This window comes from Cobetia sp. 10Alg 146 (genome assembly GCF_029846385.1).
GTDB classification, from domain to species: Bacteria; Pseudomonadota; Gammaproteobacteria; order Pseudomonadales; family Halomonadaceae; genus Cobetia; species Cobetia marina.
Map to the genome: position 1 here is coordinate 1 of NZ_JARWKT010000007.1, position 57671 is coordinate 57671.

The following is a 57671-nucleotide window of genomic DNA, read 5'->3' on the forward strand; positions in this document are numbered from 1 at the left end:
CACCTGCAAACCTCTTTCACCGCTGGTAACGCCATGCGTCCCCGGCAGCGGATGCATACTTTACGCATTCACCGGCCTGGCTTCAAGGCCTTGTGGATAAAAGATTCATCCACATGCCCTCCAGAACGACTCCCCTTCTGACCCCGTGACAAGACTGGCCACCTTGCAGCCGCCTCGGCGCGGCTGATCTTGTCAGGCGACGCACGCTTCGCGCTCTGAGGAATGTGCCATGGCCGCAGCCATCACGAGGTCTCGCCCCGCTGCCATCTCGCATACGCTGCCCACGATGATCAGGCAGGGTGTCGGCAGCGGGCGTTCTGCCAGACGAGCCACCATGTCACCCAGGGTGCCGTGCAAGGCCTGCTGCTCGGGGAGGCTCGCATTGGCCACCAGCATCATCGGCCAGTCTGACGGCAGACCATGGCGCTGCAGCTCATCACAGATGGTGTCGAGGCGATTCAGCCCCATATAGAAGAGCAACGTTTCATCCCGGCGTGCCAGCTGCTGCCATTCGGGCTGGTCATTCCGACTGCACAGCTGGGCGGTCACGAATCGCAGCCGCTGAGCATGAGCCCTGTCGGTGAGCGGCATGCCCAGCGAAGCTGCCGCACCGGCGGCCGCGGTGATGCCGGGAACGACATGACGGGTGATGCCAGCCTCATCAAGTGCCGCCAGCTCTTCTCCCATGCGACCGAAGATACCGGGATCCCCGCCCTTGAGCCTGACCACACGCATACCCTCCTTGGCCAGACGCACCATCAGCGCGCCGATCTCGTCCTGGGGTACGCTGTGATTGCCGCAGGCCTTGCCGACGTAATAGCGCTCACAGTGCATCGGGAGCTGAGCCAGAATCTCGTCACCGACCAGGCGATCATAGACCACGGCATCCGCTGCATTGAGCATTCTCCAGGCCTTGAGCGTCATCAGATCCGGATCCCCCGGGCCGGCTCCGACCAACGCGACCTGCCCCGGAAGAAGCCCGTCCCAGGCAGGCGTGATGGCCCCGGCATCAGCCCGTGATGGTGCCTGTCCGCCAATGGCACGCCACTCGCGACGCGACAGCAAGCCTTCCGTCAGCCGTGCCATGGAGATGCCGAGGGTTGCTGAATTGATGCTCGATGCCATCAGATCACGCCATTTCCAACGAATCAGTCCGCTCATCGGATCGCTCCTCTTCCACAAGACGTTTGAGTTCAGGCAGGCAGGAGCCACAGCGAGTGCCGCAGGCCAATCGCGCCCCCAATGCTTCCACGCAACGGTCACCCGACTGGATAGCCTGCCGAATCGTGAGTTCGCCGACCTGATGGCAGGCGCATACCATCGTCCCGACATCCGCCTGACCAGAGAGGCGTCCGGCGAGGAGACTGCGACGCTCAAGTGCAGAAAGCTGGTCAGAGGCGAAACATTCCCCCAGCCAGGCAATGTTGGGCTGTCGGTCGGAGCGTGCCGCGCCAGCGGTGACCTTCAACCACCAGATCAGCCGTCCCTCACGAAAACCTGCGGCACTGATGCCTCCCTGTGCCACATCCTGTGCCCAGAGCCCCGCCTGAACACTCAGATGCCTTTCACACCAGAGCGCCCAATCCGGCTGCCCTTCCCCTGCCAGCTGATAGCGCACCAATGTCGCCTGCGGGATGCGCGCCCAATAGCATCCCTCGAGCTCTGTCATCGCGCCTGCAAGATCTTCATGCCCACCCCATACGCCAGGGGCGATCAGCAAGGTGGCCTGCCATTCACAGGGCAATGGCATGACATCGACCGCGCCATGCTTGGATTCCGGCTGACCGGAGAAAGGATCGACCAGGCCGGCCAGCAACGCCCCGGCGCGCCCGTGACTGGCGAAGTGATCATTCCAGTGCATGGGGATGAACACCTCACCCTGACGCTGGCCATGACTGATACGCACACGCGCACGATAGTCGCCACGCACGCTCCCCTGCTCATCACGCCCTGCAAGCTGCGCCAGAGCCCCCTCCTGCAGGCCGCGAGCCGCGGCATCCTGCGGGTGAAGCTCCACGAAGGGTTCGGCGCGATGATTCATCAGGCGCGCGCTGCGCGCAGTCCGTGTCATGGTGTGCCACTGATCACGAATGCGACCGGTATTGAGGCGCAGCGGTGTCGCATCACTCAGCGCCTGATGCGGCAATTGCGGGGTCACGGGCACCAGCCGTGCGCGACCATTGGGCGTATTGAAGGTGGCATCCTCGAACAGCCGCAATGTGCCGATGAGCTCCCCCTTCTCACCACGCCGTACCGGCCATTGAATCGGTCTGAGCGCGTCATAGCCCTCGCGATCCAGCTCGGCCAGCGGCGCGATGTTGAACAGCCGCCTGATCGAGGAAGCCGCCAGAGGCTTGCTGCCCGCCTTGTGACGTGGCGCGACGTTGCGGAAGCCGGACAGTCTGGCGTGCTCACGGAAGATCGCGTGGGGCCCCGAGTAGCCAAATGCCGCCTGGTACCCCATGCGCTTGCCGACCTCCGCCAGCTGCCACCAGTCGTGACGTGCCTCGCCCGGCGGTGCGAGCAATCCACGCTGACGCGAGATGCAGCGCTCGGAATTGGTGACGGTGCCATCCTTCTCGCTCCAGCTGCTGGCCGGCAACACCACATCGGCATACGCCAGGGTGTCGCTGTCCGCCATGCACTCGGAGACGATCACCAGCGGACAGGCCGCCAGCGCCGCACGTACGCGCGTACTGTCCGGCAGACTGACCGCCGGATTGGTCGCCATGATCCATAGCGCCTGTATCTCTCCACGCTCGATCGCCGCGAACAGTTCGACCGCCTTGTGCCCCGGCCCCTGAGGGATATTCGGGGCGTTCCAGAATTCACCGACCAGCTCCCGCGCGCCCGGCGTCTCGTAGTCCATGTGTGCCGCCAGCTGATTGGCCAGTCCACCGACTTCCCGGCCGCCCATCGCGTTGGGCTGTCCGGTGATCGAGAACGGTCCCGCCCCCGGCAGCCCGAGCTTGCCCCCGGCCAGATGGCAATTGATGATCGCATTGCCCTTGTCGGTACCGCTGGTCGATTGGTTCACACCCTGGGAGAACAGCGTCACCACATGCAACTGGGTCGCGAACCAGTAATAGAAAGTCTCGAGACGCTCCACATCGACATCACAGTCACGCGCGATTGCCCCCAGCGAGCAGTCTTCCCGCCTTGCCGCCTTGAGCGCCGCATCGAAGCCCTGGGTGTGCGCCTTCAGATAGAGGCGATCCAGGCGTCCGCGATCTGCCATGTAGGCCAGCAGACCATTGAAGAGACGCGCATCACTGCCGGGACGCAGGCCAAGATAGAGATCGGCTATCTCGCAGCTGTCGGTCACCCGGGGGTCGATCACCACGATTCGCAGCAGTGGATTGTCGATACGCGCCTGCTTGAGCCGCTGAAACAGCACCGGATGGTTCCAGGCCAGATTGCTGCCGACCAGCACGACCAGCTCGGCACGCTCGAGGTCCTCATAACTGCAGGGCACGGCGTCCGCTCCGAAGGCACGCTTGTGAGCCACGACGGCCGAGGCCATGCACAGTCGCGAATTGGTATCCAGATGAGGAGTACCGATGAAGCCCTTGAACAGCTTGTTGGCGACGTAATAGTCCTCGGTCAGCAGCTGCCCCGAGAGATAGGCGGCGATGCTTTCTCCGCCATGCGTCCTGCTCAGATCAGCAAAGCGTGCGGCGATCAGGTCCAGCGCCGTCTCCCAGCTCACCTCTCGCAATACCCCGGCCTCATCACGCACCTGCGGCATCGTCAGACGCCCATCGGCCGACAGCGTCTCGGCAAGCGCGGAGCCCTTGACGCAGAGCCGGCCATGATTGGCCGGATGCGCGACATCACCACTCAACGACACGATGCGCACACTGTCCTGGTCCTGCTCAAGCTCGACCGCCACACCACATCCGACACCGCAATACGGGCAGGTGGTGGTGGCACGACATCTAGCAGGTTGCGGGGCGTCTGGGGGATTCCTGACTTGCATCGACATCACTCCCTGGTGCATTGAGCACAGAACGTTGACCACGAAAAAGGCGCCTGACGACCGAGCACGAAGCGTGCGGTCATCAGGCGCCTTTGCCTGTTGCTGATATCTGTTCACTGACTAGGTATCTGACCCGGTTCGGGTCATCGCGCGGACTGACTGATCAAGCCGCCATTGGCCGGATGTAATGCCCGACGTCATTGCTGACGCGAACATGGATCCCTCAGTCATGTCTGCACATGAATGCGGTAAAAGAGGCAGATACCAGACCAATCATTTCTCTTTCTCTTTGATAACAGCAACTTGCACCATTCATCCTCACCAGTCTGTCGACAGGAGCCGCAAGACCCTGCCGCTCACTCCGCCTTGTCGCACCAGCCCTGTGCATCCTTGAGACTTCCTGCACCATTCCCTCACGACAGGCGGCTCCCATGGCGCCTCAAGCCACTCGAAAACACCTGACCCTCGACATCGAAATACTCACAAACCAATGAAAGTTGGTGGTTTTTCCTCAGGCGGCACCAAATTCGCTGTATTCCTGACAGGTTGGGTCAATGACGACCCCGAATCGCAGGTCTCGCCGCGCATCCATGCGGATGCACGGCAGCCAACGGTCCGTCAGACCTGCCGCAGTCCCGAGTGACAGCCGTATCGTCGCGCAGCACTGCAACTCGCTATCCAATGCTTAGCCCTCATCTTCCAGGCAAAGGCGCCTGCTTGACGTCGTGAACTTCACGGCGGCAAGCAGGCGCTTTTTTTTTGCACTCGATATCCCATCGCAAGGAGGCAGCATGCATCCGTCATCTTCCACCGGCGACACGACCCCGTCCCTGATCATCATCGGTCATGGCATGGCGGCGCAGAAGCTGCTGGAGCAACTGGTCGCGCTGTCACCTGATCGCCAGCTCCCCTGGACAGTCACGGTGATCGGTGAAGAGCCTCACCTGCCCTACAACCGCATTCAGCTCTCCCCACTATTGGCGGGCGAGACGCAAGCCGATGACCTGATCAGCCAGCAGGCCGACTGGTTCTCGCTGCATGGCATCACACGGATCAGCGGTGATCCCGCCTGTCAGATCGACCGCGCCGCCCGCTGTGTCGAGACCGCCAGCGGTCGCCGCATTCCCTATCAGCGTCTGGTGATCGCCACGGGGTCACGCCCGGCGCTGCCACTGCCGCTCCCCGCTCACCTGCCTCAGGCACTGGATGCCAATGACTGGCCACCGGGACTGATGGGCTTTCGTGACCTCAGGGATGTCGAGCAGATGCAGGCCGCCTGTCGCACCGGAGCCGGTCACGACGGCAATGCCCTGGTGATCGGCGGCGGCCTGCTGGGGCTCGAGGCCGCCGAGGGCCTGCGCAAGGGTGGCCTTGAGGTGACGCTACTACAGCGCAGCGAGCGCCTGATGAACCGTCAGCTGGATGACGTGGCCGCTGGCTTGCTGGAGCAGGAGCTGAGCGAGCGCGGCCTCGAGATCATCACCGACGCGCATCTTGAGCAATGGCTCGAGACGCCGGCGGGCCGCATCACTGGCGTGCGTCTCAAGGATGGCCGTGAACTGCACGCCGGACTGACCATCGCCGCCACTGGCATCCGCCCCGAGATCACGCTTGCGCGTGCTGCCGGCCTGGCCTGCCAGCGCGCTGTCCAGGTCGATGGCCACCTGCTCACGAGCGATCCGCACATTCACGCGCTGGGCGAATGCTGTGAGGTGGAGGGCGAGACCTTCGGTCTGATCGAGCCCATCTGGGCACAGATCGAGGTGCTCGCACGCCATCTTCTTGAGCAAGCGACCCCGCCCTATCGCAATGCCCCCCTGGCGACGCGTCTCAAGGTCAGCGGTATCGACCTCTACAGCTGCGGCGAGCTGATGCCACATCCCACTGACGAGGTGCTGGTCTATCAGGACCACGCCCTGGGTGACTACCGCCGCCTGCTGCTGCGCGATGAGCGTCTGGTCGGGGTGGTGCTCTACGGCGATGTCAGTGCCGGCAACGCGCTGTTCGAAGCCCTCAAGGCAGGCACGCCACTGACAGCGATTCGTGACGACCTGCTGCTCATGCCCGCACAAGCGCTGGCACAACTGGACGAGACACCCTCTGGCCCACCGAATGACCCCGGCGGCAGAGCGACCCACCAGAACACTGCATCTCAACATCCTGATCGCGACACCACCCCTGACACCTTCGAGGAGGCCGCATGAAACACCTGATCATCATCGGCAATGGCATGGTAGGCCATCATTGCGTCGAGCAGCTGATCGCGCTGGGCGCCACCGCGCACTACCAGATTCATGTCTTCGGCGAAGAGCGCCACATCGCCTACGACCGCGTACATCTCTCGGAGTACTTCACCGGACGCGATGCCGATTCTCTCGCGCTCGGCAGCGTGGAGGATTACGCCAGCGCCGGTATCACGCTGCACCTCGACGAGTGCGTCACGGCGATCGATCGCGACGGCGGCCATGTCATCACTCCCCAAGGGCGCTATCCCTACGACAGCCTGGTGCTGGCCACCGGCTCCACGCCTTTCGTGCCGCCCATCCAGGGCCTTGGCGAGCCAGGCAGCGAGGCTGCCGCCAGCAATCGGCTGGTCTACCGCACCCTGGAAGACCTCGACCAGATACGCGCCGCTGCCGACGGCAAGACACGAGGCGTGGTGGTCGGTGGCGGCCTGCTGGGACTTGAGGCCGCCAACGCCCTCAAGTCACTCGGCCTGGAGGCGCATGTGGTCGAATTCGCGCCACGCCTGATGCCGGTGCAGCTGGATGAGGATGGCGGCCTGGCACTCAAGCAACACATCACTGCGCTGGGCGTGGGAGTGCACCTCAATCGCGCCACCACCGACATCGTGCCCGGCGAGGAGTACCAGTGGCGGATGAATTTCTCCGACGGTGAGCATCTGGAAGCGGATCTGATCGTGTTTTCCGCCGGCATCCGTCCTCAGGATGCACTGGCACGCAGCGCCAGCCTCGAGATCGGCGAGCGCGGCGGCATCATCATCGATGACGAATGCCGCACCTCGGACCCGGAAATCTTTGCCATCGGCGAGTGCGCCCTGTGGCAATCGCGCATCTTCGGGCTGGTCGCGCCCGGCTATCAGATGGCACGCGGCGTGGCGTCCCTGCTGGCCGCCAGCACAGGCGATGCCACAAGCGATGCGCAGGAGCGCTTCCGCTTCCAGGGCGCCGACATGTCCACCAAGCTCAAGCTGCTGGGGGTGGATGTCGGCTCCATCGGTGACGCCCACGGCAAGAGCGAAGGCGCGATCAGCTATCGTTACTGTGACGAGGCCGACGGCGTCTATCGACGCCTTGTCGTCTCGCAGGACCGCAAGCAGGTACTGGGCGCGGTGCTGATCGGTGACAACTCGCGCTACGACACCCTGCTGCAGTACGTCACCAATGGCATCGCGGCGCCCAAGGACCCGGCGGCACTGATCCTGCCGGATGCCAGTGGCGAGTCCATCACCCTGGGCGCGGATGCCCTGCCTGACAGCGCCACCCTGTGCTCCTGCCACAACGTTTCCAAGGGGGATGTGTGCAGCGCCATCGACGCCGGCAACAGCGATCTGGGCGCCATCAAGGCCTGCACCAAGGCCAGTACCGGCTGCGGGGGCTGTGCGGCGCTGCTCAAGAAGGTGGTGGATGCCGAGCTGGAAAGTCGTGGCGTCGAGGTCGATCGCTCGCTGTGCGAGCACTTCGCGCATACCCGTCAGGAGCTCTACTCGCTGGTGCGCGTCGAAGGCATCCAGACCTTCGCCGAGCTGATGGCCAGCCACGGTCGCCATCCCGATGCCCTGGGCTGCGAGGTCTGCAAGCCCGCGGTGGGCTCGATTCTGGCCTCGTGCTGGAATGCGCCGATCACCGAGGCCTCGCACATTCCGCTGCAGGACACCAATGACACCTTCATGGCCAACATGCAGAAGAACGGCACCTACTCCGTGGTGCCACGCATTCCCGGCGGCGAGATCACGCCGGACAAGCTGATCGCCATCGGCGAGATCGGCAAGCGCTACAACCTCTATACCAAGATCACCGGCGGGCAACGCATCGACCTCTTCGGCGCCCAGCTGCATGAACTGCCGGATATCTGGGGTGAATTGATCGCCGCCGGCTTCGAGACCGGCCACGCCTACGGCAAGTCCACCCGTACGGTGAAATCCTGCATCGGCAGCACCTGGTGTCGCTATGGCGTGCAGGACAGCATGGCGATGGCGCTGACGCTGGAAGACCGCTACAAGGGCCTGCGTTCACCGCACAAGCTCAAGTTCGCCGTCTCCGGCTGTACCCGCGAATGCGCCGAGGCCCAGAGCAAGGATGTCGGCGTGATCGCCACCGAGAACGGCTGGAACCTCTACGTCTGCGGCAACGGCGGCATGCGCCCGCGTCACGCGGAGCTGTTCGCGACCGATCTGGATGACGAGACACTAATCCGCACCATCGACCGCTTCCTGATGTTCTACATTCGCACCGCCGATCGCCTGCAGCGCACCTCCGTCTGGCGCGAGGGCCTCGAAGGCGGGCTCGACTATCTGAAGGAGGTGATTCTCGAGGACAGTCTGGGGCTTGGCGAGACCCTCGAGGAGCAGATGCAACAGGTGGTGGACCGCTACGAGTGCGAATGGGCCAATGCCCTCAAGAGTCCCGAGAAGCTCAAGCGCTTCCGCCACTACGTGAATGACCAGCGACCCGACCCGGCCGTGGTCAACATCATCGAGCGTGACCAGATACGCCCGGCAAGCCGCGGCGAGCTGATCACCAGTGACGGCGGCTCTCTCGATGAGGGAACGGACTCAGGCATCAGCCTGGCAACAGAACTGACGGCCAACCTGGCCACGGAGGTGCGCTCATGACATCGCCTGCACTCGCTTCCACACCGCTCTCCACAGCGTGCCACACGGCACAGGACACGGCACCTGACACCTCAACCAAGGAGGAGTCGCCACTTCGCTGGGTGACACTCTGTCAGCGCGGGGACCTGGTGCCGGGCTCCGGGGTGGCCGCCTGGCTGGAACAGGCCGGCCAGGACTTCCAGATCGCGCTGTTCACGCTACCCTCCAGCGCGGACAGCGACGCCCTCACGCTGTTCGCCATCGACCATCATGATCCGGTATCCGGCGCCAACGTGATCGCCCGCGGTCTGCTGGGCGATCATGCCGGTGAGCCACTGGTGATCTCGCCGCTCTACAAGCAGCGCTATCGACTCAAGGATGGCCAATGCCTGGATGACGAGACGCTCTCGCTTCAGGTGTGGCCGGTTCGCCTCGAGGGGGATGCCGTGCAGATACAGTGCTAGCGGACAGGCCGATGCCTGAAAAGCACATAAGCTATTGATGACGTACGGATATGCTCGAAAAATGGCACATATTTGGTGCACAACCATGCTGCAACGCACCATGATCCGCCCGGCAATGCGCACGCCTCGACTCGCCTGACCGCCACCTGGCAGGCATCTGGCGAAGAGAAAACACTCAAGCTATTGATTTTGAATGACTTGCTAGAAAGCTGGCGCCAGGTATGCAATCTATAAAGCGAGATGGCAAATGGCGGCTATCTCGCATGGCGTGCTCATTGCTGAGTCGAGGATCCGGGACCGGCGTATCCCCCTCGATATACAATGGCATTTAAGTCCACCCACTTGGGTGGACTTTTTTTATGCCTGAAGTCATCGGCAAGCCATTGATTTTCTTTGCTTAAGAGCAAGACGCGCCACCCGCACCTTCTTGCTGACCTCGCTTCTCATCCCCACCCTCGCCGCTCATTTTTCTTCCCGCTGCTGACGACGCGCGATCCAGCGTTGGCATTCCCCGATGATGCCGCTGCGGAAGCTGAGCACGCAGACCACGAAGATGGCGCCCAGTATCACGCTGACCCAATCCCCCAGCGCGGACTGCGCCAGCTGATGCTGAAGCCCGATGACCAGCCCGGAACCCACCAGCGGCCCGAGCAGCGTGCCGACACCGCCCAGCAGTGTCATCAGGATCACCTCCCCCGACATGTGCCAGCTGGCATCGCCCAGCGAGGCGAGCTGGAACACCAGCGTCTTGGTCGCTCCCGCAAGGCCCGCCAGCCCCGCCGACAGCACGAAGGCGACCAGCTTGTAGGCATCGGTGTGATAGCCCAGCGAGATGGCACGCGGCTCGTTCTCGCGAATCGCCTTCAGCACCTGACCGAAGGGGGAATGCACCACACGGCGGATCAGGGCAAAGGCCGCCACGAAGATCGCGAACACGACGTAATAGAGCGTGTGGTTGTCCGCCAGATCGAACACGCCGAACAGCTCACCGCGCGGCACGCCATGCAGGCCATCTTCCCCATGGGTGAACGGCGCCTGGATGAAGAAGAAGAACATCATCTGTGCCAGGGCCAGCGTGATCATCGCGAAGTAGATGCCCTGCCGCCGAATGGCCAGCGCGCCGAACAGCGTGCCGAGCACCACGGCCCCCAAGGTGCCGGCCACGATGCCCAGCGCGGGACTCAGGCCCGGATACTCCGCGAGCAGAAAGCCGGTGATGTAGGCACCCGTGGCCAGGAAGGCGGCATGCCCGAAGGACAGTAGCCCCACGAAGCCGAGCAGCAGATTGAAGGCGCTCGCGAACAGCGCGAAGCACAGAATCTTCATCAGAAAGACGGGATAGGCGACCCAGGGCGCCAGCAACCCGAGCAGGAACAGCACGAGATACAGCACGCCCAGCGGGGTGATTCTGCGCGGCGCGCTGCCTGCACGCGCGGCCTGGTGGTCCTGTTGCAGTACGGCCATGTCAGGCCTCCTTTCCGAACAGCCCGGCGGGGCGAAGCATCAAGACCATCACCATCACCACGAAGATCACGGTATTGGCGGCCTCGGGATAGAACACCTTGGTCAGCCCCTCGATCAGCCCCATCGCGAGCCCGGTGAGGATGGCACCGAGAATCGAGCCCATCCCACCGATGACCACCACCGCGAACACCACGATCAGCAGGCTCGAGCCCATGGTCGGCGAGACGGGATACAAGGGCGCGGCCAGCACGCCGGCGAAGGCGGCAAGCGCCACGCCGAGTCCGTAGGTCAGTGACACCATCAAGGGCACATTGATGCCGAAGGCCTGCACCAGCTCAGGATTCTCGGTTCCCGCGCGCAGATAGGCACCGAGACGCGTGCGCTCGATCAGGAACCAGACTCCGAAGCAGACCACCAGTGCCGCCACCAGCACCCAGGCGCGATAGGTGGGCAGGAACATGAAGCTCAGCTTGAAGCCGCCACTCAGCGCCTCGGGAATCGGGTAGCTCGACCCCGAGACACCGAACAGATTCACCAGCGTGCCCTCGAGGATCAGCGCCAGCCCGAAGGTCAGCAGCAGGCCATAGAGGTGATCAAGATGCTGGATGCGGCGCAGCAGGAAGCGCTCGACAACAATGCCCAGCGCCCCCACCACCAGCGGCACCACGATCAGCGCCGCCCAGTAATTGAGCCCCAGATACTGCGCCCCCAGCAGCGCCGCGAAGGCCCCCAGCATGTACTGGGCACCATGCGCGAAGTTGATGATGCGCAACAGACCGAAGATCACCGCCAGCCCCAGACTCAGCAATGCATAGAAGGCACCATTGATCAGCCCCAGCATCAGCTGGCCGAACAGTACCATCAGGGGTATTCCAAGAATCATCGTCATCCGCTCAGTCCTTTTCAGCGCCCACTTGCGTCAGCCGTTCGGCGCTGCCGATCCCGTGATCAGCAGCGCCATGCAACGCGTTTCGCGGCTCGACTGACGTTCGCCTTCAGCCCTTGACCAGCTCGCACTGGCTGTCCGCCAGCGGTCGGTAGGCCTCAGCGCCGGGAATGGTGCGGATCACGTCATAGACGTCCCACTCGCCTTGGGACTCGGCGGGCGTCTTGACCTTGACCAGGTACATGTCGTGCACCATGCGCCCATCGGCACGAATGGTGCCGTTGTTGGCGAACATGTCATTGACCGGCGTCTCGCCCATCTTCGCCCGCACGGTGGCGGTGTCATCACTGCCGGTGGCTGCCACCGCATTCAGGTAATGCAGGGTGCTTGAGTAGATGCCGGCCTGGACCATGGTCGGCATGCGCGCATTGCGCTCGTGATAGCGCTGGGACCAGGCACGCGTCTCGTCATTGAGGTCCCAGTACCAGCCGGTGGTGAGCTGCAGCCCCTGCGCGACCTCAAGCCCCAGCGCGTGCACGTCGTTGAGGAAGATCAACAGCCCCGCCAGCGACTGCCCCGACTGCACCACGCCGAACTGACTCGCCGTGGTCAACGCATTGACGGTGTCCGCCCCGGCGTTGGCCAGCCCGACGATCTTGGCGCCGGAACCCTGCGCCTGCAGGATGTAGGAGGAGAAATCACTGGTCGGGAACGGATGACGCACCTTGCCGACGATGCTCCCGCCGTTCTCGGTCACCACCTTTTCCACATCTCCTTCCAGGGCATGACCGAAGGCGTAATCCGCAGTCAGCAGGAACCAGCTGTCGCCGCCTTCATCGACGATGGCCTTGGCCGTGCCATGCGCCAGCGGATAAGTGTCATACACCCAGTGGACATGATTGGGCGTGCAATGCTCATTGGTGATGCTGGAGGCCGCCGAGCCGGAGACGATTCCCAGCATGTCCTGTTCGGCGAGAATCCGCGTCACCGCGATGCTCACCGATGAGGCCACCAGGCCTGCGACCATGTCGACATTCTGCTGATCGATCCAGCCGCGCACCGTATTGGCACCGACATCGGCGCTGTTGCGGTCATCGGCACTCAATACCTCGATCGGCATGCCGTTGACGCTGCCGCCGAAGTCCTCGACCGCCATCTTGAGCGCATCCAGGCCGCCCGGGCCTGCCAGGTCACGATAGGTACCCGACATGTCGGCCAGATAGCCGATCTTGATCACGCCGTCACTGATATCGGCCTGCGCGATTCCCGCCGACAGCAGTGACCCCATCATGAGCGCGGACAGCGGCCACAGGCGCCGGCGTGTGGCCGCCGTGATGCGGCGTGACAACGGTGATGCGACAGGGGTGGCGTTGGATGAAACGGTGGCGTGCATGACATCTCCAGACCGGTTTACCCGGCAATATTGTGATTGTTGTGGTGAGACGTACGGACTTCAGATTGGCGAATGCAACGGCGGTGCATGGCGGCAAGCCCGGTGCAGCTCACCCCGACCGGGAGTTCAGACCCCCAGTACCTTGTGCAGATATTCGTGGCGTGCCGGCAGCTCAGCGGCGGTGATCTCCTCAAGAATGGTGCCGTGCTCCATCAGGTAATGGCGGTCGGCCAGCGGTGCGGCAAAGCGGAAATTCTGCTCGACCAGCACGATGGTCATGCCGCGCGCCTTCAGCAGCATCAGCACCTCACCCAGCTTCTGATTGATGACCGGCGCGAGACCCTCGGTGATCTCATCCAGCAACAGCAGGTCGGCCCCGGTTCTCAGGATGCGCGCCAGCGCCAGCATCTGCTGCTCGCCACCGGAGAGGCGCGTGCCCTGGCTGTTGCGCCGCTCATGCAGATTGGGAAACAGCGCGTAGAGCTCATCCAGCGACATGCCCTGATTCTGATTCTGACCCTGACCTTGGCTCTGACCCTGGCCATGCCCTGCGCCCTTGACCATCGGTGGCAACAGCAGGTTTTCCTCGACGCTCAGACTCGAGAAGATGCCACGCTCCTCGGGGCAGTAGCCCACACCGAGATGGGCGATGTGATGCGGGGCCAGCTTCATGGTGTCGCGACCCTTGAGAAAGATCCCGCCACTGCGCTGGCCGACCATGTTCATGATCGCGCGCAGCGTGCTGCTGCGGCCGGCACCATTGCGACCCAGCAAGGTCACCAGCTCGCCGCGCCGCACCGTCATGTTGACGCCATGCAGCACATGGGACTCGCCATACCAGGCGTTCAGCTCGCGCAGGCAGAGCTGCTCTTGCGGCGTGGCGGAGTCACTCGCAGGGGGCTGACGCTTGGCCGGGCTTTCCAGAATCTGGGTCATGAAACTTCCTCGCGCTGATCCGCTGTGACATCGGTCACCTCGCTGCCCAGATACGCCTCGCGCACCTCGGGGTCGGCCGATACGCTGGCGTAGTCACCTTCCGCCAGCACGCGTCCGCGCGCCAGCACACTGATGCGGTCACACAGACGACTGACCACGCTCAGGTTGTGCTCGACCATCAGCACCGTGCGCCCACGTGCCGCGACGCGAATCAGCTCGACCACACGGTCTACATCCTCGGCGCCCATGCCCTGGGTCGGCTCATCCAGCAGCATCACCGTCGGCTCCAGTGCCAGCGTGGTGGCGAGCTCCAGCGCACGCTTGCGGCCATAGGGCAGACTGGCCGTCACTCGGTTGGCGTCCTCGTGCAGCCCCACCTCTTCCAGCAGATGCAGCGCCTGCTCATTGAGGCTGTCGAGGCTGCGCTCGGACTTCCAGAAGTGAAACGAGGTGCCCTGTGAGCGCTGCAGTGCCACCCGCACATTCTCGAGTACCGTCATCTGCGCGAAGACTGCGGATATCTGGAAGGAACGCACCAGCCCGAGACGCGCGATCTCATGCGAGCGCATGCGGGTGATCGACTTGCCACGATAGAGAATCTCGCCACGGGTCGCGGGCAGGAACCGGGTCAGCAGGTTGAAGACCGTGGTCTTGCCTGCGCCATTCGGTCCGATGAGTGCATGGATGTGGCCTTCCTGAATCTGCAGATCGACATCATCGACGGCGGTGAAGCCACGAAAATCCTTGCTCAGGCCACGTGTCTCGAGAATGGGCGCCGTGGCAGAGGCACCTCCACTGGCGCGCGGTCCCTGAATGGGAGGTGATGGCATGTCGGGTCTCCGTCCCTGTCCGGCAAGCCGGCAGTGTCTGTGGCGACAAGGCTGAGTGAAGAGGCGCTGACGCCGCCCGACAGGGGCGTTGCACTCAGCGCAATTAACGTTAACGTAAACTAGAACACTGCCACTCACGCTGCCAGCCTCATCCCACGTCACTCGACCAATAGCCGATATATCAGTTTCTGCTTGATCATCGACAGGCGCGAAATATCGGGCATGGCGATGCCAGCGGCAGGTGATTGCCGCCAGGGCACGCGCAAGGGGACGATTCCTTGCCAGATATCAGGCGTCGGGTGGTGACGGTCGGTGAAAGAGACGCACAAAAAAGACGCCATCCCGGTCACGGAAATCCGTGCCGAGAGGCGTCAATGAGGGTTGCCGAGCACATGATCTCTGGCCGGAGACCATGCGTTAGCCTCCGAAGATGGCAAGACTTCAGAAGAGAAAAGAGAGCGTCGGAACAGGGAGCCGCATCAGCACTCGATGGCGTTGACGGCGAGCCCGCCCTTGGAGGTTTCCTTGTACTTGTCCTGCATGTCGCGGCCGGTGTCGCGCATGGTACGGATCGCCTTGTCCAGCGAGACGAAATGATCCCCATCGCCACACATCGCCATCTGGGCGGCGTTGATCGCCTTGACCGAGGCAATCGCATTGCGCTCGATGCAGGGAATCTGCACCAGGCCGCCGATCGGGTCACAGGTCAGCCCCAGATTGTGCTCGAGACCGATTTCCGCGGCGTTCTCGACCTGCTCCGGCGTCGCGCCCATCAGCTCGGCAAGGCCGGCCGCCGCCATCGCGCAGGCGGAGCCCACCTCGCCCTGACAGCCGACTTCCGCCCCGGAGATGGACGCGTTCTTCTTGCACAGGATGCCCACCGAGGCCGCCGTGAGCAGGAAATCGACCACATCCTCCTCGCGAGCATCTTCCTGGAATTTCATGTAATAGCTGAGCACCGCCGGAATGATGCCCGCCGCGCCATTGGTCGGCGCGGTGACCATGCGCCCACCAGCGGCATTCTCTTCATTGACCGCCAGCGCGAACAGGTTGACCCAATCCATCGCCGAGAAGGTCGAGGTAATGATCGACTTGCTGGACTCCACATCCAGAAGGCGCGCGTGCAGCCGCTTGGCACGCCGCTTGACGTTGAGCCCGCCGGGCAGAATGCCCTCATGGCTGAGGCCGTTGTCGATGCATTCATTCATCACCTCCCAGATGCGCCACAGACCGCGACGCACCTGAGCTTCGCTGCGCAACGAGCACTCATTGGCCATCATCAGCTCACTGATGCGCATCTTGTGCATGCGACACAGCGCCAGCAGCTCATTGGCGGTATTGAACTCATAGGGAAGGCGCAGGGTTTCGTCTTCCAGCAACGGATCACGCGCCGCTTCCACCTCATCGACCACGAAGCCGCCGCCTACCGAGTAGTAGACATTGCGGTACAGCTCCTCACGGTAGCCATGCGCCACCAGACGCATGGCATTCGGGTGATAGGGCAAGGGCTCGTCGTGCCACTGCATGTCGCGCACCCACACGAAGGGCACCGCGATGCGGTTGTCGAGCAGCAGCGTCTGGGATTCCAGCAGCTCCTCGACGCAGGGCTCGATGATGGTCGGGTCGATGGTCTCGGGCAGCTCGCCCATCAACCCGAGGATGGCAGCCTTGTCGGTGCCATGCCCGACACCGGTCGCGGACAGCGAGCCATGCAGCTGCACCTCGATGCGCGCCACACGCTCGAGCAGATCCCTTGCGCGCAGCGTTTCCACGAATTGTGCGGCAGCGCGCATCGGGCCCACGGTATGCGAGCTGGACGGACCGACACCGACCTTGAAGAGATCAAATACGCTGATGGACATGACGACACCTCATCTCGAGTTCCCGCCGAGCCAGTGGCCGTGCGAGTGAATGACGCCATGATGAGGGAGGGGGACCACAGTCACAAACCATAAAAATTGCCCATGGCTTTAGTTTTACTAAACCATACGAGACAAAAACGGCGTAGACTGTGTCATAAGCGTCATCCCTGTTCAGTCAGCATCCATCTGTCGTCTCTTGCCAGCACGAGTTCCAGCATGCCCAAGCCCTCCGACTCGCCACTCGCCACGCCTCACCCCATCAGCCCACGCCATCTCAATGGCCAGACCCACGCCTGGCTTCAGGTATTCGCCTGCGCGGCGCGCCACGCCTCCTTCACGCGTGCCGCCGAGGAACTGCATGTCACCACGGGTGCAGTCAGCCAGCAGATCAAGCAACTGGAGGAGCGGCTGGGCTTCAAGCTGTTTCTACGCCGTTCACGCGGGCTGGAACTGACGGGGGAAGGTGCGCGTCTGGCACGCGTGGTGGAGCAGTCCTACGGCGCAGTGGGGCTGGAGGTCAAGCGGCTGCGCAGCGGCCTGATGAGCGGCGTGCTGCGCTTGCGCTCGGTGCCGTCTTTCCTCTCGAAATGGCTGGCACCACGCCTGCCCCGCCTGCAGGCACGCTTCCCGGACATCGAGCTGCACGTACGTGCCGAGGACAGTGACTCACCCTTGCGCGAGGGGGATTTCGAGCTGGCGGTCGACCTCAACGATGGCCACTACCCCGGCATGCAGGTCACGGAGCTGATGGAAGAAGAGATCTTCCCCGTCTGCCACCCCGGCCTGATGCGCGGCCGCCCCCCACTGCGCAATGCTCAGGATCTCGCCTGGTACCCCCTCCTGCATGACGTTACTGCGTGGCGCGGCAGCCACGACCATGCCGAATGGGAATTCTACCTGGCGAGCATCGGCGCACCGGAGGTCAACGTTCAGCGTGGCTATACCTTCAATCGCAATCATCTCTCGATGGAAGCGGCCATCGCCGGCATGGGCGTCGCCATGGCAAGACGCACCCTGATCACCCATGAACTGAACAGCGGCATCCTGATTGCCCCGTTCGCGGAGCGCGTGCTGACCGGCAAGCGTTACGTCATCGTCCATCCCCACGGCACTCTGGACGATGGCCGTATCCAGGCCGTGCATGACTGGATCGTCGAAGAGGCCGAGCGCGACCGACTGAGACAGGGATGAGTGATTGATGACGCGACATCGATGCTCAAATGGCACCTCACAGTTTTCTTAAGGCAATATTAACCCGCCACCTTTGCATCGTTATAATGAGCAGGCAAACGACACCCTCACCCTGACAGGCAGTCCATGGACTGTCCGGAGAGTCCCTTGTCTCGCCTGACCTCACAGACACGACACCACCATACCGTCCCGCTGCCCATCAGCGCCGAACAGCCTCTTTATGGTCGCAAGCCGACCTCGCTGTTCATGCAGGCCTGCCTGCGCCTGGCCATCTATGCCCCCGTGGTGGCAGCGATGATGTCGCTGGTAATGCATGATGCCCATCACTTCGGCGATGTCGGCTTCAGCGAAGCCAGCTGGACGGAACACATGCAGAGCACCCTGCTGGCGCTGAGTGCCGCCACCATGTGGCTGGTACATTCACGCCTGCCGGATCTGCGCACCGTCAGCCTGCTGCTGTTCGGCCTGTTCGCAGCGTCATTGATCCGTGAACAGGACGCCATGCTCGATGGCATGCTCGGTGATGGCAGCTGGCAGATCCTGGTCAGCGTGGTCGCGATTCCGGTCATCATCGGCGTATGGCGCCATCGCACCCGCTTCGTGGCCGAGTTCGAACACTTCGGTCGCAGCTTCGCCTTCGGATTGTTTGGCGCCGGCTTCCTGGCCACCTATGTCTTCTCGCGCCTCTATGGTCGCTCGGAGTTCTGGGAAACCCTGATGGGCAGCGCCTACCTGCGCTCGGTCAAGAATGCTGCCGAGGAAGTCACCGAACTGTTCGGCTACACCTTGATGGCGATCGCCGTGGCCGAAATCGTGCTGCTGGCCATTCGCATGGGTCGCCAGCGCCGTGCCCGACTGCGCGAACTCGACGCCGCACTCTGACGCACATCGCTCGAGTCCCTCTCCAGCGCCGCTGGAACCCCGAGAATCCCGCACGTTCGTGATACCGAAGAAGCCGCTGCTCACCATGAGCCGCGGCTTTTTTTTCGGCCCTTGCCCGGCACCATCCCTCCGTCCGGGGATGAGAATGCCTGGACATCAAATGAGAATGATTATATTTTACTAAGCAGTGGATATCCTACAACTATCACCACTGCTCAGGAAAGACACCGACAAGACCCCGACCGTGTCATGCCCTCACCTTCAAGGAGCCTCACATGCGCTGGTTCAACAGCTACCGCCTGCACGGTCATAGTCTTGCCCCCCGCCTCCCGCAGCACAGTCTGGTCATCAGCATGCGCTGGCCTGGACACTGGCCCTTGGCACCGGGTACCACCATCGTGGTGGAACACCCGACGCTGGGACGGCTGATCAAGCATGTAGATCGCATCGACCACCACGGCCGCCTCTGGCTGTACGGAGAGCACCCCGATGGCTTGAGCAGTGAGCAGATGGGCCCGGTGTCCCGCCAGTGCGTCAAGGGACGCGTCATCTTCAGCGTGGCCGCGACCTCATCCTCGCATCAGCTGGGGCATGGAGCCTGACGGCACCACCACTCAGCGCATCGCAAGACGATCATGTCCGCCTGCCATCCACGCCATTCACTCGCGACCAGAAACGACAACGCCCGCCTCCCATTCGCATGGGGGCGGGCGTTGTGCTGTCAGCGGGGCCAGCGGCTGAACCGTGGCTCCGAACGCTTCAGATCACTCTTCCATGAAGGAACGCAGTGACTCGGAGCGTGACGGGTGACGCAGCTTGCGCAGCGCTTTCGCTTCGATCTGACGGATACGCTCACGGGTGACATCGAACTGCTTGCCGACTTCCTCGAGGGTGTGGTCGGTGTTCATGTCGATACCGAAACGCATGCGCAGCACCTTGGCTTCACGTGCGGTCAGGCCGGACAGGATGCCGCGGGTCGCTTCGATCAGACCTTCGCCGGTGGCGGAGTCGATCGGCGAGACCATGGTGCCGTCCTCGATGAAGTCACCCAGGTGCGAATCATCGTCGTCACCGATCGGCGTCTCCATGGAGATGGGCTCCTTGGCGATCTTGAGCACGCGACGCACCTTGTCTTCCGGCATCTCGAGGCGTTCACCCAGCTCTTCCGGCGTCGGCTCGCGACCCATTTCCTGCAGCATCTGACGCGAGACACGGTTCAGCTTGTTGATGGTCTCGATCATGTGCACCGGAATACGGATGGTGCGCGCCTGATCCGCGATGGAGCGCGTGATCGCCTGACGGATCCACCAGGTGGCGTAGGTCGAGAACTTGTAACCACGACGGTACTCGAACTTGTCCACGGCCTTCATCAGGCCGATGTTGCCTTCCTGGATGAGATCCAGGAACTGCAGGCCACGATTGGTGTACTTCTTGGCGATGGAGATGACCAGACGCAGGTTGGCCTCGACCATTTCCTTCTTGGCACGCCGCGCCTTGGCTTCACCGATCGACAGGCGACGATTGACTTCCTTGAGCTCGCTGACCGGCAGCTGGACCATGTCCTGCTCGAAGGCGATCTTGCGCTGGGCACGCAGCACGTCGGCACGGAACGGCTCGAGCTTGTCGGCGTACTTCTTGCTGCCGCCGATGAAGCTGTCGAACCAATCCATGTCGGACTCGTGGCCCGGGAAGGCCTTGATGAAGCTCTTGCGAGGCACCTTGCCGCGCTTGACGAAGATCTGCAGGATGACCTTTTCCTGCTCGCGCACCTGCTCGACGGACACGCGAACCTGACCGACGAGGCGCTCGAAGTGCTTGGGCACCAGCTTGATCGGCGAGAACAGCTCGGCAAGACGCTCCTGCTCGGCCTTGGCCTCAGGAGAACCTGAACCGTACTTCTCGATGGCGGCCTTGGTCAGATCATTCTGCTCGCGAATCTGCTCGAAGCGCACGCGTGCAAGCTCAGGGTCCGGACCACCCTCGGAAGCGGAGTCGTCCTCGTCGTCGTCCTCGCCTTCAGACTCCTCGCCTTCCTCGACTTCCTCGACTTCCTCGACCTCGACTTCAGCGACACCCGGTACGCCTTCATCCGGATCGATGAAACCGGAGAACAGGTCGGACAGACGTCCGCCGTCCTCGCCGAGCGTGCCATCGTAGGCTTCGAGAATGGAGTCGACCGCTCCCGGCAGGAAGGCCAGAGACGACATGACCTCACGCGTGCCTTCCTCGATCCGCTTGGCGATCTTGATCTCGCCTTCACGGGTCAGGAGTTCGACGGTACCCATTTCACGCATGTACATGCGGACCGGGTCGGTCGTGCGTCCCACATCGCTTTCCACCGCGGCGAGAGCAGCGACGGCTTCTTCGGCGGCGGACTCGTCAGTGGAGGAATCAGACATCATCAAGGTATCGGCATCAGGCGCTTCTTCAGCGACCTTGATGCCCATATCGTTGATCATGCTGATGATGTCTTCCACCTGTTCTGGATCAGCGATATCCTCGGGCAGGTGATCGTTGACCTCGGCATAGGTCAGGTAACCCTGTTCCTTGCCGCGCGCGATCAACTCCTTGAGACGCGACTGCTGCTGCGCATTACCAGCCATAGAACCCCTAATCTCGACGAAGAAGAATGAAGCACCTGGACGCGACGCTGCTCAGCGAGTAAGCGCCGGTTAGGGACGAAGAGAGCATCAAGCGCACCAGTATAGCGTGCCATCGGGAGATGCTGCCAGCGGCGTATTTGCCGGACCATCCAGGTGTGTTAGCGTTATCGGTTACGTTGCGGCAGTCCGCATCGGGAACTACCCCATTAGATAGTGTGTGTGAGAGCGTCTTTCAAGGTCAGCCAACGCTTTTTCATCCGCGAGGACGGCCCATCTCCCACATGCGGTCACCGAAAGGCTCCGTGAGCTTCAGCGCCGCGTTGCCAGCTGCATCAGCAGGGCCATCAGCCGCTGCTTCTCCTCAGCCGACAGCTTCTCGCCCTGCTTTTCCTTGGCCAGCAAGGCCTGGTATTCCGCCTCGGGTGACGTGCGCGCCAGCTGATGCTGGCAATGCTCCACCAGCCCCTTCAGCTCCTCGCTGCGCACTTCACGCGGGATGAGCAACTCACGCGCGGCCAACTGCTCGAGGCTCGGCCCCTGAGCAGTGCCCAGAAAGTGCGCCAGCAGCACCTGAGGCGAACGATACTGGCCAGCCTTGAGCAATCTCACCACCTCGACCAGCAGACGGACATCCTCACTGTCTGCCGGCTCGCCGGCGCCTTCGATCCATTCATCGCTGGCCGGCAGCTCCGCCACCAGCTGCGGCTCATGCACCAGAAGGTGCAGCAGGCGCGTCAGCATGCTGACCGAGTGACGCGGTGACGTCTTGCGCGCCGCGCCATGCGAGGCAGCGGCCGGACGAGACCGCCCACCCGAGGCACCGCCAGCCTCCGGGGGCGGCGCCCAGTCCTCCGGCTGCCAGCCCTCTGCATCCTGCTCACCGAAGCCGGCATCTGCCATCGCATCCAGCGATGACCAGTCGCCACCCTGCGGTTCATTCAGACTGCCACCTTCCAGGCGATTCCCCGCCGGAGCGGCGGAGTGCGACTGGCGCAGCTGCTGATGCTGCCGGAGACGCGCCTGCTGGGCATCACGCGCCGCGGCACGCTCCACCAGCATGGCATCCAGCCGCTCACGCTCCAGGCCACTGCGGCGCTCCAGCTCCTTGAGCAGCAGTGAACGCAGCACCCCCTCGGGCACCCGGGAGATCCATTCCAGTGCCTGGGTCACGAAGCGCTCCAGCTGCTCCATGCGCTTGAGGTCGCGCCCTTCCGCCGCCTGCTCGAACAGGAACTCGGAGAGCCCCGAGGCGCAGGTCACCCGCTTCTCGAAGGCTTCCTGCCCTTCACTGCGCACCAGCGAATCCGGGTCTTCACCCTCAGGCAGGAACAGGAAACGTGCCTGGCGGCCATCGATCATGACGTCCAGCACCGTCTCCAGTGCCCGGCGCGCGGCCTGACGGCCAGCCTTGTCACCGTCGAAGCAGAACACCACTTCATCGACCAGCCGATAGAGGCGCTTGAGGTGTTCCTCACTGGTCGCGGTGCCCAGGGTGGCGCAGGCATTGCGAATGCCATACTGCGCCAGCGCCACGACGTCCATGTAGCCCTCGACGATCAGCATGCGCTCAAGCTTGCGATTCGCCTCGCGGGCCTCATACAGGCCGTAGAGCTCACGCCCCTTGTGGAAGACAGGCGTCTCGGGGGAATTCAGGTATTTGGGTTTTGCATCGCCCATCACGCGACCACCGAAGGCGATGGTGCGCCCCTTCCAGTCACGGATCGGGAACATCACGCGATCGCGGAAGCGGTCATAGCGCCGCCCACTCTCCTCGTGATGGATCAGCAGGCCGTACTCGATCTGCACCTCTTCGCTGACACCCAGCTTGCTCAGGTGGTGCTTGAGATGTTCCCAGCCCTGGGGCGCAAAGCCGATACCGAAATCGCGCATCACCTCACGCGACAGCCCACGCCCCTCAAGATACTCACGGGCGGGCTGTGCGGCAGGTTCCGTCAGGCGCTGGCGATAGAAGTCAGCCGCCGCCTCAAGCAGATTGACACCCTCTTCACGGGCCTGCTCGCGGCGCTGGCGCTCGCGACGTTCATGGGGGCTCTGATTGCCGCCTTCACGGGGCACCTCGAGCGCCAGACGCGAGGCGAGCTGCTCGACCGCTTCCGGAAACGGCAGACGATCGAATTCCATCAGAAACTTGAGGGCACTGCCGCTCGCCCCGCACCCGAAGCAGTGATAGAACTGCTTGTCCGGAATGACGTTGAACGAGGGAGAGTTTTCCTGATGGAAGGGGCACAGGCCGACATAGCTCTTGCCAGCCTTCTTCAACTGGACACGCTCACCTACCACCTCGACCACATCGGTACGGGCCAGCAGATCGTCTATGAAGCCTTGCGGGATGAGACCAGCCATGGTTCGCCAGAAGTCATGGAAAAACGGACTGACCCCAACGCAGTGAGTCGACATCACGCCAACGGGCGATCACATCGACGACAGCGCTCGGGTCAGGCCATCCCTCGAGAAACAGCAACGTGTGCAGTGAACTGACACACGACTCGGGAACAAACGGATCACCAGAGACAAAAACAAGCGGCCACCGTGAGGCAGCCGCTTGGTGTCCTTCCAGAGAGCAGTGGATCACTCCCCAAAAGTACGGATCAGTAGAGACGCTCGAAACGCTTGCGCTCACGCTGAACCTTCTTGGCGTGGCGCTTTACAGCGGCCGCCTGCTGACGCTTGCGAACAGCGGTCGGCTTCTCGTAGTGCTCACGACGACGCACTTCGGAAAGAACACCGGCTTTTTCGCAGGAGCGCTTGAAACGGCGCAGGGCGACGTCGAACGGCTCGTTGTCACGTACTTTAACTGAAGGCATTAAACACTCACCTACCTTGAGATCATGAGTTCGGTTTGAACGCACATCCGGTGCAGCCACTCCTCAGGAGCCACCAGCCAGCGACGGTAAACCGCCACCTGCAGGTCGATCCAGCATCAATCAGTCGCCTGCGACACCACCGGTGAGGGTAGCCGTCGCTGGCTGGAATCATGATTCGGGGAGCTTTTGCGGGGTGGTCGGATGCACGACCCAGTCTTGCAGAGTGCCATATTCTAGACACCCGTCCCCGCCTTTGCAAACGCGGAAACCGGAAATCGTCTCTCGCATAACGCCAGCTGGCGCGACACCCGTGCTCACAGCCAGTAGAATATCGCGCATTCACGGCACCCTCGCCTCTCGGGCTCGCTCAGGCAGCCTCGCTGGCCGTGCCGCCCTCTACTTCTGATATTTCCTGAGAGTCAGCCATGCGTGTGCTCGGCATCGAGACTTCCTGCGACGAGACCGGCGTCGCCATCTACGACACGGACCAGGGCCTGCTTGCAGACGCCCTCTACAGCCAGATCGCCATGCACGCCGAATTCGGCGGTGTGGTACCAGAGCTGGCCTCTCGCGATCATACCCGCAAGCTGCTGCCGTTGATCCAGCAGGTGATGGACGAGGCGAATCTGAAAGCCGCTGACATCGATGCCATCACCTATACCGCAGGACCGGGGCTGGTGGGCGCCTTGATGGTCGGCGCCTCGACGGCCCATGGCCTGGCCAGAGCCTGGCAGATTCCGGTGCTCGGGGTGCATCACATGGAAGGCCATCTGCTGGCCCCGATGCTGGAAGACGACGCACCGGAATTTCCCTTCGTGGCGCTGCTGGTCTCCGGTGGCCACACACAGCTGGTGGCGGTACGCGGGCTGGGCGAGTACGAGCTGCTGGGCGAGTCCGTGGATGATGCCGCAGGCGAGGCCTTCGACAAGGCCGCCAAGATGCTGGAACTGCCCTACCCCGGCGGCCCGCAGGTTGCCAAGCTGGCCGAGCAGGGCGATCCGAAGCGCTACCGCTTCCCGCGCCCGATGACGGATCGCCCCGGACTGGATTTCAGCTTCTCGGGCCTCAAAACCCACACCATGGTCACCCTCAAGAAGGCAAAGGCCAGTGGCGAGCCGGACGAACAGCATCGCGCCGACATCGCGCGCGCCTTCGAGGAAGCCGTGGTCGACACCCTGGTCATCAAGTGCCGCCGCGCGCTGGATCAGACCGGTCTCAAGCGTCTGGTCGTGGCGGGCGGCGTCAGTGCCAATACCCGCCTACGCGAGCGCCTGAGCCATGAACTGGCCAAGCGCAACGCCCGCGCCTACTATCCGCGCGGTCGCTTCTGTACCGACAATGGCGCCATGATCGCCTACGTGGGTGCACAACGACTGAACGCCGGTGAGCAGGACACTGGCCCGATGAAGGCCGTACCACGCTGGCCTCTCGATAGCCTGTCCGCGCCGCAGGGGCATCACGACTGATCACTGCCGCTCCCGGCGCGTCTCGGCGGCCGTGAAAAGGCGTAGCTGCGATGAAACGGCTACGATGAAAACAGCAACGCCCTGCCGGGCTACCCGGCAGGGCGTTCGTGCTTCATGTGGCGCAGGTCATGGCGCGAGCGTCATTCAGCGCCGTGATCAGACCGCGCAGAGTGCCGCCTCATCACGGCGCGACGCCGGTGCGGGAGACCCTCCGGCAACGCCAGTTGAACTCCACCGGCCACAAGGGCTGCGACTCGGCATGCCCATGCTCGACGAATGACTGCCACAGGCTGGCATAGTCGACCCCACGCACCGGGTGGCGCTGCTCGGCGAAGGCTTCCGCCAGTGGCAGCAGCACGAAGGCATTGCGATCCACTTCCTCGCGCGGCAGCAGGACACCGTCGATCTCGCCGGTCAGCTCACCGACCGTCAGGATGTCGATATCCAGCGTACGCGGACTGAACTTGGGGCTGCCTTCGAGGCGTCCGTTGGCGAACTCGACCTGCTTGCACCAGGCTTGCAGCTCACCGACGCTCCAGTCACTGTGGAATCCCGCCACCAGATTGTAGAAATTGCGCCCGTCGACGAACCCCACCGGCTCGCTTTCGTAGACGGAAGACAGCGTGAGCTCCCCGAAGGTCGCCTCCAGGGCATCCAGGCAGACTCGCACGTGATGATCACGCTCGATGTTGCTGCCGATGGAGACAAGCACCAGAGTCATGCGCTGACATCCACGAGCGTGCCACGCTCGATGCGCACGCCCACCGCTTGCGCCTCCGGGACCGCCCCCGGCTTGCGCACCGTCATCCTGAGCCAGGGAATCCCGAATTCTTCCCGCAGCAGCGCGGCGAGACGCTCCGCGAAGGTCTCCACCAACTCGAACTGGCTGTCGTCTGCGTAGGTCTGGATACGAGCGCTGATGGCAGCATAATCAAGGGTATGCGTCAGATCATCCCCCGCCGCGGCAGGACGGATGTCCGTCGCCATCTCCAGATCGATCACCAGACGCTGGCGAATGGTACGCTCCCAGTCATAGACTCCTATCACGGTCTCAACTGCCAGAGCCTCGATCAGCACACGATCCATGGCGTTACCTCTATGCTTGTCGGATGAACCAGTAAAACGACGCCGCCAAAGGCCCCGCCATCATGCCCGAGATTCTACTGCACCCAGCCCCTGCTTGGCCAAACCGAGCCGCGCGATGCGCCTGTCCGCAAGCGACATGGCTGACGGCGCGCAGCGGGTCATGTGCGGGGGAGGCATGCTGAGCGACATCATCGGCTGGGTGGCCACGCTGGCACACTGGCAGCAGCTGAGCCTGCTGCTGGCACTGGCCTATGGGGGAGGGTCGGTTCTGGGAGCGGTGTGGATCTGCCAGCGCCTGGGCCTGACCGACCCGCGGCTGGCCGGCTCCTTCAATCCGGGCTTCTCGAATGTACTGCGACTGCACGGTGCCATGCCTGCCGCGCTGGTCCTGGCCTTCGATGCCACCAAGGGCATGCCTGCCCTGTGGCTGGGTGGCGAGATCGCCCTGCCCGCCTGGGCACTGGGACTGATCGGGCTGGCGGTGCTGATCGGCCACAGCCTGCCGCTATGGCATCGTGGACATCGAGGCGGCAAGGCTGTCGCTGCCGCCTTCGGCGTGCTGTTGATGCTGGCACCGGGCGTGGCCCTGAGCTGTGCTGCCCTGTGGATCGGACTGGCGTGGCGCCTGCGCACCGCCGCCATTGCCTCACTCGTCTCAGGGCTTGCCGCCCCGCTCTTCAGCCTGTGGCTGGCGCCGGAAATGAGCGGCGTGATACTCGTCTTCGCCAGTCTGATCGTGGTGCGTCACGCGCTCAATCTGCGCCGCCTGAGCGATGGCAGCGAACCGCGCCTGTAGACCCTCACTCCGCAGCCCGGCCCTTGCCTCTGCGTGCATCGTCCTCTCAGTGAGCGTGGCCACAACCACAGTGCGGCGCATGGACCTCTGGCGTGGCTCGCCACTCACGCAATGCCTCGGCAATCGCCTGCTGACGCTGCTCGCCCATCGCCCGCCCGATCTCGGCACCCTTGAGCCCCTGAGCGACCAGGGATTGCGGCGAGACCGCCGTCGCGGCCTGCCAGGCGGCATTGCCCAGCCGCGCCAGCCCCTTGTCTTCCACTGCCAGCAAGGCCACCAGCACCGACTGGCGCTCACCACGACGCCACGCATCGACGCCATCCAGCCAGACCTTGAGATCTTCCGCCTGCACGCCACCCTCACGATGCGACGCATCATTCAGCTCTCGGCACAGACGCGCCTGCTGAGCCGCATCGCGAACGGCACTGGGCAGACGCAGCTCCTGCGCCAGGGTATCGATCTCCTCACGCGACAGGTGCTCCACCAGCCGTGCCATGCGCCAGCAGACCATCTCCGCCTCATCGACCAGCTGTCGCGGCAGTCGATCCAGCCGCTCCAGCGCTGACTCAAGCGCACGGGCCTCCCTCGCCAGCGCCGGCATCAGCACGCTCAGGGCACCCAGCTCATCCAGCAGCTGGAAGTAGGCCTCAGGACTGGCTTCCCCCAGCGCCTTCTCGGTTTCCTTCCAGACACGCTCAGCGACCAGATGCGAGACTTCGCCGCTCTCGACCATCCCCTGCATCAACGCGCGAGTCTCCTCGGCGACCGTGAAACCCAGCCCCTGATAACGTGCCAGGAAGCGTGCCACGCGCAGCACGCGTAGCGGGTCTTCACTGAAGGCGTCGGAGACGTGGCGCAACAGTCGTGCCTCGAGATCCGCAAGTCCGCCGTAGGGGTCCACCAGTTCGCCCTCGCCGGGCGGACTGTCCAGCGGCTCGGCCATGGCATTGATGGTCAGATCACGACGCACGAGATCCTCTTCCAGGGTCACGTCGGGGCTGGCATGCACGGTGAAGCCAACGTAGCCATGTCCGGACTTGCGCTCGGTGCGTGCCAGCGCATATTCCTCCTGCGTCTGAGGGTGCAGGAAGACCGGAAAGTCGCGCCCCACCGGGCGGAAACCACGCGCCTGCATGTCCTCGACCGTCGCGCCCACCACCACGAAATCGCACTCATGCCATGGCCAGCCCAGGCGCGCATCGCGCACGGCGCCCCCTACCCGATAGACCTCGAGCCCTTGCAGCAGGCGGTCCGATGACGCATCAAGTCGATGAGGGGCACTACGAGTCATGGGGACTCCTTGGCAGAAGGGAGATGAGACAATCAGGCAAAGGTGGGATCAGCTACCGCTTTCGACATCGTCGCCATGGGTGAGCTGATACTGGGTGAAACCGCCATCGAGAGAGTAGACCTTCTCGAAGCCCTGCCCGGCAAGCCAGGCCGCTGCCTGCTGACTGGAGTGGCCGTGATAGCACACCACTACCAGCGGTGTGTCGCGAGGTGTCTCTTCCAAGATCGCCCCCGCACTGGCGTTGTCCAGATGCCGGCTGCCGGGAATGCGCCCCTGGGTGAAGCTGAGCGGATCACGGATGTCCAGCAGCACGAAGGGTTGTTCGCCGTCGCGCCATTGCGCCAGTGACGCCAGATCAAGATGTTCGAAACTCATGGGAACTCCGCTGAAGATAGGGACAGGAAAATGGACGTGCGCCGCGCAGGGGAGGCGCCTTGCAGAGTCAGTCGCGCGATGTCACCGCCGGTTCGAACACGCGCTGCCCCGTCTCGAGATCGAGCGCTGTCAGCCCGCCACCCCATACGCAGCCGGTATCCAGTGCCGCGACATCCTGGCGCGCCGCTGGAGTCTCGCCTTCCAGCGCCGCCCAATGGCCGAACAGCAGGCGCGGAGAGTCATCCCAGGCTCCCTCGGGACGCGGAAACTGGAACCAGGGACGATAGCCCTCGGGCGCGGAATCCAGCCCCTCCTTGGACGCAAAGTCCATGCGACCCTCGCGGTCCACGAAACGCATGCGGGTGAAGACATTCACGATGCAACGCAGCCGCGCGATGCCGCTGAGATCCTCCCGCCAGAGATCGGGCGTGTCGCCATACATCTCGCCGAGAAACTCGCGATAGGCGTTCCCCGCCAGTGCAGCTTCCGCCTCGCGGGCCAGCGCTGCCGCCTGATTCAAGGTCCAGCCAGGCAGAACGCCGGCATGCGTCATCACCGTGCGCCGCGCATCGATGGTCTCTTCCACCATCAACGGCTGGCGACGCAGCCAGTCAAGCAGCTCGTCGCGATCCGGCGCGTCCAGAATGGGCTGAAGCGTATCGGAACGCTTGAGGCGCCCGAAGCCATGCGCGACCGCCAGCAGATGCAGATCATGGTTGCCCAGCACGATGCGCGCACTGTCCCCGAGAGCCTTGGCATGGCGCAGGCATTCAAGCGAGCCCGGCCCGCGATTGACCAGATCTCCGGCCAACCACATCACATCACGTCCGGGCGTGAACTCCAGACGCTGCAACAGGCGTTCGAACTCAACGTGACATCCCTGCAGATCGCCAATCGCCCACTGCGTCATGCTGCTCCCCCGGCCGCCTGGCGGCCTGCTACGTGAATGACTTGGTGATGGTTTCGTTCAGGACGGCGACAGACCGATGGGCCATGTCCCGACCTGGCCCGAGACTCGGCAGGCATCAATGCACCTGATGCGGCCCGGCCAGACGAAATGGCGCGATGGCGACTTCGAAGGTGCGCGCATGGGTGGCATCGGAGAAGGTATAGGCCCCCTGCATCACGCCGACCGGCATGTCGAGGACGGCCCGCGAGGTATAGCGGAAGCTTTCCCCCGGGGCGATCAGCGGCTGCTTGCCGACCACCCCCTTGCCGCGGACTTCCTGCTCGTTGCCGCTTCCCTGGGTGATCTTCCAGTAACGCGCCAGCAGCTGGATCGTCTCGTCGCTGCCATTGTGCACCGTGATGGTGTAGCGGAACACGAAGCGGTTCTCGCTCGGACGACTCTCGTCGGCGCAGTACTCCGGTACGGCGTCGACATGAATGTCCGCCACGCCGCTCATGCGTCGTGATCGCTGTCAGTGGCGGCCTGCGAGGTCGTGACCTCACCGTGACCGACATTGCTGCGGGGGCGCTTGCGGGGCGCGCTGTCCGCCTGACTGGCGGTCATGCCCTGGGCGCTCAGATGGTTGGTGATCATCACCAGCTCCGCGACCGTCAGCGTCTGCGGGCGACGCGAGGGATCAATGCCCAGCGCCGTCAGCTGTTCGGCATCGATACGCCCCTTGAAGTTGTTGCGCAGGGTCTTGCGACGCTGGGAGAAGGCTTCCCGCACGATGATGGCCAGCAGCTTCTCGTCAGTCGCCGGATGCGGCAGCTCGGCATGCGGCACCAGACGCACGATGGCCGAGTCCACCTTTGGCGCCGGAAAGAAGGCACTGGGCGGCACCAGGAAGAGGTTCTCGACCGCACAGTAATACTGGGTCATCACCGACAGACGGCCCCAGTCCGTGCCACCCGGCTCAGCCGCCAGACGCTCGACCACTTCCTTCTGCAGCATGAAGTGCATGTCGGCAATCGCGCCACGCGCTTCCAGCAGGTGGAAGATCAGTGGCGTGGAGATGTTGTACGGCAGGTTGCCGACCACGCGCAGTGCCGGGCCATCGCCCACCAGCGCCGGAAAATCGAAGCGCAGGGCATCGCCCTCGTGGATGACGAAATCGGGATAGTTGAAGAACTGCACGCGCAGCCCGGGGATCAGGTCACGGTCCAGCTCGATGACCTCCAGCTTGCCCGCCGCTTCCAGCAACGGACCGGTCAGCGCCCCCTGCCCCGGACCGATCTCGACCAGCCGCTCCCCCTCCGCCGGACGAATGGCCCTGACGATACGGGAGATGACGCCAAGATCCTGCAGGAAGTTCTGGCCGAAACGCTTGCGCGCACGATGCGCCGGGAAATGTTGGGACATGGGACTGACTTTCCTCCGGGGAGCCCTGTGGACTCCCGACAACAAGACGCCATCCTTCACCTGTGGAATCGATGCAGAGGCATCGAGGGACATGGAAAGGACGGCGAGACCATCCTGGATGGTCGAATGACTGGGGTAGCGGCGACGCCTGCTTGAGGTGCGCGCTCGGCGTGCCGCATGGACGGCCACGCCAGATGATGGGGGATTATCTCAGGCTCGCGCGGCGGCTGCCATCTCGATGGCCACCTGCACGGCCTGCACGAGACTTCCGACATCGGCCCGACCCGTACCCGCGAGATCCAGCGCGGTACCGTGATCGACCGAGGTACGCACGATGGGCAGGCCCAGCGTGATGTTGGCCGCCTGACCGAATCCGGCGTACTTGAGCACCGGCAGCCCCTGATCGTGATACATCGCCAGCACGGCATCCACGCCATCGAGATGACGTGGCGTGAACAGGGTATCTGCCGGCAGCGGCCCCGCCAGCTGCATGCCCGTGGCGCGCAGTGCCTCGAGCGTCGGTGAGATCACCTCGATCTCCTCGACGCCGAGATGCCCACCTTCGCCGGCATGGGGGTTGAGTCCGCACACCGCGATGCGCGGCGTCTCACGCCCGAAGTAGCGTTTGAGATCTTCCGCCAGGATAGTGAGCACTCGTGTCAGCCCCTGCGGCGTGATGGCGTCAGCCACCTCACGCAGCGGCAGATGGGTGGTGGCCAGCGCGACACGCAGTCCCGGGCACGCCAGCATCATGACCACTTCCTCGACACCGCAGACGTCGCGCAGATACTCGGTATGCCCCGTGAAACCGGCGTGGCCGGCCTCGATCACGGCCGCCTTGGACAGCGGCGCCGTCACCATGGCACTGGCGTGTCCGGCCTGACAGGCGGCGATGGCCACGTCGAGCATCTGCAGGACATGATCACCGTTGCGCGCATCGATCACACCCGGCTCACTGGGCACCGCCAGCGGCACCGGCCATACGGCCAGATGACCATTGCGGGCCGGTGGCAGGGGGTCGCCGGGGCTCAGCTCATGCAATTCAAGCGAAAGCCCCAGCAGCCGGGCACGACTGGCCAGCAGGTCGGGATCGGCGACCGCGACCAGCTGCGCCGGGAAGTCCTCGGCCTGAGCCGCCAGCATCACCAGCAGCTCGGGACCGATGCCCGCCGGCTCCCCGGCGGTCAGCGCGATCACCTCGGACGACATGGCGCGCTCACTGCTCATCAAGGCGGTTGTCGACATAGGCCTCGGCGCGGATCTGCTGCTGCCAGGCTTCCAGTTCGTCATTGAGCTTGCGCTGGAACAGGGTCTTGCGGACCTTGTCACGCTGGCTGGAATTGGTGACATCCTGCTGACGACGATTCTCGACCTCGATGATGTGATAGCCGAAGCGCGTCTTGATGGGCTGGCTGACCTCCCCCACCTTCAGGGCGTTCATGGCAGTCTCGAAGGACGACACCGTCTGCCCCGGGCTGACCCACCCCAGCTCGCCACCCTTGAGAGAGCTGCCCTTGTCGTCGCTGAACTCCTGGGCCAGCGCGGCGAAGTCCTCGCCACCCAGCACGCGACGGCGGATGGACTCGGCACGCTCAAGCGCCTGCTGATCACTCATGTTCGGGTTGGGCTGGATCAGGATGTGACGCGCCTGAGTCTGGGAAATCAATGACTTGCCTGCGCCACGCTTCTCGATCAGCTTTACCAGGTGATAGCCGCTGGCACTGCGCAACGGCTGGGACACCTCACCTGCCTGCATGTCCGGCACCACATCGGCGAATACGCTCGGCAGCTCACCGCCGGCGCGCCAGCCGAGATCCCCGCCACTCAGCGCCTGGCTGCCAGCGGATTCCGCCGCTGCCACCTGGGCGAAGTCCGTCCCATCGGCGATCTGCTGACGCAGACCATCGGCACGCTCGCGCGCCGCCTTGACCTGAGCCGGTGTCGGCTCCTGCGGCAGGGCGACCAGCAGGTGCGCCAGGTGATACTGGATATCACTGCCGACGTCCTGCTGGTTGAGATACCGGTCGATCTCGCGATCGGAGATGCGCACCTTGCTGGCCACGCGACGCTGCTGGATCTGTTGCACCAGCAGTTCACGACGCACCTGATCACGCACATCGGCCAGCGACATGCCATCCTGCTCGAGCTTGTCGGCAAAGGCCTCCAGGCTCAGACCATTGTCCTTGGCGATTCCCCGCAGGGTGGCATTGAGCTGGGTGTCATCGATGCTCAGATTGGCCTGCTCCGCCATCTGCAGCTGAATCTGCTCATTGACCATGCGGTCGAGCACCTGGCGCTCCAGCACATTGCGCGGCGGCAGGTTGATACCGCGACTCTGCAGCTGTTGGCTGGCCTGGGAGACACGCCGCTCCATGTCGCTTTGCATGATGGCGTCCTTGTTGACCACGGCAACCACACGGTCGAGCAACTCGGCGGCACTCACCGGCAGGCTTGCCAGCGCGAATGCCAGCCCCAGCGGGGCAATCAGGGTCTTGCGCATCGGGTGTTCTCTCGACGTAAAAATGTTGATGGCGCCGCCTTGCAGCGGCGCCCTGTCGTCAGCGTGCGTGACGCATCCCGGGGGTCAGAAACCGGCGTTGCGATAGCCCGGCACCGCCTGCTCCAGATAGCTGTCCGCGCTCTGGCCGACGCCACCCAGTCCCTTGAACTCGAAGGTCAGGAAGATACCGTTCTTCTCTTCATCATCCGAGATGGTATTGGCGGTGTCGTTGTCATCCTGCCATTCCCGCCAGGTGACCTGGACGCCATAGCAGCAGTCGTTGTACTGGACACCCAGCACCTTCTCCAGCGAGCGGGAATTGGTGCTGTCGTACTGATAGCGGCCCAGCAGCGACCAGCTTGCGCTGACCGGCGTCGCGAACGAGAAATCCCACTCGTTGCGGGTATAGCCCAGCACGTCTTCATCGTCCTCATCATCGTAAGGCACGAACCCTTCGATCTCACGATTGAAGCCAAAGTTCAGTACCGTGCCCTGTTTGGCGCGATAACGCAGTGATGTCTGGGCGCTTTCGGTGACACCGCGATCGAAGTCCTGGAACACGGCCTGGGTCGCGGTCCACTGGTCGTTGAGGACCACATCGGCCTGGAAGACCACCGGCGAGCGGTCACGCGTCGCCCGATAGTAATCGGAGTAGCTGTCGAAGTCGGAGCGCGACGTCTTGTCCGGGTCCCCATCCATGTCGATGTTGCGGTCCGACAGGTAGCTGGACTGGCCAACGCCCAGCTTGAGGCGTTCGCGACCGCTCTCGTCACTGATGAAGCGCGAGGAGACGCCGTAGGAAATCTTGTTGGTGTCGCCCACTCGGTCGCCACCGCTGAAGCGGTAGGGAGACCACAGCTGATTCCAGCTGAAGGCATCCTCGGAGGTGTCGAAGTCCGGGAAGTCGGACTGATCGACCTCAGGGACATAGGCGTAGTACAGACGCGGCTCCAGCGTCTGCTTGTAACCTTCGCCGAACCACTCGGTATCACGGTCGAAGATCAAGCCGCTGTCCAGTGACAGCACCGGAATGGTCGCCGAGGTACTGCTGTCACGATCGGTCTCGCGATCCCCGTAGTCCAGGTCGTAGCTCAGACTGATCAGCTGGGCACGCGGCTCGATGAAGCTCCAGCTTTGATCGCTGCGCCAGCCCACGGCCGGTGCCAGACGCAGACGGGTGCCGTTGGCGGCTTCATCGTCGTCGATGTCCGTGTCGGTCTCGTCCACATCACGCCAGAAGTAGGTGGCGTTGGAATTCCATTCTTCATAGAAGCCGCTGGTCTGGCTCCAGCGCGCGTTGGCAGTCAGGCTCGGCAGGCGATAGAACGGCTTGTCCTCGTCATCCAGCGGAAAGTCCATCCGCTGATACCCCTGCGCCTTGAACTCGAGATCCCAGACGTCGCCACGGTAATTCAGTCGCGCGAGACGCTCGAGGCTGTCCGTCTCGGTCTCGCCGAAGTTGCGCCCGAAGTCATCGAAGTAATTGCCGTCGGATGCCGCGCCATACTTGAGCTGATAGGCCGTGCGCGCGTCATAGCGACCAGAGTGCTGGTAATTGATGTACCAGCGATCCTCGCCGATGAGATCCTCTTCATCGTCATCCGGATCACTGCCGCCATCGTCATCGGCCAGCCAGGCGCCTTCCAGCGTGCCTTCGTCGCCACGCGGCAGCAGGTAACGGAACTCACCTTCCAGCATCTCACCGCGCTCTGAAATGTAGCGAGGCGTGATGGTGGCATCGTAATTCGGGGCCAGGTTCAGATAGATGGGCTGGGCATAATCGAAGCCGCTGGAGCTGGTGTAGCTGAGCTGCGGCCACAGCAACCCGGTGTGGCGGCGGTCATCGACCGGGAAACGCACATAGGGCCAATAGAAGACCGGCACGCCGCCCATTTCCATGCGCGCGTGGGTCGCCTCCCCCCAACCGGACTCCCGGTCGATGGTGATATCGCTGCCGACCAGACGCCACAGGCTGTTGCCCGGCTCACAGGAGGTGAAGCTGGCATCCTTCAGGCGATATCGGCCATCTTCCAGACGCGCCAACTGCACCGCATCCCCCCGGATACGCTGCTTGTGGAAGACGTAGTGACCATTGTCGACGCTGGCCGCGTCGCTGTTGAGCGAGACGCGGGCATCATCTCCGCGCAGCAGCACGCCGGGCTGACGGTAGGTCACCGGGCCCTTGGCCGTCGCGGTGTCTCGCGCCTCGTTGACGCTGACCTCAGGCGATTCCAGCTGGGAATCACCCCGTCTGAGCACTACCTCGCCCATCAGGGTCGCGACGCCGTCATTGCCATAATTGGCCTTGTCGGCGGAGGTCGCGACCTGCTCGGGCGTGTCACCCGCATCGATCCGGTAGGCCGGTGTCACGTAGCGACCGCTGCACAGCTGCCCCTGCGGCACCTCATCATAAGGCTGCCAGTCGAGCTGGCTTGCCGACAGCGGCTCCGGCGGGGCGGCTTGCGCCATCAGCGGCGCGCCAGCGGCCAGCGGGGCCAGCGTCCACAGGAGACGCAGCACCAGCGGCTTGAGCCGCCATGTCGCCGGCTGGCTGACGGGGAGACGCGTCGCCGTCGTGGAAGACGCAAGACGACGATGCGGCCGCCCGAGGGCGGACACCGGCTTGCCCGTGTGTATTGAATGGCTGCGCTGGGCCATGGCTGCTCTGTGTCCTTGGCTGGGGGAATCGGTATTATACAGGCCCAGCAACCGGCCTTCCTGCTTGCCGGTTCCGCCTGTCCTGTGGTCACCACACCCCAGCATGCGGGGCCGCGGCACAGGCGTCAACTGACAGCCGGCCCCCGTATCCGCCGACAGGAGCCCCGCCCCATGACATCCGACGCCCGCCGTCAGGCCCTCCACGCCTGGGCTGCCGCACGCCACGACCTCACCCCCGACGCCGTCCGCATGAGCGCGGTGGCCGACGACGCCAGCTTTCGTCGCTACTTCCGCCTGCATCTCGATGAGAGCGCCCCCGGCATGTCGTCCCGCATCCTGATGGATGCACCGCCGGAAAAGGAGGACAGCCATGGCTTCGTCGCCATCGCTCGCCAGTGGCGAGAGGCCGGCCTGCCCCTGCCCGAGGTCTTCGCCTTCGATGACGCCCGAGGCTTTCTGGAGCTTGAGGATCTCGGGGATACGCCATTGATGACGGCCCTGACCAGCACCGAACACGCCGACCACTACTATGGCGAGGCCATCGGCCTGCTCGAGCAGTTGCATGAACTGCCGCTGGCCGACCTGCCCGCCTATGACGATGCGCGTCTCAAGGCCGAGATGGACCTCTTCCCCGAATGGTGTCTGGGGCAGCTACTCGACATGCCGCATGACCGCCGCTACGCCGCCTGGGAAACGCTCTGCGGACAGCTGCTGACGGCCGCGCGCGCGCAACCTCTCGTCACCGTGCACCGCGACTTCCATGCCCAGAACCTGTTCCTGCATGCCGATGCCGGCCAGTCGCGGGAGACGCTGTGGATCATCGATTTCCAGGATGCCGTCATCGGTCCCGAGAACTACGACCTGATCTCGCTGCTGCGTGACCGCCACTGGCGCTGGCCGGAGCCCGCCATGGCGCGCTGGATCGAACAGGCCCGCCTTGCCGCCCTGCCACGCTATGCCGCCGCTGGCCTGCCAGCCCCCAGCCCGCTCGCGTATCGACAGAGCGTCGAGCGCATGGGGGTGCAGCGCAATCTCAAGATTCTCGGCATCTTCGCGCGTCTGACCCTGCGCGACGCCAAGCCACGCTATCTGACGCTGATGCCACGCTTCCTCGGCCATCTGCGTGAAGGTCTGGCCTTCTGCCCCGAACTGATCTCCTTCACCCACTGGCTGGATGAGGTGCTGACCCCGGCGCTGTCACTGCGTCTGGCCTCCGAGTGCGAGGCACGAGGCCTGCAACTGGCCAATGGCGAGACGCCGGAGATCAACCTTGACGACTACGATGAGCTGGCCGCTCTGGCCGATCGCGCGGCACGCCTGATGCGCAACGCCGAGGCACGTCAGACAGATGTCACGCAGGAGAAAGGCTGATGCGCGCGATGATTCTGGCCGCGGGCTTCGGGACTCGCATGCGTCCATTGACTGACCACACGCCCAAGCCGCTGCTGAACGTCGCAGGACGCCCGCTGCTAGAGCATCACCTGCTCAGGCTGGAAGCCGCAGGCGTGGATGACATCGTCATCAACGTCGGCCATCTTGCGCAGAAGATCCTGGAGCATTTCGCCGCTGCTCGCTCTCCCTGCGGCTTGCTGCAGGCGCGCTGGCAGGGCCGCAGGCGCGAACTGACGCTGACGTTCTCCCATGAGATGACGCCACTGGAGACCGGTGGCGGCATCGCACGCGCGCTGACACTGCCCGGCGCTCTGACGGCCGATGACGCCGACGAGACACCCTTCCTGCTGATCAATGGCGATGTCTGGTGCGATGTGGATCTCGGGGCGCTGATGGCCCAGGCACTGGCCAGCCAGACTCAGTGCCTGCCGCCAAGGCCGTTGGCGGGCCTGGTACTGGTGGACAACCCGCCACACCATCCGAGCGGCGACTTCCTGCTGATGCAGGATGGCGAAGTCCGCGACGGCCCCGTGAATGGAACGGACGAGCGCATGGACCACGCAGACCGCCTGACCTTCTCCGGCGTGTCATGGCTGTCCCCACGCCTGATCCGGCGCGCCCTGCACGAGACGCCGGCTCTGCGAGAGGGTGATGGCGTGTTCAAGCTGGCACCGCTGCTGCGCGATGCCATGCAGCGCGGGGAGGCACGCGGACTGCATCACCGTGGCGAATGGATCGACGTCGGAACCCCGGAAAGACTGGACGAGCTGGACAGGCTGCTCAGCGATCGCCCGGCACATCCGGAGGCATGAGCTCGCAGGCATAAGCTCAGCGCCGGACGTTCCTCCGGCCGCGGGCGCGGCAATGCTATTCTGTGCGCCTTCGTGCGGTCCCGCCTGCGCACCGGTGCACCTCACTGACTCATTGATTCACCGAAGGGAGAGAATTCGTCATGGCAATGAACACCAGCATCAAGTGGACCGATGGTCGCCAGTTCCTCGCGGAATCCGGCAGCGGCCACAGCGTCGTCATGGATGGCAATCCGGAAAATGGCGGACGCAACACCGGCCCGCGCCCGATGGAGATGCTGCTGATGGGGCTGGGCGGCTGCACCAGCTTTGACGTCATCCAGATTCTCGAAAAGGCCCGCCAGCAGGTCACGGACTGCCGCGCAGACCTCACGGCCGAGCGCGCCGATGGCGTGCCCAGCGTCTTCACCAGCATTCACGTCAACTTCGTGGTCACGGGCTACAACCTCAAGGAAGCACAGGTAAAACGCGCCGTGGAGCTGTCCGCCGAAAAGTACTGCAGCGCGTCATTGATGCTCAGCGCCGGTGGCGTCGAGATCACGCACTCCTACGAAGTCATCGACAGCGCCGCCTGATCATCTCCCGGCACTCCCCCTCTGCTACCCGCCGCCATGAGCGATCTGACGGCGGGTAGCAGAGGGGGGCTCACGCCAGCGAGCGACGCTCGACGGGAATTGACGCTGGCGTGTCGGCCCTGCCTGTGCATAATACGCCCCTCAAACCGGTTGTCTTCCCGGTCGCTCCTCGGCCATCGGCCACGAAACGAGCGCCGCAGGACACCTTCTTCGGCCCGATGTTCACCCCTGGATGGCAACGCCACACGGGCGTGATAGAGGCATCGGATGTCATACCACCCTCCCATCTCAAGGAGGCCTGGACGTGAGCGATCAACTCCGCCTTCACGGGTTCAACAACCTCACCAGTTCGTTGAGCTTCAATATCTACGACATCTGCTACGCGCAGACCGAAGAACAGCGTACGGCGTATATCGATTATATCGATGAACTCTACAACGCCGAGCGCCTGACCCAGATACTCAAGGATGTCACCAACATCATCGGTGCCCACGTGCTGAACATCGCGCGTCAGGACTACGAGCCGCATGGTGCCAGCGTGACCATCCTGATCGCCGAGCATGAGCTGGAAGAGACGGACCCCGCCCAGACGGAGCCGGGCCCGGGCCCGCTGCCCGAGACGGTCGTCGGCCATCTGGACAAGTCACACGTCACGGTGCACACCTACCCTGAGTCCCACCCGGACAACGGCATCAGCACCTTCCGTCTGGATATCGATGTCTCGACCTGTGGCATGATCAGCCCGCTGAAGGCGCTGAACTACCTGATCCACAGTTTCGACTCCGACATCGTGACCATGGATTACCGCGTGCGCGGCTTCACCCGCGACGTGGATGGCAAGAAGCTGTTCATCGATCACGACATCACCTCGATCCAGGATTACCTGGCGGAAGACACCAAGTGTGCCTACCAGATGGTCGATGTGAACGTGTATCAGGAAAACATGTTCCACACCAAGATGCTGCTCAAGGACTTCGAGCTGGACAACTACCTCTTCGGCACCTCGCGTCGCGAGCTGACCTTCGAGGAAGCCACCAACATCGAAAGCCGCCTGCGTCGCGAAATGCTCGAGATCTTCTACTCGCGCAACTTCGACTGAGCCGGGCACGCCTCGAGGCATGCAAAAGCCCCTGACACCTTTGGGTGTCAGGGGCTTTTTTCTGGCCCGATCACGGCTCAACGCTTTCCGTCAGGCCCGGGGTCCGTCTTGCGTTGCGGCGCAGTGGTGCCGGCCTCGTCCAGACGCCGGGCCATCTCGTCATTGACCTCACGCTGGAGCGCCTCACGGCGCTGTTCGCGCTCCGCCAGCGACTCCCCCTGCATCACCGCCACTTCATCAAGCCGGGTGCGCAATTCACGCACCTCGGTCGTCAGCTCGCTGATCTGGTGGTAGAGCGCGCGGGTCATGTCGCGCTGGGCACGCGCCGCGCGCGCCTCCTGCTCACTGTCATCCTCGATGAAGATCGAACTGATGTAGGCCGCGAAGCTCCCGAACAACCCCACGCCTCCCACCATCAACAGCACGGCCACGACCCGCCCCAGAGTGGTGATGGGATAATAGTCCCCATAGCCGACGGTGGTCACCGTCACGACGGCCCACCACAGCGCCTCCTCGGCAGTGTTGATGGGGCTGTCGGGGTTGGGAGTCTCCACCATCAGCATGGTGAGTGCGCCGAAGACCACCAGCAGCACCGTGGCAGTGGCCGCAGAGGCGAACACCCCCTCGGCGCGATTGCGGAACAGCAGCTTCCAGATCATCTCCATCGACTTGATGGCGCGCAGCACTCGCAGTATCTGCACCACGCGAAACAGCCTCGCCCCCTGGAAGAGGCCTGCCGGAATACAGGCCAGCAGGTCGATCCAGCCCCACTTCATGTACTCGCGCTTGCTCTTCGCACTGGCGAACCGCTTGCAGAAATCAACGAAGAAGAACAGGCAGACCACGTAGTCCATGTACTGCAGCAGTCGCTGGACCGGAGGCGACAGTTCGAAGATCAGATCCACGACCATCGCACCGATGACATACAGTGACAGCACCAGAATGAACAGCTGAAAGGGCGTGACGCGTTCCTGCATCCGAGGATCTCCGTAAATGGGGCTCAGGAAAGCCTACCCCATCCTCGACGCCCTGACAGTGTGAAGACACCGCTGTCGTGCTTGTGATGATTCATGCGCCCGGTAGTTCATGCGACCGAAGCTTCATGCGCTCGGTGATTCATGCGCTCGGTGATTCATGCGCCCGGTGATTCATGCGTTAGCCTCATGTGCCCGCGCTCATGACGTCTTGTCGCGCGACTCGTCGTCACTCGGAAGCTGGAAGGTAGACTGCTCGCTGATGTCTTCCCCACTGATGCGATTCAGAAGCTTGCGCAACTTGTGACGCTGGCGGCGTGATGACAGGCGATTGGAATCCCAGCGCTCCGGTACCAGCGCACATTCTCCATTGGCATCGTGCAGACGGAAGGCACGCTCGACGCCGATCGGGTGGTCTTCACTGCCATAGATGCCGATGATGCTCAGCGTCAGGCGCTGGAATTTCAGCTGCTCATTGCTGGGCCAGTGACCGTCAAGCGAGATGCCATTGCGGCGCGCCATGCGCTCGATGACTTCAGAGAACGTCCCGATATGCAGGAAGTCGCCCGACCCCAGCGGCCCCTGACGCGTGGTATCGGAGATACGCCATTCACTGCTGCTGGAAGCCTCCTTCGCGGACTGTTCGCTGTCGCCGTCCTGCTGATTGTCACTCTGCTCGTCACCTTCCTGATAGCTGCGTTCGAACTCGGTGACATCCATCAGCAGGCTGCCATGACTGGTATCCAGCCGGGCGATGATGTGCTCGATGAAGATCGATTCGGCACTCATGTTGCTGACGATGCACAGGCTGTCGATCCCCTTGGACTTGCCGCGATTGATCAGCACGCGCGGGCGCCGCTGGCGACGGAAGTTGTGATACAGCAGCTGTGCGTAGACCAGCCAGATGAAGAACGAGCCGATACTGGCAATCGCTGAGATGGTTTTCGAGTGATTCGCGATCCACTCCATCATGCTGACCTCCCCTGTCAACGTTGTCTGGTGCACCCTTTCTTGGGGATGGCGACAGGGGATTGCGAGCATTGATATGGCGTTTAATCACGCCGTGCGAGTCATCGGGACAGGAAATGCCTGAGCCGGACACGAAATGTCTGAGTCAAGATCACTCCCCCAGCAAGGATTGCCAGATGGTGATGACACGCTCGCGGTGCATGGCGATGAGCGGCACCTGCTCGAGATTGATGAGGCTGCCACGCTTTTCCAGCGCGAGGCGGTGGCTGGTATTGCGATAGGCCAGATAGGCCTCGCGCAGCTCACTGGCCTGTTCACCCGGCAGGCGCCCACAGGCCTCCAGCGTCTCGAGCAGTCGCATGTTGTCACTCCATCTCAGAAGCTCAGGCTCCTGATGGCTCATCGACAACACGCAGTACTGGGCCAGAAACTCGATATCGACGATGCCTCCCGCATCCTGCTTGAGGTGGAACTGGCCTGCATCCCGGTCCTTGGCGGAACTCCCCAGGTGATCCCGCATCTTGTGGCGCATGGCGACGACTTCCTTGCCCAGGACATCGGCCTCTCGGGCCTGCCCCAGCACCTCCCGACGTGTCTGCTCAAACGCCAGAGCCAGCGCCGGATCCCCCGCCACGGCACGTGCCCGCACCAGCGCCTGATGCTCCCAGGTCCAGGCCTGGGAAAGCTGGTAATCACGGAAGGAAGCCAGGCTCGAGACCAGCAGTCCGGAGTTGCCGGAAGGCCGCAGGCGCATGTCGACTTCGTAGAGGGCACCGGCCGGAGTCACCGCGGTCAGCAGATGAATGATGCGCTGACCCAGCCGGGTGAAGAACAGCGGGTTGTCGAGGGGGCGCGGGCCATCCGTCTGGCCCTTGCTGGCGGCATCGTGCAGGAAGACCAGATCCAGATCCGAGCCATAGCCCAGCTCGATGCCCCCCAGCTTGCCGTAGCCGACGATCACGAAGCAGCCGCTCAGACTGTCCCCGGTGATCGGCTGGCCATCCCGCCCCAGCGGAAAGCCGTGCTTGCGGGTCAGGGTCTTCCAGGCCATCGCCAGCACCTGCTCGAGGATCACCTCGGCGATGAAGGTCAGATAATCGCTCACCTTCATCAGCGGGCGCGCCCCCGCGATGTCGGAGGCCGCGACGTGCAGTACCTGGGCGTGCCGGAAGACGCGCAGCGCCTCGAGCAACGCCTCTTCATCCTCTTCGGGGATGCGTGACAGCGCGATGCGCAGCTCATCGGCCAGACGCACCTTGTCGGCGGGCGAGTAGAGATTGTGCGGGTGCAGCAGCTCGTCCAGCAGCACCGGATAGCGCGCCAGCTGCTCGGCAATCCAGGGGCTCGCTGCACACAGGCGCATCAACTGCGTCAGAGCATCAGGATTCTCGCGCAACAGCGCCAGGTAGGCCGTGCGACGCAACACGGCCTCGATCAGCGGCAGCACACGCTCCAGCACGCGACTGGCATCATGCTCGCCGGGCTTTTCCGGGTCGCCCGCCGCCGAGCCCAGCGCCTGCAGCAATGAGGGCATCAAGGCATCCAGACGATCAAAACCGATGCGCTGCATCCCCTGCACTGCCCGTGAGCGGCGCAGGCTGTTCAGGCGCCGCAGACTCTCGTCAGGTGCCTCGAATCCGCTTTCGGCGAGCAGCTCCCGCCCCTCTTCCACCGTCAGCTCATCGCGCCACAGGGCACGCCACTCATCGAGTGCCTGCTGCCCTTCGGGCGGTTCGGTTTCCTCGTCTTCCGGCGCGGCGATCACGTTGTCGAAGTGCAGCCGGATGCGAGCGCGCACCTCTTCGAGTCGCTCGGTGAGCGCCTCCCAGTCCGGCAGCTGCATCGCCAGCGCGAGACGCTCGCGCCCCAGCGGGTCCAGCGGCAATGTCTGGGTCTGGCGGTCGGCCTGCGCCTGCAGGGCATGCTCAAGATCACGCAGGAAGACGTAATCCGGCACCAGCTCATCCACGACCGCCTGTGGCAGCAGGCCAAGCTCGGGCAGTCGCGCGAAGGCTGTCTTGAGTGAGGTGACCTGCAGTTCCGACTCGCGCCCACCGCGGATCAACTGGAAGGCCTGGGCGACGAATTCCACTTCGCGAATGCCACCGGACCCCAGCTTGATGTTGTCAGAAAGCCCGCGGCGCTTGACCTCGCGATTGATCATCCCCTTCATCTCGCGCAGGGATTCGATGGCGCCGAAGTCCAGATACTTGCGGTAGACGAAGGGTCGCAGATGTGCGATCAGTCGCTCGCCCGCGGTGATGCTGCCGGCCACTGGACGCGCCTTGAGCATCGCGTAGCGCTCCCATTCACGCCCCTGATCCTGATAGTAGCTGGCCAGCATCGAGAAGCTGCCCACCAGTGGGCCGCCGTCCCCCAGCGGCCGCAGGCGCATGTCGACGCGGAACACGAAGCCATCGGCGGTCATCGCATCCAGCGCCGCGATCAACTTCTGGCCCAGCCGCGTGAAATATTCCTGGTGATCCAGCGACTTGCGCCCGCCCGTCGTCTCGCCCTTGTCGGGGAAGGCGAAGATCAAGTCGATATCGGAGGACAGGTTGAGCTCTCCGGCCCCCAGCTTGCCCATGCCGAGCACCACCAACCGCTGCGGCTCTCCGAAGCGATCCGCTGCCGGGCGGCCATAGCGCGGTTCAAGAAAGGCCTCCAGCCATCCCAGCGCACCTTCAAGCGAGACCTCGGCCAGTCGCGAGACCGCGCCCGCCGTGTCCCACATGCCCGTGCCATTGAGGTCACGCCAGATGATGCCCATCATGCGCAGCTGGCGAAAACGCCGCAGCACCTGCTGCATCGCCTTTTCATCCTCGGCGGCCGACAGCCCCTCCGCCAGCCGTGCGCTCAATTCCCGTGGCGGCAAGGCGCGTTCAAGCTCGCCGCTCTCGATCAGTTCGGCCAGAAGCTCAGGGCGACGGCACAGGGTATCGAGAGCGAAGTCCGACAGCGTGACCAGACGGGCGAGCTCGAGACGTTGCTGCGCCCCCAGCGCCAGAAACGTCGCCACGGGCGAGCTGGCATCCCCGCGCATCTCGCTGAGACTCCGGGCCTGCATCAGGCTCTCGTTCAGACGCTCCCGTGCGGCGCCGGCAGCCTCCTCCAGTGTCTGGCGACTGTGCTCGGATTGCTGGCCGAGCAGCGCCTCCAGCGGCAGGAAGTCTGCCGGCAGCGGGAGATCCGCTGACGGGCGGGAAGAGTGGGGTGATGAGGCGGGGGCGTTGTCGGGCATGGTCGTCTCCTTCGATCCGACCTTCAGCATAACGGAGGCAGAGGGGACATGACACGGCCATGCCCCACAGGCGATATGCCCTATCCGAACAGCTTGTCGTAGAGCAGCGTGCCCCAGGTCAGGCCCGCGAAGATCAGACCGAGCATCACCGCTGCCGAGCCCATGTCCTTGGCGCGCCCGGACAGTTCATGAAACTCCGGGCCGATGCGATCGATCGCGCACTCCACCGCGGAATTGAGCAGCTCGACCATCAACACGATCAGGATGGAGCCGACCAGCAGCAGCCACTCGATGTGCGATTCTCCGATCCACCAGGCGAACGGCAAGAGTAGCGCGCACAGGATCAACTCCTGCCGGAAGGCTTCTTCATTGCGCCAGGCCGCCTTGAGCCCCTTGAGAGAGTAACGCGCGGAGTGCTTGAGGTGGGTCAGGCCGGTATGCCGTGATTTCATCTTCGGGTCTCGTGCAGACGCAGCACGGTGGCTGCAGAGGCCGATCTTTCAATCGGACGATGACGTTTACCAGAAACACGTCTCGGGAAGAGCTGCCAGCACACCGGCTGGCGACCTCGCAGCGCTAGCTGCGCGGTTTTCACGACCAAAGGCTACCCGAGACCTCATCACCGAGCATGCTCTAATACCGCCAGGCGCTCGATGACGGCGGCGATGATAGCAAAGCCCGCGATGTTGCGGCATTGCCGATACTGTCATCCAACAACAACAAGTCAACGCCCGGGAACTGCCCATGCCTTCCTCATCTCACGACACACGCCAGACACTCGGTCACGGACTGGCGCGCAACTTCCTCGGCCAATCGCCGCGCTGGTACAAGCAGTTGATGTGCCTGTTCCTGATCACCAATCCGCTGCTGCTGTGGTTCAGCGGCCCTCAGGGTGGGGTGATCGTCGGCTGGCTGTTGCTGGGCGAGTTCATCTTCACGCTGGCCATGGCGCTCAAGTGCTACCCGCTGCAACCCGGCGGCCTGCTGGCGATCGAGGCCGTCGCCATCGGCATGGCCTCCCCGGATGCCATCATGCAGGAGATGGAGCGCAATCTGCCGGTGATCCTGCTGTTGATGTTCATGGTGGCAGGCATCTACTTCATGAAACCGTTGCTGCTCTATACCTTCACCAAGATCATTCTCGGCGTGCGCTCCAAGACCTGGCTGTCGCTGATGTTCTGTCTGGCCAGCGCCCTGCTGTCCGCCTTCCTGGATGCCTTGACCGTGACCGCGGTGATCATCGGTATCGCGGTGGGCTTCTACTCCGTCTATCACAAGGTGGCGTCAGGCAAGAATTTCGATACCCAGCATGATCACGCCAACGACATCAGTGTCGAGGCGATCCACAGCGAAGATCTCGAGGACTTCCGCGGCTTCCTGCGCTCGCTGTTGATGCATGGTGCCGTCGGTACCGCGCTGGGGGGCGTCAGCACCATGATCGGCGAGCCGCAGAATCTGGTGATCGCCAAGGCCGCCGAGTGGGATTTCCTGTCCTTCTTCCTGCAGATGGCCCCCGTCACCCTTCCCACCTTCTTCGCCGGACTTGCGCTGTGCGTGCTGCTGGAACGCGGCCGCTGGTTCGGCTATGGCCAACGCCTGCCTGCCAGCGTCCGCCGGATTCTCGAGGACTATGATCGCCATCAGGATGCGCGCCGCACCCCGCGCGAGCGCGCAGCGTTGATCGTGCAGGGGGTGGTGGCCATCCTGCTGGTCCTGTCACTGGCGCTGCATCTGGCCGAGGTCGGGCTGATCGGGCTGGCGGTGATCATCCTGTTGACCGCCGGCAACGGCATCACCGATGAGCATCAGATCGGACGCGCCTTCCAGGAAGCGCTGCCCTTCACGTCACTGCTGGTAGTGTTCTTCACCATCGTCGCCGTCATCCACGAGCAGCATCTGTTCCAGCCCTTCATCCAATGGGTGCTCAGTCTGCCGATGGAGGACCAGGCGGGGGCGCTGTTCCTCGCCAACGGACTGCTGTCCGCCATCTCGGACAATGTCTTCGTGGCGACGGTATACATCACTCAGGTAAAGAACGAGTACCTGGCGGGCAACATCAGTCGTGAGCATTTCCATGCGCTGGCGGTGGCGGTCAACACCGGCACCAACCTGCCAAGCGTGGCGACCCCCAATGGTCAGGCGGCGTTCCTGTTCCTGCTCACCTCGGCCATCGCCCCGCTGGTCCGGCTGTCCTACGGGCGCATGGTATGGATGGCGCTGCCCTATACCGTGCTGATGACCCTTGTCGGCCTGGCCACCGTGCGCAGCTTCATCTGATCAGCGGCCCCGGTTGCGTCAGTCTCATCCCAATGTCGAGGTCTCGGGACTTCCCCGCGGCGTCGCTTGCAGGCACTGTGAGACCGAGCGTCTCACGCCAGACGCCCTGACACCTTCACGCAGGAAGAGCGCCAACACCAACGCCAATCACGAGGAGACTGCCATGTCCCGCGCACTGATGCTGCACGATGAGACCCCACGCGCCCGAGTCGTCGAACTCTCCGATGATCAGCTACCCGACCTGCCTGTCACGGTGGCCATCGAGCGTTCCGGCCTCAACTACAAGGATGCGCTGGCCATCACCGGCCGTGGCAAGATCGTGCGCGAGCTGCCCTTCGTGCCGGGCATCGATTTCGCGGGACGTGTCGAGGCCTCCGATTCGCCGGACTTCCAGCCAGGCGACGAGGTCATCCTGACCGGCTGGGGCGTGGGCGAGCGTCATTGGGGCGGACTGGCCGAGCGCATGCGCGTCAAGCCCGAGTGGCTGGTCAAGCGCCCCGCGAACCTGAGTGCCGAACAGGCCATGGCCTTCGGCACGGCGGGCCTGACTGCCATGCTGTGCGTGATGCGTCTCGAAGAGGCCGGCCTGACGCCCCAGCAAGGCCCGGTGATCGTCACCGGTGCCACTGGCGGGGTCGGCAGCTGGGCAGTGCAGATGCTGGCCGAGCAGGGCTTCGAGGTCCACGCGGTCAGCGGCAAGGCCGAGCAGCGTGAGTGGCTCGAGTCACTGGGCGCGAGCGAGGTCCATCTGCGCAGCGATTTCGAGGAGAAGGGTCGTCCGCTGGAGAAGAGCCGCTGGGCCGGTGCCGTGGATACCGCCGGTGGCCAGGTACTGGCCAACCTGCTGGCGCAGATGCATTACGATGGCAAGGTGGCGGCCGTGGGACTCGCGGCGGGCGCGGACCTGCCCACCAGCGTGATGCCATTCATCCTGCGCGGCGTCTCATTGCTCGGCGTCGACAGCGTGATGATCAATGCCGAGCGTCGCCAGCAGGTGTGGCAACGCCTGGCGGAGGTCTCCAGCGAGCTGCACGCGCGGATGCAGCTGGAGACGGTGGGACTGGATGACATCGCGGCACGTGCCGAGGCCATGATCGACGGCAACATCAGTGGCCGCGTACTGCTGGATCCCGCCCGCTGACATGCCAGCGCGCACCACGAATCGCAGCCGATCACGGAAAAAATGCGCCATTGCCTCGAAAATTGCGCCAAGTCATTGATTGTTGCGGTGCAATACGCTGTTTGAGGTTAGCCAAGGCGGCCTCACGACGCTATGCTCTAGGCATCTCGTTACGCCCTGTCGAGCGTCCCGAGTGCCCTCCCCTCAGCCATGCCGGGCGTGTGGAGGATCACCCCGCCTTCGGGCGGGGTTTTTTGTGCCTGTCACACAGGCCATGAAGACGAAAGCCCCCGCCAGCTGGCGGGGGCTTTCGTGTCATGCAGTCACGGCCGATGGATCAATTGCGCTCGATCATCGCGGTCAGGTCCTCCGCGACCGGATCCAGCACCTGCGGCCAGGAAAGATACGGCACGGCGGCACGCCCGTTGACCATCACGGCAAAGGCTCCCCAGCGGCCTGTCTGGGTGCGGAAGTAGCCCGAGATGGCGCGCACCGGCACAGGATTGTTGAGCGTTCCCGTCTTGACCATCACGTGGTTGCGGAAGGTCTCGCTGCCGCGCCGAATGAAGCGCATCGGACCATTGGCCGGTGCCTGAAGCCCAGCAACGAAAGTGGGGAACAGGGCCGGACGGTGGTACATGCTGTCGAGCAACGCGATCAGACCGTTGACGCTGGTACGGTTCTGCGAGGTCAGACCACTGCCTGAATACAGCGTCAGCGGACCGTGACCCGGAATCGCGCTGGCGAAGGTCTCAAGCTTGGCGCCTCCCTGACGCAGCGTGGCCTGACTGCCACCGACCAGTGCCAATGTCAGCTGGTCGGCCATGAAGTTGTTGGAGTAGTTGAGCATCCGCGTCAACAGCTCCTGCATCGGCTTGCCCTCGACACTCCCCAGCTGTACCGCACTGGAAGGCGGCGCCGTGGTGGTGATATCCACGCCGCCCGTGACCGCGATGCCGGCACGCGCCAGCATGTCGCGCATCAGCTCGCCGGTATACAGCGCCGGATTGGACACGGCACGGTAGATGCTGCGCGGCTGGCTGTCGGCGGCGATGGTGCCACTGACGACCAGCGTATCGCGCCCGTTGCTGGTGGTACGCCGCGCATTGAGGGCATTCTTTCCGCCGGCCGCGACGGTGGTGACCTGATTGTCGAAGATCTCGGTGGGCTGGGTCGTGTCACAGCTGGCAAGTCGCGCCGGCGCCTGACTGCCCGCCCCCGGCATCACCTTCACGCACCAGCTGGCATAGTTGCTGGCCGCGGACGACAGCAGCGCATCATAGGCGTTGCTCGAGCGACGCGAGGCATTGCAGCGATCGGTACTGATGCATGGCACCGGCCCGAAACGCCACTGACTGACCAGCAGGCGTCCCTCGATGCGCCGGATGCCTCTGAAGCGCAGCTCTTCGGTCAGACGCCACAGTTCTTCACTGGTCAATGCCGGGTCACCACTGCCCTCGAGCACCAGATCGCCGGTCAACACGCCGTCATTGATCGAGCCCGTGCTGCGCAGACGTGTGGAGAAGCGATACTGCGGCCCGAAACGGTCCAGCGCCGCGCCGGCGATATAGAGCTTGGACAGCGAAGCCGGCGTCAGTTGCTGGTCGGGATTGACCGAGGCCAGCGTCTCGCCGGTGTCCAGCATGCGAGCCTGGGCACTGACGATGAAGCCCTTGTCAGCCAGGCGAGTGAGGTTGTCGAACCCGGCTGCCTGCGCCGGCCCGGTCGCTACTAGGGTAGCGCCGGCGGCGATGGCCAGTCCGCGCAGCGAGCGCGTGAAGCGCAGCGGCATTCCCGACACCGCGGGGTGTGCCGCTGCCTTGAACGGGCGAAGCAGCGAAGAGAGCAACGTGGGCAGCAACGCAGGTCGCGCAGAGGTTGGTGCAGTGCGAAGTAGAGGCATGAGGCATCCAGTGACGTCGTCGGTGAGCATCCATGTCACAGCCGGATTGGCGCCGTGATGCCTCTAGCTTAATGAGGAGTGGCGCTGGAAAACAGATGCAGGACGGCAACTCCCCCCACGATCATCGCCAGACCCAGGATCGCCGGCAGGTCCGGCATCTCGCGATAGACCACCGCGCCGAACAGGGTGACCAGCACGATCCCCAGTCCAGACCACACCGCATAGGTGACGCCCAGCGGCAGGTCCCGCAGCACCAGCGTCAGAAGATAGAAGGCGATGCCGTACCCCACCACCACGATCAGGCTGGGGCCGAGTCGCGAAAAGGACTCGGAGGCCTTGAGCGCACTGGTCGCGATGACCTCTGCCAGTATTGCCAGCGCCAGAAAGACATAACTCATCGACTCACCTCATGGAATGTGGTGACGGGTGCTTCCGCTCACGGGCAGCCTTGCGTGCCAGCAGGCGGGTCATGACCGCGTCGAACAGTGGATTGAAGATCATGGCCCAGACAAGGAAGAAGGCCACGAAACCAAGGTCCAGCAACAGTGCCTGCCATAGCCCGATCTCCAGCCAGGCCGCGACGAGGAAGACCGTCACCAGCACCAGTCCCAGCTCGAAGCCGAGTGCCTGGGTGATGCGCTGAAGCATATTGCGCTGGCGAGTCGGTACCCAGCGGTCGAACATCCAGTTCCAGACCGTACTCCAGATCACGGCCAGCGTGGACATCACCACGGCCAGGCTCCCCATGCTCGCCAGATCATGCCCCGTCAACATGGCGGACAGCGGGGCCACGATCAGAATGCCGCCCAGCTCCAGCAACCCAGCCTGTGCCAATCGCTCTTTGTTGGAACGCATCACCGAGACTCCTGCTCAGACTTCGCACATGATGCCGTGCGGCTGTGCGAGGTGGATATGTCAGGCATTCTAGAGGTCATGGAGATGGATAAAAGTTAGTATCCATCTAGTATTCAGATGGATCGAGGCGAGAGGCAAGGCAATGAACTGGACACTGGAACAGCTGACGACGCTGCGTTGCGTGGCGGAAACGGGGTCTTTCTCCGCCGCAGCACGTCGTCTAGGCCGTGCGCAGTCCGCCGTCAGCACCGCCATCGCCAATCTGGAGATGGACCTGGGCTGCGAGCTGTTCGATCGCACCCCGCGTACCCCCATCCTGACACCTGCAGGCAAGGCACTGCTGCACGAAGCCAATAGCGTGCTGGTGCAGTGCCAACGCCTGGAGGCCCGTGCACGCACCCTCAGCGAGGGCCTGGAAGCCAGCCTGACTTTGGCGATCGATGAAGCGCTGGTGGAGATGCCACCCGTGATGGAAGTACTGGAAAAGATGGCGGTGCAGTATCCGACACTGACACTGAATCTGCTCAATGGGGCTCAGGATGAAGTGGCGCGCTGGGTGGAGCAGCACGAGGCCAACCTCGGCATCCTGTTCTGCCAGCCGCTCTGCGCCATGGCACTGGAGCGGGAGGCTCTGGGACGACTGGAGCAGGTGCTGATCGTCGCCCGCGACCATCCCCTGGCACAGCTCGAGAGCCCGACCCACAGCGATCTGGCGGATCACCGTCAATTGATGATCGGTCAGCGTCAGCAGCTGGGCCCCGGCCAGGAAGCTCCTCGTTCACAGCGTTTCTGGCAGCTCAACAGCTTCTATGCCATGGCGGAACTGACGACACGTGGCCTGGGCTGGGCACAGGTGCCACGCCACATCGCCCATTACCCGCCCTTCCAGAAGCGGCTGGCGATACTGGACCTGAGTGCACTGGGCGCCACCGCCGATATCGATATCGAATTGATCTCGCGACGTGACAGCCCCCGCGGCCCTGCCGCCAGCTGGCTGCGCCAATCACTGCGCGACACCTTCCGTGACAGTCACGCCGCCATCGCCAACCAGAACCTGCCGCCGGCATGACACGCCTCACACCTGCAGGGGGTAACGCTCAGGCGTGTGCTCGAGCTGGCATTCAAGGCGCCACAGCGCCTGACCGGACTCATGATACTTGCGCTCGAAGTGGGTCAGATAATCGCCGTGCGGGACAAAGGCCTCTGCCGTCACCTCGACACCGGTGGCATGACCGATGGCCTGAGCGAATTCCAGTGCGTAGATCTGCCAGTTGGTGCGCAACTCGAGCCGACCGCCCAATGCCATGATGATCGGAAATACCGGATGGCCTTGCCAGCGCATCTTGAGGTGACGCGCCTTGGGATAGGGATTGGGATACAGCAGGGTGTGATGAGCCGGCGCCCAGCCTGCCGCCAGTGCGAGACGCCAGAAATCAACGAGATCAGCACGTACCAGCAACGCGTTGTCCGGAAGCTCGCCGTGCTTGCGAGTGAGGCGGTCCTCGCTGCGATCGACCCCGATCACCGCATGATCCGGATGGGCCAGTGCCAACAGGCGGGTCGAGCGCCCGACGCCACAGCCGCTGTCCAGCCACAAGGGCTTGTCCTGTTCCGCCAGCCAGCGTTGCGCCTGTTCAAACGCCTCACGCGTGTGCTCCGCGACTGGCTTGCGCAGCGGATGTGCCATCGCACGGCGTACGCGCCGCTCGATGTCCTCGTGGGGGCCGGTCTGGGGAGAGTCGATCTGACGGGAGTTGGCGTACATCGGAATTCCGGTGGCAGGCGAGCAGAAAATGGACGAGGGAATTCTAGCAGATTCCTCTTTCGGGAATCCGCCGCGCCCCGCTCGGTCTGGCGGCAAGCGCCGGCAGGCAATGCACAAAAAAAGGCGCATGCCTCTCGGCACGCGCCTACACCAACTCTAGCGACTCAAACAGCCCCTGAAGCATCTCATCCGTCACGCCCATAATCAAACAAACGATTGATCTTTTTTCGTGACCCAGGACCTCGGTGGAATGGCCTACCCTGCAACGCAGGATATCGCACAGTGTTCGCAGCGAGTCCTCGCTAGCGCCGCAGCCTGAGAGCAGGGTGCATGACGCCTGTATTGAGGGGGTGTTATCATCGCGGCATCATTTGGACGAATGCCCGCAGAGGCGTCGCCCAGACCAACGACTCACAGCATTTTTCACGAGGAAAGCGGCTTGTCACACTTACCGGTGATCGTCGGCATGGGCGGAGTCAACGCCGCCGGCAGGACTTCGGGTCATCAAGCCTTCCGGCGCACGGTGCTCGAGACTCTGTCGGAGACGGACCGCCAGGAGACCCTGCTGGGCCTTGCATCGCTCATGAATCTCGCCCGCTGCGACGAGCAGGGTCAGTGGTTCGATGCCGAAGGCCAGCCCGCCGAGGCACAGGCACTCGCGGCTCGTCTGGAAGAGCAGGTACTGGCACATTCCCTGATTCGTCGCATCGAAGACGAACGCTTCAATGACGCCGGGATTCCCGCCAACCGCCAGTCACGCCTGACGTTGACCGAGGACCTGAGCTTCACCCTGCGCAGCCGCCAGCTGCCGGAGCAGCCACCCGCCGCGTGGCAGATCCGCGAGCTGGACAATCGTCGCGTCGAAGTCACGGTGCCGGCAGGCGAATTCGATGTTCTTCTGCCGGACAACCGCAGGGCACTGGTCCGCGCCGCCGGTCAGCTGCCCAGCGGCTTCGCGCCGGAGCAGCTCTACCGCAGCGTGCATCACCCTCGCGGCCTGTCGATGACCATCTTCGGCGCCAGTGATTGCCTCGGCGACAGCGGACTTGACTGGGACTCGCTGCGCGACAGCCTCGACCCCGACGACATTGCCGTCTATGCCGGCAACTCGATCGGCCAGATGGACACTGAAGGCTGGGGCGGACTGATGAAGTCCTTCGTGGCCGGCGAGCGCGCCACCTCCAAGCAGATGCCGCTGGGCTATGCCCAGATGCCGGCCGACTTCCTGAATGCCTATGTGCTTGGCAATGTCGGGGGAGCCGGTGCCGCGATGGGTGCCTGCGCCAGTTTCCTCTACAACCTGAAGCTGGGCCTGAATGACATCCGCAGCGGACGCCGTCGCGTGGTGATGGTAGGCACGGCGGATGCGCCCATCACGCCGGAAGTCATTGAAGGGTTCCGCAGCATGGGGGCGCTGGCCGATGACGAGAGCCTCAAGGCCCTCGATGCGCTGGAAGTCCTCACTGACAGCGATTACCAGAAAGCCTGCCGTCCCTTTGCGCGCAACTGCGGTTTCACCATCGCCGAAGCGACCCAGTTCGTGATTCTGATGGCGGATGAGCTGGCGCTGGAGACCGGCGCTCGCATCCTGGGCAGTGTCCCGGATGTCTTCGTCAATGCGGATGGCTGGAAGCGGTCCATCTCGGCACCGGGCGTCGGCAATTACATCACGCTGAGCAAGGCGGTGGCGCTGGCGCGAGACATCGTCGGTGATGAAGGCGTACGCCAGCGCAGTTTCGTGCATGCGCACGCCACCTCCACACCGAAGAACCGCACGACCGAATCCCATGTGCTCAACGAAGTGGCGCGGGCCAACGGTATCGAAGCATGGCCTGTCGTGGCGGTGAAGACCTTCGTCGGCCACAGCCAGGGCAGCGCGGCGGGTGATCAGACGGTCTCGGCACTCGGCAGCATGACCACCGGCATTCTGCCGGGCATTCCGACGCTGGATGCCATCGCCGATGACGTCCATCACAGCCATCTCGACATCCGACGCGAAGCTCGCGAATTCTCGGCCGATGTCGCCTTCATCAATGCCAAGGGATTCGGTGGCAACAACGCCAGCGGCGTGGTGCTGTCGGCCGATGTCACGCTGAAGCTGCTGACAGCGCGACATGGTGACGACGCCCTGGCGGCCTGGCGTGAGCGCAGCGGCCTCTGTGAGCAGCGTCGGGCGGACTATCTGGACAAGGCGCAGCGCGGTGAATTCACGCCGACCTACCGCTTCGGCGAGGGTGTGCTGGAAGGGCCGGAGCTTGAGATCACTGATCGCGAGATCCGCATTCCGGGATACGCGAAAGCCGTCTCTCTCAAGGTCGACAACCCCTTCGGGTCACTCTAGCGACACCTCGTGAGCGACTGCCGTGAAGAGCGCTCCCCCAGCCTGCTGGCCACAGCAAGGCTGGGGGTTCTACACTCGGACTGGCCACCAGCTTTCGCTCGTTGCCCGCAGGCGTCTTGCACCAAGACCAGAGCGCAGGCTTCTCACCCTTCGTCGTCCATTGCAGCAAGGCCGTCCGCGATGGCCCGCTGACAGAGCACGAGTTCGTCATGCCCAAGAACATTGCCGTCTACCCTGGCACCTTCGATCCGATCACCAATGGCCATACCGACCTGATCGAGCGTGGTGCTCGCCTGTTCGACAAGGTCATCGTCGCGGTCGCCTACAGCCCGAGCAAGCAACCCGCCCTTCCACTGGAACTGCGCATCGAGCTTGCCCGACAGATTCTCTCGCATCTCGACAATGTCGAGGTCATCGGCTTCAGTTGTCTGCTGACGGAGCTGCTGGAACAGCAGAATGCGCGTATCATTCTGCGCGGCCTGCGCGCGGTATCCGACTTCGAGTACGAGCTGCAACTGGCCAACATGAACCGGGCACAGGCGCCGCACGTCGACAGCCTGTTCCTGACCCCGGAACTGCAGAACTCCTATATTTCATCGACCATCGTGCGCGAAATCTCGCGACACGGGGGTGATGTGTCGCGTCTGGTGCACCCGATAGTGGCCGAGGCTCTTGCCAGCCACTTCAATCCGCCCGGCGCCGACACCGCCACAAGCTGAGGACACCACCATGGCCCTGATCATCACTGATGAGTGCATCAACTGCGACGTCTGCGAGCCGGAATGTCCCAATGGCGCCATCTCGCCGGGTGAAGAGATCTATGTCATCGACCCGGACCTGTGCACCGAGTGCGTCGGCCACTTCGATGAGCCGCAATGCCAGCAGGTCTGCCCGGTTGACTGCATCCCGCTCGACCCGGCCAACAAGGAAAGCCAGGAAGAGTTGATGGAGAAGTACCAGATCATTACGGCAGCGCTGGGCAACTGATCTGCACCTGCCCGCCACCACGAGCGCCTGCCCCTGTCAGGCGCTCGTGGTGGACTGACACTCCTGCAACGCCTGTAGAAGCCATGTCCTGACTCCCTCCTTGGCAGCATTCCTCTCCCTCCTGTCCTGTCGCCTCTCCTTTCTACTCCCGCTTGCTCGTCTCTCTTCTATTGTTTTCTCCCTTCACTCTTCTCTCTTTTCAACCTCTTCCATCCTGCGTGCTTCGCGATGTGCGATGACCGCACGAGTCTCAATACCAGCGGTCAGCCGCTGACACCGTGCAGGACGGCTCACCTTGCGCGACTTCCCGGGAGGCAGGCGCCTCGCACTTTCATCAGCGATAAAGAATATGATGGTGGATAGCGCGACTATCGGTTAATTTCTGTTAGTACACAGTAACAGAAGTATTCTATCCTGTAGGGATACAGTCACCGATCGCCCTTCACGCGCACGGAATGCACATGTCATCACGCCAACTGCCGTCAGCCCTGAAAATGCCAGCCTTCAAAGCCCATACTCCACTTCCCGCCTCGGGATTGGTCGGTCTGGCCGGAATGCTGGTCTTGATGGTGCTGCTGATCCTGCTGCCACGCCCCGATATCTTCACGTCAGTCGCGCAATACCTCATCCCGCATTCACTGCTTGAGATCGGTGCGGTACTGGTCGCCTCGATGGCGGCCATTTCCATCTTCCAGGGCCATCGCAGCACGGTCCCCGTCAGCTTCGTGGTGA

The 57671-nt window shown here is 63.5% G+C and carries 48 protein-coding genes (1 of these 48 running past the window's edge); 19 read left to right on the plus strand and 29 right to left on the minus strand.

Features of this window, described 5'->3' with window-relative positions; genetic code table 11:
* Positions 1-192: 192 nt before the first annotated feature.
* The gene (gene cobA / locus QD172_RS12810; RefSeq protein WP_279855946.1) at positions 193-1161 is read right to left on the minus strand and encodes a uroporphyrinogen-III C-methyltransferase; all 969 of its coding nucleotides are present in this window, start codon (positions 1159-1161) and stop codon (positions 193-195) included.
* On the minus strand, positions 1130-3979 hold the full coding sequence (locus QD172_RS12815) for a nitrate reductase (protein WP_279855948.1): 2850 nt from the start codon (positions 3977-3979) through the stop codon (positions 1130-1132). Before QD172_RS12815 ends, cobA begins: the two co-directional genes overlap by 32 nt.
* Positions 3980-4770: 791 nt before the next feature.
* Between QD172_RS12815 and QD172_RS12820 the strand changes: the two genes are divergently transcribed.
* The 3 genes from QD172_RS12820 to nirD are packed head-to-tail and all read left to right on the plus strand — an operon-like array spanning position 4771 to position 9277.
* Entirely contained in the window at positions 4771-6183 is a 1413-nt protein-coding gene (locus tag QD172_RS12820; protein WP_279855950.1) for an FAD-dependent oxidoreductase, read from the plus strand.
* The gene (gene nirB / locus QD172_RS12825) at positions 6180-8834 is read left to right on the plus strand and encodes a nitrite reductase large subunit NirB (protein ID WP_077378147.1); all 2655 of its coding nucleotides are present in this window, start codon (positions 6180-6182) and stop codon (positions 8832-8834) included. The genes QD172_RS12820 and nirB overlap by 4 nt, the downstream gene beginning before the upstream one ends.
* Positions 8831-9277, plus strand: a complete 447-nt coding sequence (nirD, locus tag QD172_RS12830) for a nitrite reductase small subunit NirD (RefSeq protein ID WP_077378144.1) — start codon at positions 8831-8833, stop codon at positions 9275-9277. The genes nirB and nirD overlap by 4 nt, the downstream gene beginning before the upstream one ends.
* Before the next feature lie 462 nt (positions 9278-9739).
* Here the strand turns inward: nirD and QD172_RS12835 are convergent, their stop codons facing one another.
* From QD172_RS12835 to QD172_RS12860, 6 genes are all read right to left on the minus strand, one after another.
* Entirely contained in the window at positions 9740-10741 is a 1002-nt protein-coding gene (locus tag QD172_RS12835) for a branched-chain amino acid ABC transporter permease (protein WP_136939562.1), read from the minus strand.
* A gap of 1 nt (position 10742) precedes the next feature.
* A complete protein-coding gene (locus QD172_RS12840) occupies positions 10743-11630 on the minus strand; it encodes a branched-chain amino acid ABC transporter permease (protein WP_084207870.1) in 888 nt (295 codons plus the stop codon).
* Positions 11631-11736: 106 nt separating this feature from the next.
* Positions 11737-12918 carry an ABC transporter substrate-binding protein gene (locus QD172_RS12845; RefSeq protein WP_279856009.1) on the minus strand — a complete coding sequence of 394 codons (1182 nt, stop codon included), beginning with the start codon at positions 12916-12918 and terminating at the stop codon, positions 11737-11739.
* Between the two features lie 228 nt (positions 12919-13146).
* Positions 13147-13956, minus strand: coding sequence for an ABC transporter ATP-binding protein (locus QD172_RS12850; RefSeq protein WP_279855956.1), 810 nt, complete (start codon positions 13954-13956; stop codon positions 13147-13149).
* Positions 13953-14786, minus strand: a complete 834-nt coding sequence (locus QD172_RS12855; RefSeq protein ID WP_279855957.1) for an ABC transporter ATP-binding protein — start codon at positions 14784-14786, stop codon at positions 13953-13955. The genes QD172_RS12850 and QD172_RS12855 overlap by 4 nt, the downstream gene beginning before the upstream one ends.
* A gap of 479 nt (positions 14787-15265) precedes the next feature.
* The gene (locus tag QD172_RS12860; RefSeq protein ID WP_077378125.1) at positions 15266-16648 is read right to left on the minus strand and encodes an L-serine ammonia-lyase; all 1383 of its coding nucleotides are present in this window, start codon (positions 16646-16648) and stop codon (positions 15266-15268) included.
* A gap of 216 nt (positions 16649-16864) precedes the next feature.
* Here QD172_RS12860 and QD172_RS12865 point away from each other — a divergent pair, with 216 nt between their 5' ends.
* The 3 genes from QD172_RS12865 to QD172_RS12875 all read left to right on the plus strand — a co-directional run bounded on the left by QD172_RS12865 (position 16865) and on the right by QD172_RS12875 (position 19323).
* Positions 16865-17839 carry a LysR substrate-binding domain-containing protein gene (locus tag QD172_RS12865; protein WP_077378122.1) on the plus strand — a complete coding sequence of 325 codons (975 nt, stop codon included), beginning with the start codon at positions 16865-16867 and terminating at the stop codon, positions 17837-17839.
* A gap of 147 nt (positions 17840-17986) precedes the next feature.
* Positions 17987-18721 (plus strand): hypothetical protein, encoded by a 735-nt coding sequence (locus tag QD172_RS12870; RefSeq protein ID WP_103751455.1) that lies wholly within the window; start codon positions 17987-17989, stop codon positions 18719-18721.
* Positions 18722-18996: 275 nt separating this feature from the next.
* Positions 18997-19323 (plus strand): S24/S26 family peptidase, encoded by a 327-nt coding sequence (locus tag QD172_RS12875; RefSeq protein ID WP_077378119.1) that lies wholly within the window; start codon positions 18997-18999, stop codon positions 19321-19323.
* A 162-nt stretch (positions 19324-19485) separates the two neighbouring features.
* Here the strand turns inward: QD172_RS12875 and rpoD are convergent, their stop codons facing one another.
* The 3 genes from rpoD to rpsU form a co-directional block, all read right to left on the minus strand.
* Positions 19486-21324, minus strand: a complete 1839-nt coding sequence (rpoD, locus tag QD172_RS12880; RefSeq protein WP_077378116.1) for an RNA polymerase sigma factor RpoD — start codon at positions 21322-21324, stop codon at positions 19486-19488.
* A 309-nt stretch (positions 21325-21633) separates the two neighbouring features.
* Positions 21634-23688: a DNA primase gene (gene dnaG, locus QD172_RS12885; RefSeq protein ID WP_279855960.1), complete on the minus strand. Its 2055-nt coding sequence runs from the start codon at positions 23686-23688 to the stop codon at positions 21634-21636.
* 245 nt (positions 23689-23933) lie between these two features.
* Positions 23934-24149, minus strand: coding sequence for a 30S ribosomal protein S21 (rpsU, locus tag QD172_RS12890; RefSeq protein ID WP_024951433.1), 216 nt, complete (start codon positions 24147-24149; stop codon positions 23934-23936).
* A gap of 425 nt (positions 24150-24574) precedes the next feature.
* Between rpsU and tsaD the strand changes: the two genes are divergently transcribed.
* Positions 24575-25615, plus strand: coding sequence for a tRNA (adenosine(37)-N6)-threonylcarbamoyltransferase complex transferase subunit TsaD (tsaD, locus tag QD172_RS12895; protein WP_077378110.1), 1041 nt, complete (start codon positions 24575-24577; stop codon positions 25613-25615).
* A 181-nt stretch (positions 25616-25796) separates the two neighbouring features.
* Here tsaD and folK read toward each other — a convergent pair whose 3' ends face one another.
* Together folK and folB are read right to left on the minus strand one after the other, a co-directional pair.
* Positions 25797-26336 carry a 2-amino-4-hydroxy-6-hydroxymethyldihydropteridine diphosphokinase gene (gene folK / locus QD172_RS12900; protein ID WP_279855962.1) on the minus strand — a complete coding sequence of 180 codons (540 nt, stop codon included), beginning with the start codon at positions 26334-26336 and terminating at the stop codon, positions 25797-25799.
* Positions 26333-26701, minus strand: a complete 369-nt coding sequence (folB, locus tag QD172_RS12905; RefSeq protein WP_077378104.1) for a dihydroneopterin aldolase — start codon at positions 26699-26701, stop codon at positions 26333-26335. Before folB ends, folK begins: the two co-directional genes overlap by 4 nt.
* 115 nt (positions 26702-26816) lie before the next feature.
* On the opposite strand from folB, the gene QD172_RS12910 reads away from it, so the two are divergent.
* Positions 26817-27497, plus strand: coding sequence for a glycerol-3-phosphate acyltransferase (locus QD172_RS12910; protein WP_240499643.1), 681 nt, complete (start codon positions 26817-26819; stop codon positions 27495-27497).
* Between the two features lie 46 nt (positions 27498-27543).
* Here the strand turns inward: QD172_RS12910 and QD172_RS12915 are convergent, their stop codons facing one another.
* The 8 genes from QD172_RS12915 to QD172_RS12950 form a co-directional block, all read right to left on the minus strand.
* Entirely contained in the window at positions 27544-28788 is a 1245-nt protein-coding gene (locus tag QD172_RS12915) for a polynucleotide adenylyltransferase (protein WP_279855963.1), read from the minus strand.
* 48 nt (positions 28789-28836) lie between these two features.
* Complete coding sequence (gene glpE / locus QD172_RS12920; protein ID WP_077378098.1) at positions 28837-29163, minus strand: thiosulfate sulfurtransferase GlpE; 327 nt, start codon at positions 29161-29163, stop codon at positions 28837-28839.
* A 67-nt stretch (positions 29164-29230) separates the two neighbouring features.
* A complete protein-coding gene (locus QD172_RS12925) occupies positions 29231-30073 on the minus strand; it encodes a symmetrical bis(5'-nucleosyl)-tetraphosphatase (RefSeq protein ID WP_279855964.1) in 843 nt (280 codons plus the stop codon).
* 115 nt (positions 30074-30188) lie between these two features.
* Complete coding sequence (gene apaG, locus QD172_RS12930) at positions 30189-30569, minus strand: Co2+/Mg2+ efflux protein ApaG (RefSeq protein ID WP_077378092.1); 381 nt, start codon at positions 30567-30569, stop codon at positions 30189-30191.
* Positions 30566-31474: a 16S rRNA (adenine(1518)-N(6)/adenine(1519)-N(6))-dimethyltransferase RsmA gene (gene rsmA, locus QD172_RS12935; RefSeq protein WP_077378089.1), complete on the minus strand. Its 909-nt coding sequence runs from the start codon at positions 31472-31474 to the stop codon at positions 30566-30568. The genes apaG and rsmA overlap by 4 nt, the downstream gene beginning before the upstream one ends.
* Before the next feature lie 210 nt (positions 31475-31684).
* Complete coding sequence (pdxA, locus tag QD172_RS12940) at positions 31685-32683, minus strand: 4-hydroxythreonine-4-phosphate dehydrogenase PdxA (RefSeq protein WP_084207861.1); 999 nt, start codon at positions 32681-32683, stop codon at positions 31685-31687.
* A 7-nt stretch (positions 32684-32690) separates the two neighbouring features.
* Positions 32691-33974, minus strand: coding sequence for a peptidylprolyl isomerase (locus QD172_RS12945; protein WP_077378083.1), 1284 nt, complete (start codon positions 33972-33974; stop codon positions 32691-32693).
* 84 nt (positions 33975-34058) lie between these two features.
* A complete protein-coding gene (locus QD172_RS12950; protein WP_240704359.1) occupies positions 34059-36632 on the minus strand; it encodes an LPS-assembly protein LptD in 2574 nt (857 codons plus the stop codon).
* Between the two features lie 171 nt (positions 36633-36803).
* On the opposite strand from QD172_RS12950, the gene QD172_RS12955 reads away from it, so the two are divergent.
* From QD172_RS12955 to speD, 4 genes are all read left to right on the plus strand, one after another.
* Entirely contained in the window at positions 36804-38003 is a 1200-nt protein-coding gene (locus tag QD172_RS12955; RefSeq protein ID WP_279855967.1) for a phosphotransferase, read from the plus strand.
* Complete coding sequence (locus tag QD172_RS12960) at positions 38003-38836, plus strand: nucleotidyltransferase family protein (protein ID WP_279855968.1); 834 nt, start codon at positions 38003-38005, stop codon at positions 38834-38836. Before QD172_RS12955 ends, QD172_RS12960 begins: the two co-directional genes overlap by 1 nt.
* Before the next feature lie 146 nt (positions 38837-38982).
* A complete protein-coding gene (locus QD172_RS12965; RefSeq protein ID WP_077378074.1) occupies positions 38983-39408 on the plus strand; it encodes an OsmC family protein in 426 nt (141 codons plus the stop codon).
* 304 nt (positions 39409-39712) lie between these two features.
* Positions 39713-40507 carry an adenosylmethionine decarboxylase gene (speD, locus tag QD172_RS12970; RefSeq protein WP_077378071.1) on the plus strand — a complete coding sequence of 265 codons (795 nt, stop codon included), beginning with the start codon at positions 39713-39715 and terminating at the stop codon, positions 40505-40507.
* 77 nt (positions 40508-40584) lie between these two features.
* Here speD and QD172_RS12975 read toward each other — a convergent pair whose 3' ends face one another.
* The 4 genes from QD172_RS12975 to QD172_RS12990 form a co-directional block, all read right to left on the minus strand.
* Positions 40585-41484, minus strand: coding sequence for an ion transporter (locus QD172_RS12975; RefSeq protein ID WP_077378068.1), 900 nt, complete (start codon positions 41482-41484; stop codon positions 40585-40587).
* A gap of 198 nt (positions 41485-41682) precedes the next feature.
* A complete protein-coding gene (locus QD172_RS12980; protein WP_279855969.1) occupies positions 41683-42453 on the minus strand; it encodes a hypothetical protein in 771 nt (256 codons plus the stop codon).
* A gap of 148 nt (positions 42454-42601) precedes the next feature.
* Entirely contained in the window at positions 42602-45691 is a 3090-nt protein-coding gene (gene glnE / locus QD172_RS12985; protein ID WP_279855970.1) for a bifunctional [glutamate--ammonia ligase]-adenylyl-L-tyrosine phosphorylase/[glutamate--ammonia-ligase] adenylyltransferase, read from the minus strand.
* An 80-nt stretch (positions 45692-45771) separates the two neighbouring features.
* Positions 45772-46143: a diacylglycerol kinase gene (locus QD172_RS12990; RefSeq protein WP_077378057.1), complete on the minus strand. Its 372-nt coding sequence runs from the start codon at positions 46141-46143 to the stop codon at positions 45772-45774.
* A 292-nt stretch (positions 46144-46435) separates the two neighbouring features.
* Here QD172_RS12990 and nhaB point away from each other — a divergent pair, with 292 nt between their 5' ends.
* Together nhaB and QD172_RS13000 are read left to right on the plus strand one after the other, a co-directional pair.
* A complete protein-coding gene (gene nhaB / locus QD172_RS12995; protein WP_077378054.1) occupies positions 46436-47968 on the plus strand; it encodes a sodium/proton antiporter NhaB in 1533 nt (510 codons plus the stop codon).
* 163 nt (positions 47969-48131) lie between these two features.
* On the plus strand, positions 48132-49109 hold the full coding sequence (locus tag QD172_RS13000; protein ID WP_077378051.1) for an MDR family oxidoreductase: 978 nt from the start codon (positions 48132-48134) through the stop codon (positions 49107-49109).
* A gap of 316 nt (positions 49110-49425) precedes the next feature.
* On the opposite strand, the gene dacB is transcribed toward QD172_RS13000, so the two are convergent.
* From dacB to QD172_RS13015, 3 genes are all read right to left on the minus strand, one after another.
* The gene (gene dacB, locus QD172_RS13005) at positions 49426-50880 is read right to left on the minus strand and encodes a D-alanyl-D-alanine carboxypeptidase/D-alanyl-D-alanine-endopeptidase (protein WP_077378049.1); all 1455 of its coding nucleotides are present in this window, start codon (positions 50878-50880) and stop codon (positions 49426-49428) included.
* Between the two features lie 179 nt (positions 50881-51059).
* Positions 51060-51389 (minus strand): multidrug efflux SMR transporter, encoded by a 330-nt coding sequence (locus QD172_RS13010; protein WP_077378046.1) that lies wholly within the window; start codon positions 51387-51389, stop codon positions 51060-51062.
* 4 nt (positions 51390-51393) lie between these two features.
* Positions 51394-51846 carry a PACE efflux transporter gene (locus tag QD172_RS13015; RefSeq protein WP_077378043.1) on the minus strand — a complete coding sequence of 151 codons (453 nt, stop codon included), beginning with the start codon at positions 51844-51846 and terminating at the stop codon, positions 51394-51396.
* Positions 51847-51988: 142 nt separating this feature from the next.
* Between QD172_RS13015 and QD172_RS13020 the strand changes: the two genes are divergently transcribed.
* On the plus strand, positions 51989-52915 hold the full coding sequence (locus QD172_RS13020; RefSeq protein WP_084207855.1) for a LysR family transcriptional regulator: 927 nt from the start codon (positions 51989-51991) through the stop codon (positions 52913-52915).
* Positions 52916-52921: 6 nt separating this feature from the next.
* On the opposite strand, the gene QD172_RS13025 is transcribed toward QD172_RS13020, so the two are convergent.
* The gene (locus tag QD172_RS13025; RefSeq protein ID WP_176494265.1) at positions 52922-53611 is read right to left on the minus strand and encodes an SAM-dependent methyltransferase; all 690 of its coding nucleotides are present in this window, start codon (positions 53609-53611) and stop codon (positions 52922-52924) included.
* 466 nt (positions 53612-54077) lie between these two features.
* On the opposite strand from QD172_RS13025, the gene QD172_RS13030 reads away from it, so the two are divergent.
* The 4 genes from QD172_RS13030 to QD172_RS13045 all read left to right on the plus strand — a co-directional run.
* On the plus strand, positions 54078-55952 hold the full coding sequence (locus QD172_RS13030) for a beta-ketoacyl synthase (protein ID WP_279856010.1): 1875 nt from the start codon (positions 54078-54080) through the stop codon (positions 55950-55952).
* A gap of 209 nt (positions 55953-56161) precedes the next feature.
* The gene (coaD, locus tag QD172_RS13035) at positions 56162-56671 is read left to right on the plus strand and encodes a pantetheine-phosphate adenylyltransferase (RefSeq protein ID WP_077378212.1); all 510 of its coding nucleotides are present in this window, start codon (positions 56162-56164) and stop codon (positions 56669-56671) included.
* 10 nt (positions 56672-56681) lie between these two features.
* Positions 56682-56939 (plus strand): YfhL family 4Fe-4S dicluster ferredoxin, encoded by a 258-nt coding sequence (locus QD172_RS13040; RefSeq protein ID WP_077378030.1) that lies wholly within the window; start codon positions 56682-56684, stop codon positions 56937-56939.
* Between the two features lie 461 nt (positions 56940-57400).
* Positions 57401-57671: the beginning of an MASE3 domain-containing protein gene (locus tag QD172_RS13045; protein ID WP_167592960.1), read on the plus strand. Its footprint extends 2660 nt past the window's final position; 271 of the gene's 2931 nt are visible here — the first part of the coding sequence; its start codon is at positions 57401-57403; its stop codon lies off the right edge, out of view.

Bases quoted from the DNA above. Each gene is read 5' to 3' on its own strand.
- nhaB (WP_077378054.1), top strand. From the start codon at position 46,436: ATGCCTTCCTCATCTCACGACACACGCCAGACACTCGGTCACGGACTG.
- QD172_RS12960 (WP_279855968.1), top strand. From the start codon at position 38,003: ATGCGCGCGATGATTCTGGCCGCGGGCTTCGGGACTCGCATGCGTCCA.
- tsaD (WP_077378110.1), top strand. From the start codon at position 24,575: ATGCGTGTGCTCGGCATCGAGACTTCCTGCGACGAGACCGGCGTCGCC.
- coaD (WP_077378212.1), top strand. From the start codon at position 56,162: ATGCCCAAGAACATTGCCGTCTACCCTGGCACCTTCGATCCGATCACC.
- rpoD (WP_077378116.1), bottom strand. From the start codon at position 21,324: ATGGCTGGTAATGCGCAGCAGCAGTCGCGTCTCAAGGAGTTGATCGCG.
- QD172_RS13040 (WP_077378030.1), top strand. From the start codon at position 56,682: ATGGCCCTGATCATCACTGATGAGTGCATCAACTGCGACGTCTGCGAG.
- QD172_RS12865 (WP_077378122.1), top strand. From the start codon at position 16,865: ATGCCCAAGCCCTCCGACTCGCCACTCGCCACGCCTCACCCCATCAGC.
- QD172_RS13015 (WP_077378043.1), bottom strand. From the start codon at position 51,846: ATGCGTTCCAACAAAGAGCGATTGGCACAGGCTGGGTTGCTGGAGCTG.
- folK (WP_279855962.1), bottom strand. From the start codon at position 26,336: ATGACTCTGGTGCTTGTCTCCATCGGCAGCAACATCGAGCGTGATCAT.
- QD172_RS12950 (WP_240704359.1), bottom strand. From the start codon at position 36,632: ATGGCCCAGCGCAGCCATTCAATACACACGGGCAAGCCGGTGTCCGCC.
- glnE (WP_279855970.1), bottom strand. From the start codon at position 45,691: ATGCCCGACAACGCCCCCGCCTCATCACCCCACTCTTCCCGCCCGTCA.
- QD172_RS12835 (WP_136939562.1), bottom strand. From the start codon at position 10,741: ATGGCCGTACTGCAACAGGACCACCAGGCCGCGCGTGCAGGCAGCGCG.
- QD172_RS13030 (WP_279856010.1), top strand. From the start codon at position 54,078: ATGGGCGGAGTCAACGCCGCCGGCAGGACTTCGGGTCATCAAGCCTTC.
- folB (WP_077378104.1), bottom strand. From the start codon at position 26,701: ATGGATCGTGTGCTGATCGAGGCTCTGGCAGTTGAGACCGTGATAGGA.
- rpsU (WP_024951433.1), bottom strand. From the start codon at position 24,149: ATGCCTTCAGTTAAAGTACGTGACAACGAGCCGTTCGACGTCGCCCTG.
- QD172_RS12875 (WP_077378119.1), top strand. From the start codon at position 18,997: ATGCGCTGGTTCAACAGCTACCGCCTGCACGGTCATAGTCTTGCCCCC.
- QD172_RS12965 (WP_077378074.1), top strand. From the start codon at position 38,983: ATGAACACCAGCATCAAGTGGACCGATGGTCGCCAGTTCCTCGCGGAA.
- QD172_RS12855 (WP_279855957.1), bottom strand. From the start codon at position 14,786: ATGCCATCACCTCCCATTCAGGGACCGCGCGCCAGTGGAGGTGCCTCT.
- rsmA (WP_077378089.1), bottom strand. From the start codon at position 31,474: ATGTCCCAACATTTCCCGGCGCATCGTGCGCGCAAGCGTTTCGGCCAG.
- QD172_RS12845 (WP_279856009.1), bottom strand. From the start codon at position 12,918: ATGATGGGGTCACTGCTGTCGGCGGGAATCGCGCAGGCCGATATCAGT.
- QD172_RS12925 (WP_279855964.1), bottom strand. From the start codon at position 30,073: ATGACGCAGTGGGCGATTGGCGATCTGCAGGGATGTCACGTTGAGTTC.
- QD172_RS13025 (WP_176494265.1), bottom strand. From the start codon at position 53,611: ATGTACGCCAACTCCCGTCAGATCGACTCTCCCCAGACCGGCCCCCAC.
- QD172_RS13020 (WP_084207855.1), top strand. From the start codon at position 51,989: ATGAACTGGACACTGGAACAGCTGACGACGCTGCGTTGCGTGGCGGAA.
- QD172_RS13010 (WP_077378046.1), bottom strand. From the start codon at position 51,389: ATGAGTTATGTCTTTCTGGCGCTGGCAATACTGGCAGAGGTCATCGCG.
- QD172_RS12975 (WP_077378068.1), bottom strand. From the start codon at position 41,484: ATGCAGGAACGCGTCACGCCCTTTCAGCTGTTCATTCTGGTGCTGTCA.
- QD172_RS12990 (WP_077378057.1), bottom strand. From the start codon at position 46,143: ATGAAATCACGGCATACCGGCCTGACCCACCTCAAGCACTCCGCGCGT.
- pdxA (WP_084207861.1), bottom strand. From the start codon at position 32,683: ATGTCGTCCGAGGTGATCGCGCTGACCGCCGGGGAGCCGGCGGGCATC.
- QD172_RS13000 (WP_077378051.1), top strand. From the start codon at position 48,132: ATGTCCCGCGCACTGATGCTGCACGATGAGACCCCACGCGCCCGAGTC.
- QD172_RS12955 (WP_279855967.1), top strand. From the start codon at position 36,804: ATGACATCCGACGCCCGCCGTCAGGCCCTCCACGCCTGGGCTGCCGCA.
- cobA (WP_279855946.1), bottom strand. From the start codon at position 1,161: ATGAGCGGACTGATTCGTTGGAAATGGCGTGATCTGATGGCATCGAGC.
- QD172_RS12815 (WP_279855948.1), bottom strand. From the start codon at position 3,979: ATGCAAGTCAGGAATCCCCCAGACGCCCCGCAACCTGCTAGATGTCGT.
- QD172_RS12910 (WP_240499643.1), top strand. From the start codon at position 26,817: ATGCGCCTGTCCGCAAGCGACATGGCTGACGGCGCGCAGCGGGTCATG.
- QD172_RS12860 (WP_077378125.1), bottom strand. From the start codon at position 16,648: ATGTCCATCAGCGTATTTGATCTCTTCAAGGTCGGTGTCGGTCCGTCC.
- QD172_RS12915 (WP_279855963.1), bottom strand. From the start codon at position 28,788: ATGACTCGTAGTGCCCCTCATCGACTTGATGCGTCATCGGACCGCCTG.
- QD172_RS12945 (WP_077378083.1), bottom strand. From the start codon at position 33,974: ATGCGCAAGACCCTGATTGCCCCGCTGGGGCTGGCATTCGCGCTGGCA.
- QD172_RS12820 (WP_279855950.1), top strand. From the start codon at position 4,771: ATGCATCCGTCATCTTCCACCGGCGACACGACCCCGTCCCTGATCATC.
- nirD (WP_077378144.1), top strand. From the start codon at position 8,831: ATGACATCGCCTGCACTCGCTTCCACACCGCTCTCCACAGCGTGCCAC.
- dnaG (WP_279855960.1), bottom strand. From the start codon at position 23,688: ATGGCTGGTCTCATCCCGCAAGGCTTCATAGACGATCTGCTGGCCCGT.
- dacB (WP_077378049.1), bottom strand. From the start codon at position 50,880: ATGCCGCTGCGCTTCACGCGCTCGCTGCGCGGACTGGCCATCGCCGCC.
- glpE (WP_077378098.1), bottom strand. From the start codon at position 29,163: ATGAGTTTCGAACATCTTGATCTGGCGTCACTGGCGCAATGGCGCGAC.
- nirB (WP_077378147.1), top strand. From the start codon at position 6,180: ATGAAACACCTGATCATCATCGGCAATGGCATGGTAGGCCATCATTGC.
- apaG (WP_077378092.1), bottom strand. From the start codon at position 30,569: ATGAGCGGCGTGGCGGACATTCATGTCGACGCCGTACCGGAGTACTGC.
- QD172_RS12840 (WP_084207870.1), bottom strand. From the start codon at position 11,630: ATGACGATGATTCTTGGAATACCCCTGATGGTACTGTTCGGCCAGCTG.
- QD172_RS12980 (WP_279855969.1), bottom strand. From the start codon at position 42,453: ATGATGGAGTGGATCGCGAATCACTCGAAAACCATCTCAGCGATTGCC.
- QD172_RS12850 (WP_279855956.1), bottom strand. From the start codon at position 13,956: ATGACCCAGATTCTGGAAAGCCCGGCCAAGCGTCAGCCCCCTGCGAGT.